Here is a 57,671-nt window from a genome sequence, read left to right as displayed (position 1 = left end):
AAAAGTTCCGTATTCAAGTACCAAAATCCTCTAAGAGTAGTGAACTATCTCTAAAAGTCGTTTCAAATCTAACAAATATTCATGCAGTTGTGTATAAAGGAACAAGTACGATTCAAGATGCAACTGTATTATTAGAGCGTAGTACAGAACAAGTAAGCACAGATTTACAAGTATTCTGGAAAGCAAATGGCGCCTTAAAAGTCATGAAAGTGGATGAAAACAAAAAGCCGCTACCAGGCGCAGTATTTGAAATCGCCAACAGCAATCAACAAGTTATGGGAACGATTACAGCTGACAAAAACGGTATCGCTGAAATGGGTAACTTAGAACTTGGCACATACACTGTAAAAGAAGTGAAAGCACCTGTTGGATATGTGTTAGATGCTACACCAAAGCCTTTTGAAGTAAAAACAGGTGAAGTTGCTGTTGTAGAAATGAAAAATGTACAAATCAAAGGCAATATTGAAATTAAAAAGGTAAGTGATACAGGCAAGATTCTCCCAGGCGTTGAATTTACAGTATTTACGCCAGAAGGAAAGCCAGTCACAAAAGTAACAACAGATCAAGAGGGGATTGCGAAAGTACATTCTCTTCCGTTTGGAAATTATTACTTCCAGGAAACGAAAGGATTAGAAGGTTACTTATTAAATCAAACAAAGTATCCATTTGAAGTAAAAGAGCATAATCAAACACTTACGTTTGAAGTGAAAAACGATCAAGTAAAAGGAAATGTACAGCTCTTAAAAGTAGATGAAGATGGAAAAACGAAATTAGAAGTTGCTGTTTTTATCTTAGCTGATGAAAAAGGTAAGAAAATCAGTGAGCATAAGACAGACAAAAACGGGTTAATCAAAATTGATAACATCCCATTCGGAAAGTACCAATTCATTGAAAAGACATCACCAGCGGGTTATGTGCTGGTAAAAGAGCCGATTCCGTTTAGCATCACTGAAAACGGGAAAACAATTGAGCTAGTTGCAAAGAATACGAAGATTAGAGGCTCAATTGAAATTACAAAAGTAGACGTAGCCGATGGAAATAACAAGTTACCAGGAGCAGAGTTTACGATTTATAACGAGCCAGGCCAGGAAGTCGTGAAAGGAAAAACAAACGAACAAGGCATTGCGAAGTTTGATAAACTCCCAGCAGGAAAGTACACATATAAAGAAACACTTGCACCACAAGGTTATGTGTCACATGAAGAAACATTCTCCTTTGAAATTAAAACGGATGGTGAAGTGATTAAACACATCGTAAAAAACAAAAAGATTGAGGGTAGCTTAGAAATTACAAAAGTAGATGTAGCCGATGGAAACAACAAGTTACCAGGAGCAGAGTTTACAATCTATAACGAGCAAGGCCAGGAAGTCGTGAAGGGAAAAACAAACGAAGAAGGCATTGCAAAGTTTGATAAACTTCCAGCAGGAAAGTACACATATAAAGAGACATTCGCACCAGAGGGATATTTAATCAATGAAGAAACATTTTCTTTTGAAATTAAAACAGATGGTGAGATTATCAAACATGTTGTAGCAGATCAGAAAAAAGAAGTTCCACCAACACCAGAAACGCCACAACCAGAGCAACTGGAACAACCACAGCCAGAACAACCAAAACCACAACCAGAGAAGCCACAAACACCACAGGTCATTGAAAAACCTGTACCAACACCAGAGAAACCACAACACATTGTAAAACAACCACAACCGATGAAAGAACAACCTAAGAAAGTAGAAAGTCATTTACCAACAACAGGCGGCAAAGCTGAAAATCCATATTGGAAATGGATTGGTGTTACATTTGTCGTTCTTGGTAGCATCCTAGCTGTTTACGCATTTAGAAAACGTAAGAATCAAGAAGTGTAAAAAACTCTCAACTGATAAGGGAGGGCGGGATCAAATGTGCATATTTGATGTACATTATCAAATCAATGATAGGAAATATACGAAATCATATTTACTTGCATTGGTGGAAGATGGGTTTCAGTTGCGAAAAAATATCCAACATGTTCTGTTCAAAGAGCACCAACAAGAAATTACGATCCTTTCTACAGATTTAGAAGAATTAGATTTAGTAGCTTCATAATGAATGAAACCTCTTAGATGTACAGGATATTTCTATTTAGCGATATAGAAAGATAAAACAATACAGGAGGATTTCTTATGAAACCAATTAAGCATATGCGAAGTAAACGCGGTTTTTATATCGGTCGAGTTCCTCATACAACACATACACCTTCAACAAATAAGCGTACAGAAGAATAGGCGGGAAGAATGGGGAAGAGCATGATTTTCTCTTCTCTCTTGGTCACGCTAGACCCTTACAAAAAAGCGCGCAAATCATAATATTCATGGGAGGACATTCTTTCACTGAATATCCTCCCCACTTAAAAGGAGGAAGCAAGTTGGGAAAACAAGCGTATCAAAATCGTCAAGAATGCTGGGAAACGTTCTGGAAAGAACAAGTAACGGTAAATGGTGAATTAGATATTGAACAAGTGAAGCAAGAACTCTTCAATTATAAAACACTCTTAGATCAAATTAATCAACCTCAAAACGGAATCATGCAACCTCAAATTCTAATTCAACTAGCCGCTGAAGAACGAACACAAAAGCATCGTGAAAAACTAGTAGCCCTTGCATAAGGTCATTTCAAGGATAGAAAGGAAGTGAAGAAGTGGCGCACAGCAAGCTCGACAAAGAAATTGAAAACTTCATAGAAAAGAACTGGAAAATGCTTTTAGGTATAGGAGCTGTCGCATTTGTCTGGTTTTCTAAAGAAAAAATCCTCACAGAATTGATGAAGCTGGTGCCAACTGTAGTCGGTGTGTTTCGTGGGATTGCCTTATTGATCCTGTTAGGAATTGTCATACGAATTGTCTTACATGGCATCTATTTATACCTAGAAAAGAAGCGGTATCGATATGTATTATTCATCCCTCACATTGATGATGAAGTTACACCAGATAAGCTAGGGCAAATGATTCGGCATGTACATGGTTCGGGTCGAAAGCCTTTAGAACGCCTGTTAAAAGGGCGCGATTGGTACCGCATGACTATGTATCGTCCAGAGGGAGAAAATGAGCGTGTCCGCTTTTATGTAGGTGGTCCAGAGGATAAGATCAAACAGGTTGTGCAAGCCATACAAAGCGCCTATACCCACAGTGAAATTTATACCGTCCCAAAGGAAGAAATGCCATTTCCAACAAGGAAAGCGGTAGGAGGACGGATGGTATTAAAGAGAAAGCGGCTAGATGCCACGTTATCACTAGCACGCTATACACGTGATGTATTACCGATGTTAGGAAGCGCAATGGAAGAAAAAACATGGATTGATATTGCTTTTACACCAGATAACGGATACCAGCTGACAAAAGGGATTCGAAAAGCAGAAAAGGCCATTCGAAAGAAGAAAAAGCATGGGCTAGATGCCTTTGAAAAAGAAGAGATTCGCGCATTAAATAAACGGTTTGCAAAAAATGAAGTGGCGTTTCAAGTATCTGTTTCATTTGCAAGTGACTATTATCCTGGTGTACCTGTTATCAAGAACTTAGGGCATATGGTCGCAAGTATTATGGCAGATGTGAATGAACTTAGATACAGGCGTTTTAGACGCAGTATGCCAGCTGTACCACATCCCGTATACGGAAAAATGATTTGGACGGGATCAGAGCTATTAAACTTGTTGCATCTTCCAAATGTAACGGGTGATAAAAACAGCAAGACAGAGCGCAACATTTTGTATCTAGATAAAGGGGAAAACATGATACCGAATGATTTATTAGCCGAAGGCATTTCAATTGGTCATGTGATGCATCCCTATATCAAGGATCGATTAGTGAAAATTCGAGAAGACTTTTTCAAGAATCATGGTTACATTACGGGAAAAGTTGGGTCTGGTAAAAGCACCATTGCTATGAGGTTGATGCAAAGTGTCATTGATAAATGGATAGAAAATCCGAATGAAGCGGGTGGATTGTCTCTATTTGATCCAACTGAAGATTTGGCATATGTAGCAATGAATCGACTATTGAAAGCGGAAAAGGATGGGAAAGAAGTGGATTGGAGTAAGGTTCACTTTATCCGTTTTCGAAACACAGATCATCCACCAGCTTTGAATTTGTTTCATCGTTTTCCAAATGAAGATATCCAAACAGTGGTTGAATCCATTATGGAAATGATTAAGTTAATGATTCAAGGGCAAGCACAACAAACCGAAAGATTACTAAGAGCGATTATTGGGACGTTACTTTGTGATAAGAGTCAAATTCATACCATTTTAAGTATCCCATTATTCATAAGTGATGAACTGTTTCGAGCAAACGTAATAGCCAATTTACAAGGGCCAGAACAAAAATATTACTCTCACTTTTGGAAATATGAAGTAGGAAGCGCATTAGAAGACAGCACACAGGCAATTTTAAACCGATTAGATATCTTCCGTAATACGTTGTATTTAAAGCGTATGTACGGGCAAACAGGCTTTTCCTTAGAAATTCGGAAGTGGATGGATGAAGGCCACCTTATCTTTTATGATTTAGCGGGCATGGGAAAAGAAGATACATTACTAACAGTCGGTTACATTTGTAATCAATATCACCGTATCGCCCAACAGCGGCCGCATGGTTCAAAACTACATTTAGGCGTAATAGATGAAGCCCATGACGTGCCAGTACCCGTTCTTCCTAAAATTATTGCGAAGGATCGGAAACATGGATTTGGATTATGGGTGATTACCCAGCAAGTTTCGGGACAGTTAGACAGAGAGCTAACAGACATGTTAACAGAGGCGGGCGGAAATTACTTTGTATGTAGGCAAGGTCATAATTCCGCGAAAACGTTAGAGGGCATTATGCAAAAGCAATTCCGTACAGAGTATTTGCAAAACCTTCCTAACTTAGTTGTAGCGATTCAAACGCAAGATTATATCAGAGGTGAAGCAAAAAATGTATGGTGTACCATACGTGTTCCACCATTAGACCGCTATCTACCAAATGGAAAAGCGGCCAATTACAAAAACGAAAAAGAAATTCATACATCAAATAAATGGACCAGAGCAAAGATTCATTCTTTAGAGCAACAAAACGGGAAAGCAGGATTAGAAATCGATAAGGAAATTGATGAGTTTCTATATGGAAAAGGCAAGTATCAACAAGCCGAAAAAGTCAATTTAACAAAAGAAGAACCTGTTGTGACATCGGGGCTAGATGAATTAGAAGAAAAAGCACCTTCCAATGAAGAAGTGAAAGAACCTGTTTCCGAAACAAAGCCAGTTGAACCCACACATCAAGCGCAAATTATCCCATTTCGAAAACAAGCTACCGAAGCGGTAAAGGTGAAAGAAGAAAAACAAGAAGTGAAACAGCCAGAAACACAAACAAAAGAATCAGAAATAGAACTTCCAGAAGAAACGCCAATCATCGAACCATCAAAGGGTGAGGATGAAATGGAGGCAGTTATGAAAGGAGAAAAAAGCATTTTCGATATGTGGGAAAAGGAGTAGAGACTATGTGCAGTATGTTGTTATTGGAAGAAGACCAAAGCTTACTTATGGATATACACAATCACATCTATGTTGATATGGAGTATATAACAGAAAAAGTATATCCAAACCATAAGAAAAAATCAGTATACTACCGTTTGAATCGTTTGGTACAAGAAAAATATTTAAAAAATGAATTACTTCCCATACCTGTTTCAAGAAACCAGGTTCGTAAATCTGGAAGACCGCAAAACGTATATACGCTTGCGGCAAAGGGAGTAGAAACAGTTTGTGGATTAAGAGGGAGTGTGCATTGGAAAAGTAGTTGGTCCCAACGTTCGGCATCCTTTGTATATCACAGTTTAATGTTAGCAAAAATTGAATGTGCCATGACATTAATATCGAAACGAGAAGAAAGATTGGAATTAAAAGAATGGATCAATGAACCGCGGGCCACATTCCAATATGCAAAAGGAAAAAATCGCGTCATACGCCCAGATGGGGTTGCGGTAATTGGATTAAAAGAAGCAATTGATAAAAACATTGGTGTATTCATGGAAATGGAACGTTCTTACGGATCAAAAGAAGTATTAGAAAAAAAGATCATCCGTTATAACGACTTCATGACGCAAGAAGGAAAAAAGGCAGACTATCGGACACATGCTGGTATGGGATATGAAATACCGATATGGCGCCTGGTATTTGTTGCAGGTAGTGAAAGTAGGGAAAAAGAATTGATTCGCTACTTAAAAGGGGTAAGCAGTCCAGAAATTCCAGTTTATATCACACTGTTTCAAGATATATTGCAAGACCCATTCGGGAATATTTATCGGAATATTCAAAATCCAAATGAGAAAGTGAGGTTCTAAGAATGTGTTTCGGTTTATTTTATCGATAAGCGCCAGTATTTTTCTATTAGTTGTCTTTTCAGATTGGTTATTTGAAAGAGTACCAGGATCACGAGAAGCCTGGGAAGCGATGAAAAGTAAAGTGGTGGAAATTTACTATACGCAAGGATGGGAAGGTGTCTTGCTTTTCTTCCTGGTGGTAGTGGGAATATGGAAGATGGCCGATAGTCGATCATAAGGGGGAGATAAACGATGTTTACACATAAAAACACTTATGAAAGAGGAAATGTGGGAGAAGTTGAAGCTCAATTTCTAGTGGAAATCTATGAGGGAATGGGTTGTGAGGAAGTACATGAGATTTGTTTGTCTCAAACAGATGTATATATGCAGAAGTTTTATCTGATGGAAAACGGAAAAATTATCGAAATAGAAATTGGATTAAATACAGATGAATTGGAATGGAAGTGTGATGGGGTAGAGCTTACAAAAGAAAAAGCCATGTTAGAAATCGAGCGTGAAATCAGCTGTTATGACATGTTCGAGCAAGCAAGGATAGACAAAGGATGGATGTTTAAAGAAAAGGCAAACAAGTTTCTTACAGTTTTAAGAGAAAAGGAGAGTGCATGATGGACGAATTGGAAGGTTTAGAGTTTGTAAGGGCGTTTCGGGCTACAGATGGAGCGTCCTTTGAAGTGGGGATGGATGAAGACAAACGGTATGTGGTTCATGCTCGATTTCCCTATATCACAGGCAGTCAAACGAAACCCAACAATTTTATCAATTATGCAAGAAATGAAATAAAAGATGAATCAACCGCGGTTGGTATGGCTTCATTCGCTTGTGATTGCTACGAACGATCTTTACGCCAGTACCGAAATTGAAGGGGGGATGAATATGTTTCAAAAGGTGAAACAGTGGTTTGCAAAAACATTTGAAAGTAAACAGGGGAAGGCAAGGAAAGCCACAAAGATTCCTTCCTATAAAGGCCGCTTAATTGGAAAATGGGCCTTTTGGCTCCTGTTTTGTTGGATGCTCATTGTATCCATCACAACCGTAATAAAAGGGAAGGGAGATATACAAGCAAAGGCCAGCACCACTCCAAAGGAAGTCACACAAAAACAAAACCTTGCCTCACGTCCAGAAGCGATTGAATTTGCTCGCGGGTTCGTAAAAGAATACTTTACGTGGCAAAGAGGGGATGAAGGCAAGAAGAAGCGTTCAGAGCGCTTACAGCTCTATGTACCGAAAACATTTGATCCACAAGTTGGTTTGGATTTTGCAAGTATACAATGGGATTCCCATTTTCTATACGCAACTGTATTAAAAGTAGATGAGGTCACAGATAAAAAAGCAAATGTAATTTTTAAAGTGAGATACAAATTAAGCCGCATGAAAGCAGATAATAGCGGGCCAGAGGATAAGGAGGTGATCCAGCAAGTGTCGGTTCCTGTTCAATCAGATGGAAAGGCTTTTGTAATTAGTGGATTCCCTCAAATCGTCAAGGTGAATGAAAAAGCAGAAGTACCAGAAGGGAAAGAAGAGAAAGAACGAGAGGAAATTCATGAAATGACTGTAAAAGAAGACATTCGAGAATTTTTGCCAACCTTTTTTAAATCCTATACGACCGCAACACAAAAAGAACTCGCGTATGTTTTAGCCAATACAGATATTAAAGGGTTAGAAGGAGCCATGAAATTTGAAAATGTACTTTCCTCTAAGATTTATCCAGGAAAAACAAAAGGCACATATGAGGTACAAACAGAGGTATCTATGATTGATCCACATTCTGAATCGAAAATGAAAACAGGTTATACGTTGTTTGTAAAACAAGATGGAAAGCAATGGATCGTAACAGACTTAAAAACAAAATAGGAGAGGGGCATGTATATGTTCAATATAAATCATTTTGTGTTAGGAATCGGGTTAGAAGGATTTTTCGAAATGATGAAGACACAAGGAACATACGCGTTATATTGTGCGTTTATCATTGTTATCTTGATCGTAGCGGCAAAGCGCGCATGGGGAAAAGCGATTACGTTAATTGTTGGTGGCGGAATTGTTGTATTCTTCATTAACAAACCAGATGCATTAAAAACAATCGGAACGTGGTTAGGCGGATTGTTTGGCGTCTAAGTAAGGGATGGAAAGGGAGAGGGCTACATGAAAGAAAAAGAATCAAAATCTATCATTGTCTATTGTTTCGGAAGCTATATGAACTATATGCGAAGACAGTACGAAATTATGGGGTATCGTCTTCCGCGTGCGGTTACATGGAGGGCACTTGGTTATTTTGCGGCGGTAGAAGCGGGGCTTGTAGCCTTCCGCTTCCTTCCTCCCTTTAAATGGATATTTGGAGATATGATCGATCAAGTTTGGCTCATGTATTATGGTGTGATTCCTCTTTTCCTCGTATGGGGCGCGGATAAATATAAAACAGATGGAAAATCACTTTTCTCTTTTGTTCGGTCCTGGGTTACATTTCGTTTACGTAAACATCAAAGTAGCCGATTAGTGACCTTGCCTAAACTAAAAAAACATGTGATTCGTGGTCATGTGTGTGTGCAATATGACGTTAAAGATATATCCATCGTACATTCATCTAGCGAAGAAGAAGAGAAAGACATACACGCTTATAACCTAACATTTTTACCCCAAAAGGAGGAAGTTGAATATGTTGAAAACGATGAACAGATCACCGTTAAAGCACGTTGAAAAGAATTTAGCGTTTAGTACAGACGGAAAAGTATCCGCAGTATATGAAGTAGACGGATTCGAATACGATCATCAAGACGAAAGCACGAAAAAAGTATATTATCGCAATCAACTCGCTCTTTTTACCCATCAAGAATATGATATCCACTTACTTGTGATTCCTCGTACAACAAATTCAGATGAAATTCTGGATGAACATATTTCCACTTTAAAAGGGCCAATGGCCCCAACAGGACGCTTTCTTTTTAAAAAGGTAAAAGAATACTTACGAAATGCGGCCATTGCGAAAGAGAACATGGAATATCGCTTTTTCGTTTTAGTACAACTGAATATGGAACAGAAAGAAAGACAAATTCGTAACCCTGTCGTAGAAACATGGAAGTTTATGAAGAAGGTTAGAGAAGGATTTGCAGAGACAGCCCAAAACATATCGGGTATGAATGTGACGGATATTTTAGAAGAGGAAATTGAAAATTATTTAGAAGTAGAAGACGTGTTATTTAGCCAGGTTAGAGGGGCCTTTCATAATACCAGACGTGCGAAACCGTCAACAACGCGCTTTTTATTCCATCATAATTTCAAACGTGGCATGAAAGAACTGAATCGGGATCAAAACTGGAAAGTAGGTTCTACAGTTACGTTGCAAAATGAAGAAGGAAAGGCGGTAAAAGTACGTCGGCCAGATTTACAAGAAATTGTGCACTTAACAGATACGGTGATTGATGAAAGCCCAGGGCGTTCTCTTATACTCGAAAGACAAAATGAAGAAGGGGAAATCGAAACCTCTCATGTTGCTTTTCTTGCGGTGAAAGATATGCCCGAAATATCGGCTTTTCCTGGTGGAGAGTGGATTTATCGCATTCAATCTCATTCATTAAAGTTTCCTGTTGAAATGAGTATTCGAGCGTATCATTTAGAAAACCAGATGGTTACACAAAAACTCTCGAACAGTGAACTGGAATTAAACGATCAACGCCAACAAGCAATGGTAGGCGGTCGCACAACAGATTTAACAATTGATCGTAAAGCAAGAGGTGTCAAAATTGTAAAAGATCGATTTGAAACAACGGGAGCACCTGGATATGAATTAAGTGTACTGTTTTGTGTATATGCAGAAGATGAGAAAACATTAAAATCACGCGTCAATACGCTGATTACAGAATATCGCAAAATGAAAATTGAATTGGTCAATCCATATGGAGAACAATTAGCATACTTTTACGAGTTCTTACCAGGCTCTAAACGTTATAATACGGATTTTACACTGTTTGTGGAACCAGGCGTACTTGCACAGGGCATGTTTGGTGCGACAACACAAATTGGTGACAATCAAGGGTTTTACATTGGAAAGACAAAGAAATTAAATCGTCCTGTTTTTGTTCGTCCAGACTTGGCGGCGAAAGCACTAGATAACATTGTGACAGCGTTTGAGAGTTTGTCGGTTATGTTTGCGGGGCAAACAGGGAAAGGAAAATCCTTCTTAATGAACTTACTCGCTTTCTGGATCGTGATGAGTGGCGGAAGGGCATTTATTATTGATCCTAAGGGCGGTGCGACACGTTCCTAAGTGAAAAGCTTAGGCATTGTCGAACTTACAGTTCAACAGTGAACTGTCATTCCAAGAAGTCAAATGATAGGGTAACGCCTTGAAGGGCTTCCTTTAATACTCCGACATGCAGTGAAGTTAGCAAGAACTGAACTGTATGAAGCTCGGTGAAGTCGGTTGAGAGTTACCGTAATCCTATAGGATACGAAAGTCACTCAGAGGTGGGTGGTGTAACCTATAAACCGGAAGTCTATAAATTACCTATGGTTAGTATGCACTATGAACCAATAGAGTATGGTATGTGCGGACGAATCTCTGATGGTACGGGTCTATATCGGAAGTAAGTCGAAAGGCTTACTGACACAATTAGTGTCGCTACTGTGGATGAGTAAAACTCGCCTTTATGAAAGTCCATATATTGTTACAGGCAATATCAAGGTAGCAGGCTCATAGGAGAAACCTAACGGTATATGCACAGATAGGAATGACGGAACGTGGTAAGCTGTCAACACTGAGGGCTTGCTTCCGATGAAGTGGTTCTAGGGAAAACAATTGTAAATTGTATAACCTAGGTTTATGACAGTGAAAGTGGTGGCACAGTACCTATGAAACGTGTAATGAACGTGGAGGGATAGCCACTAGTCGATTGAAAACTGACTGTTACTTATGGTTGACATGGTTTCGAGTAAGACTAAAGAGATGTAAACCTCCAGTAAATAAGGGGAGGTTACAGCCCATGTTAAAGAAAACTAAACTAAGGCACAGTGAATATTACGACATGCAAAGAAAGTATGATGAGTTATATTCTAATAGCCTTAATGGTAACAATTTCTATAAATTAATTGATATTATCGGTTCGGAAGAAAATATTAGATTAGCATACCGCAACATCAAAACTAATAAGGGGAGTAACACGGCTGGAGTTGACAATTTAACCATTAAAGATATTTGGCACCTAAACGATACAAAGATTATTCATGAAGTTAGAAAACGATTAAATAACTATCAACCACAAGCAGTTAAAAGAGTCCTTATCCCAAAAGAGGGCAGTGATAAGAAGCGACCCCTGGGGATTCCAACAATTTGGGACAGATTAGTACAACAATCTATCCTCCAAGTATTGGAACCTATTTGTGAAGCTAAGTTTCATAACCATAGTTATGGATTTAGACCGAACAGAAGTACACACCATGCACTAAGTAGAGTTGTAAGTCTTATTAACATAGGTCACCAAAACTACTGTGTTGATATTGACATTAAGGGGTTCTTTGATAATGTATGCCACAAAAAGCTATTAAGGCAAATGTGGACTCTGGGAATAAGAGACAAATCACTTCTATGTGTTATTTCAAAAATCCTTAAATCTGAGATAGAAGGAGAGGGTATTCCCAATAAGGGTACTCCGCAAGGAGGAATTATTTCTCCTTTACTTTCCAACATTGTTCTAAATGAACTTGATTGGTGGATAAGTAGCCAATGGGAAACCTACAAACCTCACAGAATCTCTACTCGGCATTTAGGGTTTCGACAATATGCTAGGAAGTACACGAATCTAAAATGTGGTTATGTAGTGAGATACGCGGATGACTTCAAAATAATGTGTCGGACTTATGATGAAGCACAACGCTTTTATCATGCGACAGTTGATTTTCTCAAATCCCGCTTGGGATTAGAAATTAACCCCAAAAAGTCCAAAGTGGTTAATCTCAAGAAAAACTCGTCAGTTTTCCTTGGATTCAAAATCAAAGTGGTTAAACAAGGTAAAGCTAAATTTGGATATATTGCAAAAACCAGTATGTCCGACAAAGCTATTACAAAAGCTAAAAGACAACTAAAAGAACGAATCAAAGGAATTCAAAAGGAGCCGACTTCAGAGAAAGTTACTCAATTTAATTCAACCCTTCTTGGTATACAAAATTACTTTAAATATGCGGTTACAATTTACATGGATTTAACGGAGGTAAATTACTCTCTGCGAAGAGTCATAAGAACCAGACTTAGAAACAATATGAAGCACATGAAGTTCTGTGAAACATCTGTGAATTTTAAAAGGAAGACCAAAGGAATACAACCCAACACTAAGATTTACGCTGTACAGAACACTCCACTCTTACCAGTTACAGGAATACATCATAAAAACCCGTGGAATTTTTCGCAGGTTATCTGTAACTATACGGAAACGGGGCGTAATAAAGTACATAGTAATCTTAAGGCAATACCTAAGGATGTTCTCAACCAAGTTATGAGGACTTATTCGAAGAATAAAAGTATTGAGTACAACGATAATAGGATATCAAAATACGTTGCTCAATATGGTAAGTGTTATGTAACTGGTGAGGAAATTGGTATTGAACGTGTTCATTGTCATCACATTGTTCCCATTAAACAAGGTGGGGATGACAAGTACAACAACTTGGTAATTGTAGATTGGTTTATACACAAACTGATTCACATGACGAATCTTAATAAGATTACACATTACCTTCGGTCTTTTAAACTTAACAAGAAACAAATGGATAAACTGAATGTGCTAAGAACTAAAGCTGGAAATGAACCGATAGTAACATAATTTGATTTTAAAGTCAGTTGGAAACGATGGAACGCCGTATGCTAGGAAACTAGCACGTACGGTGTGAGGTGGGGGAAAAGGTGGAGATTACATCAAAGCCTTACCTATCATCATATCGCACAAGGTGGCCCGAATTATTGCCAGGATTCAATGAGGAGACCTTGCAAGTATGGACACTTGGGAAGGATAAAAAGGATGCGGGCTGTTTAGACCCATTCCGAATAAGCGCAACAATAGAAGATGCGAAGAGTTTAGCACTTGAAATTTTGACGTTCCTATCCGATGTAGGTTTAGAGGATATCAGATATGACTATTTATATAAAGCTATTGAACGAGTGGCGGAAAAAGAAGATGCATGTTTAACTTTGGTTCGTAAAGAGTTAGTGGAAATGAAGAAAGAACCTAACTTATTGCCAACTGAATTAGAAAAGTTAAATGCTCTTACAAATCGTTTAGCAACTTTAGAAGGCATCCAGTTAGGAGATTTATTATTTGGTAAACAAGGGCAAGATTACCGCGTATTAAGTCTAGAACGTCCATTACAGGTATTACAAATTCAACATTTACGCATTCCGAAATCAGAGGAAAAGAATGAAAGTGTTACAGATAAATTATCTCGTAGTATCTTAATTGCATTAGCGGCATTTGGTAAATCCTTAATGCATTCCGATCGTAGTATTTTCAAAGTATACCTACAAGATGAGGCATCAAGTATTTTGAAAAATAAAGAGGGTGCGGCGTCTTCTGACAAAATCATTCGAGAAGGACGTTATCACAATATCGGCTTGTATTTAGGAACACAAAACGCATCCGATTATCAATCTGAAAATAAAGAGGTTGCAAATGTGGGGATGAAATTCTGTTTTGCATTGAAATACGATAAGGAAGCGGAAGAAATGTTGCGTTACTATAACTTACCAGTCACAGAAGAAAATATCTTAATGTTACGCCAGCTTAGACGCGGCGAAGCCTTATTCCAGGATATTTTTGGGCGAACCGCGGTTGTAGAAATTGATCCTGTTTTCCAAGAATTAAAGACTGCATTTGATTCCTCTACGAAAACAGACGAAGAACGCGCACAACAATTAGCGTAATTCGTATTACAATACAGATAAGAGTATTCTAAATTATCTGTATATGGAGGATGGAACAATGAAAAAATTACGTATGTTATCTGGATTATGTGTAGCAGGAATGTTAATGGTAACGGGGATTACAGGTTGTTCAAATGAAACGAAAAGTAATGCAAATCAACAAGAAAGTCAGAAAGAGCGCGATATGAAAGAAGCGGATAAGGCCGCGATGGAATATGTGAGAGCCTATATTGAAATGGATGCAAAAAAATTAAATGAATTCCAATACAAAAAATTTAATTTTGGTGATGATGAGGTAGTAAATCCAGGTTTTGGTGAAAAGTTGAAAGATAGATATGACTTAGATCGTTATGATTTAAAAGAAAAGGAAAACGAATATTACTATCATGTTAGATATTATCATCCAGTAGATGAGGCACAGCGTGGAATGGATTTGAGGATAGTAAAAGATGAGAAAGATAACAAGTGGAAAAATTATGAGTGGGCATGGGGTAATAGTAATAGTGTAAGTGCTATTGCAGGAAGTATAAAACCAACACGTGTCCATAATTGGGGGCAAAAAGAATGAAAAGATTTCTTTCTGTTTGTATGATTTTTGTACTTCTATTGATACCGCTAGGGTCACAAGTTGCCCTAGCGGAAGATCAAAAAAATGAGGAAAAGCAAGAACAAACGGGTCCGAGAATATCTGAAAATCTATTTCAAGGCCATACAGATGAAGTGTATAAGGGTAAATATTATGAAATTGATACACAACCCGTCAAAAAAGATGATAAAAACTTTTTTCAAAAAGGATGGGGGTATTTATTTGGTGATGATGATGTTGGGCAAGACATCCAAAGAATGATTTACAGTACATTTCAATGGTTAGTAAATCTAGCGTTTCAATTTAATACCCTTTTAGTTCAATTAACACTTTTTTTAGTAGATCAGTCACTTAGTTTGGATATTGTAGATGTTATTGCAGATAAACTAGGGGCGGCTATGCAAAATATTGCTGGTGTTGGTTCGAATGGTTTTTTCTCATCAGGTTTATTTCCAGCGATTATTGGAATTGTATGTGTGTTATCCGCTTGTTATGCAGGATATATCTTCTTTATTAAACGTCAGCCTTCAAAGGGTTTAAATGAGTTAGTAAAAACAGTATTGGTTATTGCTGGAATCATTGCTTTTATCGGCAATGCTAGTTCAGTATTAAAGACCGCAAATACTATTAGTTCAGAAATTAGTACCACAATTATGTCGAAGGCAACGGGAACTGTCGCAGGTGATCCAGGAAGATCAAAAGAAGCGGCTATCTCTTCTGTAAAAAAACAAATATGGACCTTACTAGCGGAACGACCATATTTATTCATGCAATATGGAGAGGATTCAAAAGAGAAAATAGGTTCTCAAAGAGTAGATGAACTATTATCAAAGCCTCCTGGTAAGGATCGTAATAGTATTGTAGAAAATGAAGTAAGCAAAAAAGGGAATCAAATGATGAAATTGGATTCAGTAGGAGAAAGACTTGTATTTACAGTGATTTATTACATTGTGAATACATTTACAGGGGTTCCAATTCTTATATTTTGTTTACTAATTATTGCTTTTCAATTATGGTTCCTTGTAATGAGCTTAATTGCACCGATTGTAATGGCAGTTGCGCTATTACCAGGACACCGTCGAGTAATAGAAAGTTGGGCCACACAATGGATTCGTCCGCTAGCATTAAAAGTATTAATGTCCATTATGCTAGTTATTATTTTTACGCTTTCTGAACTTCTGTATATAATGCCAGAAGCAAGTGTGGCAGGTTATATATCTACAATGGTATTTCAAATTATTGTATTCGTTTTATGTTACATCTTTAGAGAAAACATTGTTGCGGCCTTTAATCGAGCACGTGGCGTATATGAAACGGTCACAAATATATCTCTTATGACTGAAAACTTTGTGGATAAGGGGAAAGAGTACGCTGGAAATACAATGTCTTATATTGGAGACAAAATGGGAATGCATTTTAACAACGCGGCTGAATTGGCGGCGGCAGGCGGCCAGTTAGAAAATGCAGGGACAGACGACGAAAAGACAAAAGCCAACCCGTTAGTGCAAGCAAATATACCCAATGATTTACCAAATAATCAAACGGAACAAGAAAAAGAGGAAAATAAAAAGAAAGGAAAACTTATTTCCTTACAGGATTGTGATAAAGATGGGAATTTACCACAGCAGGGAGAGGAAGGGAAAGAACAAACGACACCAGGTGAAGAAGAGGCACCAATGCAACAAGACCTTATCAGCTTAGATAAAGAAGCATTAGAACAAGAAATGGAAGGACAACAAGAAGGAACAGAGGTAGAAGAATCAGAAATGGACGTTCAACCAGAACTTGTATCTTTAGAGGATGAGGAAATTCCAACAGGAGAAGAAATGCCAGCTGATATAGAGGGATATGAAGAAATTCAGCCAGAAGTACCAGAACAAGAGGTGCCATTAGAAGACATTCCGACTGATATAGAAGTATATGAAGAGGTACAGCCAAAAGTACCAGAGCAAGAGGTACCATTAGAAGACGTTTCAACTGATATGGAGGCATATGAAGAAATCCAAACAGAGGTACCAGAACAAGAAATACCACTAGAAGAAGTTTCAAGCGATATGGAGGCATATGAAGAGATTCAAACGGAAGTACCAACACAAGAACTTCCATTAGAGGAAGTGTCAACAGATTATGAAGCACATGAAGAAATCCCATCCGATATCCCACAACAAGACATTCCAACAGAAGAAATTCCGATGGATATTTCAAGAGAAGAAATACAGCCAGAACAGGAAAATTCAACACATATTCCACAACAAGAAATTTCAACTCCAATTGAAACAGAGTCAAATGAACCTTTAATACCAGATACAATTCGTGCTGATGTAAATGAAGAAGGTGTCATTGTACCTCATACATCAGAAACAACAAGTGCAGATATTCCAGACGCTATTCCTGCAAAAGTGAATGAAGCGGGGGAAATTGTTGTAAAAAATCTGATATAGATGTCGAGTCAACTACACGAGTGATGGATTCTTCTGACACATTTATCCCAACAGAATCCAGTTCCTCTGCTGATTTAACACGAGTAAATGAGAAAGAAGTAAGCAAAAATGAACCGATTCAAGGAGAAGCGGAAACAATCGATACACCAGATATACAATATGGAGCTGTAGCCGCTGGAAGTGAAAACTGGATACCTTCTACTGATCCGCAAAACTTAGATAACTTAGATGATTTGGAGCCACCCAAAAAAGATGAGTAGAGTCCTAGACCTTTAGGACTTTACTATTTTTTTACGAAAAAAGGAGTGATATAGCTATGAAACACTGGGGATTAATGTGTATGAAAATGGTGAGTATCGGTATTTTTCTTTGCATCGGGTGTTTAGGATGGATGAACATAATCATCCTTTTCATACAAAGAGAATGGCCGACAGATTTATTAGGATGGATTGGTTTAGGATTACTTATCTGGTATACGCTTATCCTTCTAACTCTTCAAATCATCCATAATGAGTTACGTTGTCGTATTGATGATAGGGCCAAACTAGCCTTTTTCATTTGGTTTGTAGGAATCGGTCATTTTGGATTACTACAATTTATACAAGACCAGCAATCTACTGTTTTAACGTTACTATTTCATGTTTTAGCGATTATTCCTATTCTTTTGGCCCTTACATATGGGCTGATTGTTCGAAAATATTCTAATCAATCTTGATACATGTTGTAAGGGGGGAGGGATGATATGAGACCAGAAATAAAAGAAGTTGTAGACAAAACGGTACAAGAAGAGATTACACAAGAACAAAAAAAGAAGAAGAAAAAAAAATCCTGGTTACTGAAATTTCTTTTTGGAAGTTCTACTTTTACGATAGGATTGTTCGTCTGTATTGGATTTCTTTTATTAATTGTTTTGGGGCAAGGCATTGGCAAAAAAGAAGAGGAAGCACCAGCAACCATCCCAAGTAATGGAATGACGGTTTGTCGGCCAGGTGGAAAAACAGTGGCACCAGAAGAATTACAGCCCCATTTAGGGGGTGTTTTTACAGGGAAAGCACAAGCCTTTTTAAATGCAGGAACACAAAACCAAATTGATCCTGTTTTACTAGCGGCCATTGCGAGATTGGAAACGGGTAACGGTACTTCTAACGCAGTAAAAAACTACAATAACCCTGGGGGGCTCATGGACCCTAGCAGTTCACAAATGAAAGGGTTTATGAAGTTTGCCACTTTGGATGAAGGAATCAACGCTATGGCGCGAAACTTATATAAAAACTATATCGGAATGGGAATTACAACAATAGAAGCAATTGGAGCGAAATACGCACCACCAGGCGCCGCAAATGATCCACATGGTACAAATGGTTTATGGCCTGTATTAGTAAAAAAATTTGTGGCGCAAATGGGCGGCCTTACTTTCAATTGCGAAGCGGGAAAACCAGGCGGCGTTGTAGATACTGGATCAGCAAGCTCACAAGGATTTATTCGTCCTATCGCTCAAACAACGATTACAAGTCCATTTGGACCACGCTGGGGCACAATTCATAAAGGTATTGATTATTCTTGCCAGGACGGTGTCACCGCAATTGCCGCGTCGAAAGGTGGCGTTGTAGAGTTGGCGGAATTTGGCGCAGGCGGAAGCGGCTTCGGCGGGTACGGAAACGTAGTTGTAATCAATCATGGAAATGGATATTGGAGTCTATACGGTCATATGTCATCCATTACCGTACAGAAAGGGCAAAACATTGGAGTCGGTCAACAGGTAGGCGTTTGCGGAAGAACAGGGCAAGTAACAGGGCCACATTTGCATTTTGAAATTAAAACAGCCTTTAAATTCGGGCAAGTCGACCCAGCACCATATTTGCCGAAATAAGCGGAAAGAAAGGGAGGATTAGGGATGAAACAGGGAATCGTTGGTTTAGTCATATTTGTACTGGTAGGTATCAGTGTATGGTTATGGAATCAAAATCGCACTTTACAGCATAAAGTTGAGCAAACGGAAAAGAAATGGACGGAACAAGTAAAAGAGCTAAAAACAGAGAATCGAGCATTGGAAAAGCGCGTGACAGTTTTAACAGAAAATACACAAGATAAGGGGCAAGAAGTGGCGAAACAGTTTGTAGAGCTGTTAATACAGAATGATAACAAGCAAAAAGAAAAGCCAGGATTTGAAAAGATCAAAGAAATAATAACAGGAGAAGCACGAAACAAATTATTAAATGCGCCAGAGGATGCACATAACCATATAGAAGATGATGGGTCTATGCACATTCAAACGAAAGCAAAGATAACGGATATGTATTACATTAAAACCGCTGATAATAAAGCCGATGTAACGGTTAAATATGATTATCTTGTAACGGTTGATGGAACAGAACAACAAGAAAAACACACCATGAAATTAAATTTACTATTAGAAGGTGAAAAATGGTTTGTAGAAAATTATGAGTTCCAAATCAATACAGGAATTGAAGGGCCATAGAGAAAGGAATGAGGGGAGTTGGTAAATAAAAATGTATTGCATCATATCGGGTATGAAATATTGCAAGAAACGTTTGTATTGATTCGAAATGTATTTTCCTATTCAAATCAAGATGAATACAGTGTGACATACGTGCGAGAAATTGTGGATGCCTTGCATAATATCCCGCATTCAATTCAGAAACAGCATGATAAATTCCTAGAATTTGAGTTCAAACTATTAGAAGAAACATTAATGAATATGGACTTTGGAAAGGTTGCCGCGCAAAAGATTCCCTATTTTAAAATGTATGCGGCACGTGTACAGCAATTGTTACAGAAGCGCTATAAAGAGGTGTAATCGAGTGGAAATGGGGCGATAAAAAATGATTGTATTGGGAATTGGGCTGTCAGTTTTGCTGATAGCCTTTTTATTTATCCAGGTATATCCGTTCCAGGAACAAAAGTTAGAACAGAGAAAATATGATGAATATGGAATCTGGATCATTATTTGTACAGGGGTATGTCTCTATGTTTCGCACCATTTTTTACAGGAAAACACATGGCAATGGGGTTTAAAAATCATAGGTGCAACTTTTTTTACAGGTTTTTCAATTGGATGTGTTGGAAAACAAAGTATACATGATTTTCAACACAAAAAGTTTCCATTCCAGAAAAAATGACGCCTCAAATTCGCTTGTAATTAATTTTAAAGGGATTGTTAATACATTTGGTATCGAATGAGTTTGTGTCCCTTATTCAGCCTTTTAAGTAGTTCAAATGAATTTTTAAAGAAAAAGAGGTGTGAAGATGATTCTTTTTAAGGTTATTGCATATATTTTGCTAAGTATAGGAGTTTGTACAGTTGTTTTAGCAGGAATAGCCGCGATTGTAAAGAAACAAATGATAATCGCAAATATGAATCTATTATTGGCCATGTATTATTTTTGTACGGGAAGTCTTCTGTATTTGTACACGTTATGGGAAACACAAGATATTTTCTTACAAGCCTTTTTGATTTTAATTGTGGGAATTGCAATAATCCGATTAAGAAAAAGCTGGTATGTACCGCAAATGCGTACCTATCTTCAAAAACTACAGGAGCAAGCGACAAATAAGAATGATCTGTGAGGAAATCTAGGAAAAGAGGAGTGGAGAAATCTTGATACATCAATATGAATTGAACTTTTCAGTGATGTATAGTGGCAAGGTAACAGGCTCACAATCTACAATTATTCCAGCAAGTTCTTTAGAGGAAGCAAATGAAAAATTACAATCGGAAGTAAAGCGGCGATTAGGAAAATGTAGTATAAAAGTTAATGCGTCTAGTTTATGTGTTTCAGAAGATAGTCGATATAAGATTAAATAAGATAATAAAAAAGTTCCCTAAAAAGGGAACTTTTTTCATAGTAACTCCGCATAATGCAGGCACATAATAATTGATCATTTTTAGTATAGAGTAAGAATGAAAGGAATGCATCTTTTAAATATGTAATGTTGATATTGATTTTGAAATTTGGAGCGGATCAGTACGTGTTTGGATAGAATTTTAAATGTATTGGACTATATTGCATCAATTTATGTATTGCATTTTTATTTGTATTTTGTATACTAAACGTGAGTTTTCCTTACTGTAGGCAATCTTTCAATTTCTATGAAAGCCAACTAATCTGTTAATTATGTATGGTAGCAAATAAGCTCTTATATCCGTGGATATAAGAGCTTATTTGCATATGGATCACTCTTTTATGTACAATGAAAGAAAAACATCATATGAGATGGGGAGAGGAAAACCCATGTCCAACCAACAATTAGTGAATTTACGCATTGATTTTGCTTTTAAACAATTATTTGGCACAAGTGGAAATGAAGATATTCTCATTGCTTTTTTAAATGCGATGTTACAAGATTCTTTAGAATCACCCATTGTTTCGTTACAACTAGAAGACCCACACTTGCACCGAGAGCATGAAGAGGATAAATTATCGATTTTAGATATTTCCGCTACATTAGATACAGGAACAAAGGTGAATGTAGAGATACAGTTGAATAACAATCATGACATGATTAAGAGAAGTTTATATTACTGGGGAAGACTATATACATCCCAACTACAAAAGGGGATGCCATATAGTTCTCTTCACAAAACAATTACAATTAATTTGTTAAATTTCGTTATGTTTCCTGAATACGAGGCATTCCACACAACAGGAATCCTATGGAATCAACAACAACAAAAGAAGTTAAGTGATGATATTGAAGTTCATATTGTGGAGATTCCAAAACTCATGCAACAGTGGCGGAATGAACAAGTAAATCCCTGGGAAGATTCATTTGTTCGCTGGTTATTACTACTTCCAGCGAATGAAGATGAACATTTAACCCAAACATTGGAGGATATTGCGATGAACCAAGACCCTATTTTACAAAAAGCCATGAATAAATGGGAACGTATGAGTCAAGATTCTTCTTTCCGACAAGCATATGAAGCAAGGGAGAAAGCTCTTATGGATGAGGCTGCAAAGTTTGCTTATGCAGAACAAAAAGGGATTGAAAAGGGCATTGAAAAAGGGAAAATACAGCTTATTCGTGGTATGCACAAAAACGGAATGCCAATAGAGGATATTGCAAAGTTTACCAATTTACGCATAGAAGAAATACGAAACATTTTAGAAGCCTAAATGATAAAAAATAACACCTACAATGTAGGTGTTATTTTTTATCGCAAATGTAATTACAAGAATAATTATTTTGAAAGCAGATTGATTGCTCTATGAGTTTCAAATATAATTATATTAATATATAAAGAAAGATAGGTGAAATAGATGACTGAAAATTTTAACAACTACCTTCAGTTAACAAATAATATTTTATGGTTATATATTCTTATTCCTATGTTAATTGGATTGGGCCTTTATTTTTCGTTTAAACTTAATTTTGTACAAATTAGCCACTTAAGGGACATGATACGTTTAATAAGCGGTGGATTCAACAAAAAAACAAAAAATAAAGATAGTATTTCTCCCTTTCAGGCATTTTGTTTAAGTGCAGCTGCTAGAATTGGAATCGGAAACTTAGCTGGTGTAGCATTAGCTATATCAATGGGAGGACCTGGTGCAGTATTTTGGATGTGGTTCATTGCTATTATTGGAGCTGCTACTAGTTTTGTAGAATGTACACTTGCACAAATTTTCAAAATAAAAGATGGGTCAGGTTTTCGAGGGGGACCTGCTTATTACATGGAAAAAGGCTTAAATAAACGTTGGATGGGTATTTGGTTTTCAATACTGATTACAATTAGTTATGGGTTAATTTTTAATTCGGTACAGGCGAATACAGTAACTTTAGCATTTGAAAATGCTTTTGGGTTGGAGCGTTATATTGTAGGAACTTTATTAGCCATGTTAGTTGCTATTATTATTTTTGGTGGGATTAAAAGTGTTGCACGTATATCAGAAATGGTTGTTCCCCCAATGGCCATTATTTACATTGGAGTAGCAATTTTTGTTGTTATAAAAAACTTCTATGCATTACCAGATATTTTTCTAGAGATATTTAAAGGAGCATTTGGTTTAGATCAAGTTATAGGTGGTGGTATAGCAGCAGCCATGAAGTATGGGATTCAACGAGGTCTATTTGCAACTGAAGCAGGTATGGGAAGCTCCCCCAACGCTGCCGCAACATCCAATGTAACACATCCTGTCAAACAAGGCCTTATTCAAGCATTAGGTGTCTTTATAGATACGTTTTTAATATGTACTTCAACAGCTTTAATTGTATTGTGTTCTGGAATGCATAAAATTAAGAATTTGGAAGGAATCGAATTAACACAAGCAGCTTTAAGTTCACAAATTGGATCATGGGCAAATATTTTTCTAGCAATTATTATTTTCCTATTTGCTTTTAGTTCATTATTAGGAAATTATTATTATGGTGAAACAAATATTAACTTTATGAAGATAAATAAAATGTGGATAATAATTTATCGTATTACAGTTATAGGTATGATATTATTTGGATCAGTTGTGGAACTTAAAACGGTTTGGAGTATTGCAGATTTCTTTATGGGCCTAATGGTTCTTACGAATCTAATATCCATTACACTTCTTGGTAAATATGTATATGCTTCATTAAAAGATTATAAAAAGCAGAGTATAGAAGGAAAGAATCCAACTTTTCATGCAAGTACTATACCTAACTTAAAAAATACAGAATGCTGGGAAAATGATGATTTAAAGAGAGAACAGCAAATTATATAATGAAATAAAAAGGGAAAAAGATGCCAATAGGCATCTTTTTTTGTCAGATAAACTATCTAAATAGTATCGTAAAACAAAAGTATTATTTTATTTCGAGATGAACACAAGCAGGACTCAAAAACTTCTATCCAATAATATTTTTTAGTCAGTGAGCTTAAGATCATGTGTTTAATGAAGAAAGTCAGTGAATTTGTGAAATCAGCATATAAAAATTCAATTTTTTATATTACTACATCAATTTTTAAATAATTAAGATATAAATCCTAACTTTTTAAGTATTAATCTCCAAATTTTTTCCTCTCCTGTTACTATGGACGCTTTATCAATCATTCCTACATGTAATTCTTTTGATTTTTTTGTATCAATACTGGCTTCTAATTCGTATACATAACTCTTAGAATCTTTATCAAAGGTAGGATGTGTAGATATATAAGTTAATGTACCTGTCTGTTTATCAGTATCCTTTAATTTAAAAGAATATTGTACTTTATCGCCTTTTTTAATATCTCTTATTTCATCAGCTGGTAACAAAATTTTCACTTTTTTTTCTTCTTCTTTTGGAATAATAAAGACTATTTCTTGACCAGGATCAATTAAATCCCCCTTTTGTATGATAGAGGGAAATTGTACAATTCCATCCTTTTGTGCCTTTATGGTTGTTGTTTGATTTTGCTGAAGTAATGATGTTACTTCCTGTTTTTTCATAAATATTTCTTGTTCTAAAGATTGAATTCGTTGATTAACTGAGATTACCGTATTTTCCCTATACTGATTTAAAGCATCTTTTTTTTCTTTTTGTTTACCAACTTTTGTGATATCAATTTTTTTTCTATCACTTTCTAAAATTTCTTTTCGTTGTTGAATTTGTTTTTCAACACTAATTTGTTGGAACTTTAAAGAATCTGCTTTATCATCTAGTAATTGTTGTTGTTCTTTTAGGGAATCTTCCCTTTTTCTTTGTTTTTTTATAGATTGTATGTCTCTTTCAATATTTTCTTTTTCTGCAATTAATCCTTGTAAAGTAGAATCATGTTCATCCGATATTTTACTATTTGATATTAATTCTATTTCATTTTCTTTTTCATTTTGCAAAGTTCGATAAGCTTGCTCATATGCCTTAAATTCCTCTTTAATTTTTGTATCTACTTCATTTGAAAAAGCAGGTTTATGGGATTGAACGCTTTGTTTTAATTGCTCTAACATTTCTTTTTGTTTTTCTAAATGTTGAACAATTTGATTTGCCTGATTCTCCTTATCTACTAGTTCTGAATTTTTTAATTGAATTAAGGTGTCACCTTTCTTCACTTCATCCCCAATTTTGACTGCAACATCCTCTACATTTCCTGTCATTTGAGCACGAGATACACTTATCGCGGATTTACCTTGTATTGTAGCAATTCCCTTACTCACGATATCTAATTTTCCAAAATAGGCCCAAATTATAAATCCGAATAAAGCTATAAGAAGAAATCCCAATAATCCAGCTATAAAGCGAGGTGGCTTTCTTTCTAATAATTCCACACTATCTGTTAATTGATCAAAAGAATAAATCTTACTCATGCTGCATACCTCGTGCTACCTGAGATTGTAATTCTATATGTTCTGCATGAACAGTTTGGTTTTTCCACAAAATATAATAATTATTTTTGTTTAATAACAGTTCCTCATGAGAACCTTGCTCTATAATATGCCCTTTTTCCATTACAAAAATTTGATGTGCATGTTGAATTGTACTTAATCTATGAGCAATCATAATAATAGTTACTCCTTCTGATTCTAATTGTTTTAACATATCGGTAATGTTTTTTTCAGTCGTAGAGTCCAAATTACTTGTAGCCTCATCTAGGATTATGATATCCGGTTTTTTCAATAAGGCTCGTGCAATTGCTAAACGTTGTCTTTGTCCGCCTGATAAATTAGAAGCATTTTCTTCTAACAAAGTATCATAACGTGACGGTAATTCACTAATAAAATCATGAGCAGATGCTTGTTTACATACTTTAATAACTTCTTCTAAACTAACTTTTCGTTCTAATCCAAAACATAAATTATCATAAATAGAAGCACTAAAGAAAAATGAATCTTGAGATACATATGCAATTCGATCTCGTAAAGCAGTTCGGTTTAGCTCTTTAATATGATAATCATCGTAATATATATCACCTTGATTTAGCTCATAGTAATTCATTAGTAATTTTGAAATTGTTGTTTTTCCAGAACCACTTTCTCCTACAAAGGCAACTTGACTACCTGGTTGAATAGTAAAACTTATATCATTTAAAACATTATTGCGTGTTCCATAACGAAATGTAGCATTCAAACATTGAATACTTCCAGATAATTTCTTAGGAGAAACCTTATTATGTTCTTTTTCATTTTTTTCAGCATCTAAATCAAATATTTCATTTAATCTTTCCCCTGCAACTAAAGCAGATTGCATAGTTGGTTGGATAGATATTAAATTCTCAATTGGATCTAAGAAATACGCTAAAAGGGCATTGTATGTAATCAATTCACCAATAGTCATATTTCCTTCTAACACTTGAATAGCGCCAACCCAAAGAATAATAACGCCACCAATTAGTTCAAGGCCCATTTTAATAGAACCTTGAATATTAGATAGCATTCCTAATTTAAATACACATTTCAATAAATTAACAAATTTACTTTCAGTTTGAAAAAATACTTCTTTCTCAGCATTATAAGATTTGACTGTTGCAATTCCGCTTAGAGATTCCACTAAATATGAAGTTAATTTTGCATTACTTTCCATTTCTTCTCTGTTCATATTTTGATATGGTTTATGAAATATGAGTATAATGCCTATATAAAAAGGTATGAGTAAAAGAGTTATCCCAAATAAAATTGGACTGTGTATAAATAATAAAATAGAGCCCAATATTACCATAAGAGTATCAATCATTAATGTAACCGTTATAGTTGATAATGCATCACGTATTTTACTCGCATCCATAAATCGGGAAATTATTTCTCCAACTTTTCTTGTTTCAAAAAAATTCATTGGTAATCCCACTACATGTTGATAATATCCAAGCATTAATTTTATATCAATTCTTCTGCTAAAATATAAAACTAAATACGAACGAAAATAAGAAAGAAGTACCTTAAAAATATATAAAATAATAATACCTATAGATACAATATGAAGTGTTTGTATCAAATCATTTACAAGAATATCATCGATTAAAAACTTAAAATAAAATGCTCCTCCAAAACCAAACAAGTTAAAGAAGATAGAAACCAAAAATAAAGGTACTAATAAATTAGATTGATTTTTTAATAAAGAAAAAAATCGGGTAAGTGTGCTTTGAGAAACGCCCCCCTTTTTAAATTTATGCCCTGGTTGTATCAATACAAGAATTCCTGTCCATATTTGACAAAATTCTTCAAAATTATAAGTAGTAAGTCCTTTACCTGGATCAGCAATATAAATTTTATCCTTTTTAATTTTATGAATTACCACATAATGATGTAATCCACCATCAACTATCACATGTGCTATAGCTGGTAAAGGTATTTCTTTTAAAGCCTCTGGTTCTGTTGCCTTTACACCTTTGGTGTCAAATCCCAATCTTTCCCCAGCTTCTATTAGCCCTTTAATATTGGTTCCTTGTAAATCAGTCCCTGCAATTTCTCGAATTTTTGAAATGGACATCGTAAATCCATAATGACGTGCAATCATGGATAGACAAGCTGGACCACAATCTTTTAAATCATGTTGCTTAATACATTTAAAATTTCTCTTCAAACCTTTTCCTACTTTCTAAAATAAAATAATTATCCGAAAAATCCTTTTTGTAAAAAAAGTTGGACATCAGACCACTTATCAGTATAATATAAGTATATCGTTTTTACAAAATATAAGGAGGTATAGATTTATGAATGCAACTAAAAATCTAAAGCAATTAAACGATCAAGAGCTATTAAAGGTTGAAGGCGGAGGCTGGAAAACAAAAGTGGTAACAAAATTTATTCCAGGTGTAGGTACTGCTATGACTGTTGTTTCAGGCGTAAATGCAGCATATCATGTTGGAAAAGGAATTAAAAAAGGCTGGAGCCAAAACTAAAATATTAGTTTTAGCTAAACTAATATTTTGTTAATCGTAATATATAAATAGATAAAATGGAGGATTTATAATGAAAACAATTAAAAAGTTAAATTCACTTACAGATCAAGAAATGTTAAACACTAACGGTGGCAGTGCAGATGACATTTATGAAGGTATTGGATATTGGATTGGGAAAGTTGGTAAACAGTATAAAAAAGCAACTGATAACTACAATAAAAATAGAAATAAATACTGTGGAAATTTATCTAGAAAAGATTGCTAGTAGTATAAAAATAAGTATTATCTAATTACAAATTAATCAAATACAGAATTATAATGTGTAATAAATTATAATTCTGTATTTTTTATTATAAAATAAGGGGAAATACTGATGAATAAATTAAAACTTACTTCACTAACTAAAAAAGAACTGTTCAATATAAATGGTGGAAATGTTAAATTTGTATCGACAAGCACAAACTTATCATATTATCCAACTAAATGGGGAAAAAATTTAGGGAAATGGATTTCATCCAAAGTTAAATAATTTATATAACCATGATTATCAAAGTTTATTAAAATATTAATATAAAGATTTTTAAATTATTAAATTCTCTCCTATTTATATTATATAATAAAAATAATCATTTAAAAATTGGAGTGAATATTATGCAGAGTTTAAAACTATTAAAATTCAACATGTGGATATTTGGAATACTATTTACAACTAATACGTTGGAATTTATTTCTTTACTGTATACAGATCATAAATTTGATTGGTTGAGAGTTATTTTATCAGTCGGATTTTTTGTAGCATTTATAGTAAATCTAGTAAACTTAAAAAATAAAAATTATAAAACTACCTAATAAAAAGAATTTTCAATAGTGGTGTAGTCTATAAAGTTAGATAGGTTATGCCATTAGGAATCCTTTTGGGTATATTTTTTAAGAAAAGAGAGATTTTTAGGAGAAAGACGGACTTTCGCTTGTGAATTTAAATAATTTTTAAACGCTAAGATTCTGAATATTGTTATATAATGGAATTGTTCTGTGATCAATGTGGTTTCCGCGTTATGAATAATGGGATAATTTATGTGTCCTGTGTATTCGCTTCAACCCCAAAAAGAACTTGTAGTGATTTCTACAAGTTCTTTTTTTATTGTATTAGAGTAGAAACCTTTAAAAAATAAGCAAAAAGGGAAGAACCACCAATATTCTTCCCCTTTTGCTTGTGATTATGGTTCCTATATTAAAGAATATAGAAGATTGTAAAATGTTAGATGCAATAGTTTACCCTTGAAATTATTGCAAGGGTAACAGGTATCTTTTTATTTAGGTTGTAATTTGTTGCCTTCATATTCTTTTAGTATCTTATAAAAAGTATTTTTCTTAAATTCTAGTAGTTCCATAAATTTAACACTCGTTATTTCTCTTTTTTTCCACTTTGGATAAGTTTCTTCTATTATAAATAGTTGCTTTTGACTTAATGTTGAAAGGTTAAATGGAGGACGTCCTAAATGCTTTCCTTGAGATCTAGCTACAGCAATCCCTTCGGCTTGTCGCTGACGAATCTTTTTCCGTTCTTGATCTGCAACATAGGAAAGCAAAGATAAAAATTGATCTTCCATTAAGCGTCCCATATCCCCCATATCGCGAAACTTACGACTATCAAACAGCGTTTCATTTTCTAAAACAACAATATCTGCTTGCAATTCTCTTGTTATGTACTTCCATTCCGAAATTACCTCATCATAATTTCGACCCATACGATCTAAAGCATCTATGTAAACAATATCACCTTTACTTAATATTTTTCGTAATAATTGATACTGAGGACGATCAAAATGTCTTCCACTTGCTTTATCGACAAAAATACGTCGAGCTTCCACCCCTCGTTCCATCATCTTATGTAATTGACGTTGTTCATTTTGCTCTTTTGTACTTACACGTATATATCCATAAATATTCGCCACGTTTGGTATTCTCCTTACATTTGTTACCACAATTATACCACTTTTGTTTATAAAGGTATTCATTTAAAATAAACGTTTATAAAATCACTTGCATCACCTTTATAAACTTGATATTTCAGTGTTTCGTAGATATAGGCCTACCGTTTATAAAGGTATACCTTTACAAACGACGAATTGCTTTTCCTATTAGTGAAAGTAATATTCTAGTTTCCATTTTGGAAAGTATTGACTTTCCGGTGCTAAATAATCCTTATTTAGCTGGATAATAGTCTTAGCGTACACAAACTACCTTTAATGTGTCCAAAGCGCGTCTAAATACATCATTTTCTTTTTTATATGGTGAGGCCATATCCATAAACTTAAGAATTTTATAACACTCCAAAAATAATAAAATTGTATATTTTCATCTGGAGATGCCAATTTTCTTATTTTGGGTCTTTATGTTCTGATGTGAATACATAAAAATCAGTAAAAGGAGTAGCAATACTGAAGAAATGTTTTAATTTGAAGGCAACTATCATGCCATGTGGAAAAAATGTTGTTTTCTAAAAGATTCTGTCTATTTTTGAAAAAAATGATTTGGAAGGGAACGAGTGAAAATAAAAAGAATACATCTACATAAATATTTTCAGAACATTGGGGGTGCTTTTATGAAGAAAAAGAAGTTGTTATCAATTACTGCATCAACTTTACTGCTTACATTTTGTATAGGTGGTTTTAATACTACCAAGGCAGCTGGAACTCCAAAGTTTCAAATGCCTTTTCCTTGTGGACAGAAGTGGGAAGGACAAACTCGTTCTAATCATAGCCCTGCAAATTCTGTTGATTTTAACCGAGCAAACGATGAAGGAGATACTGTTGTAGCATCTGCTTCTGGAACAGTATCAAGAGTAGAAAATGAGGGGAATAGAAGTTATGGAAAATGGATTGAAATCAATCATGGAGATGGTTGGACTACTCGCTATGCTCACTTAAGTACACAAAGCGTTAAAAAAGGACAAAAAGTTACGATAGGACAGAAAATGGGAACTGTGGGCAATACAGGAGGATCAACAGGTGCACACCTTCATTTTGAACAACGTTATCAGGGACAAGTCAAGAAAATTGCATTTAACGGTTCTCAAATTCATTATTGGGGTACAAAATCCTATACAAGTGAGAATAGTTGTAAAAAATAGTACGATAAAGTACCTATGAAAGTAGGTACTTTTTTCTTTGTTATATAGAAATTACACATTAATTCATATTTGAGCCATTTTAAAAAGAAAATGGTGACAGATCGATTATACTTATGATTAATAGTTACATATAACTATATGTATATTTCAAACATCTATATTATTTTTAAATTTAGATGTATATCTTTCTTTAAGAATGCATCATATTTACCCATGTTTATATTTTATATAATTTATTATGATATCAACATTGATTTAAAACGTTTTATATAAAATTAACAAATGAGATTTTTAAATGGAAGGCGGACTTTTCTTTTTTGAATTCACATAATTTTCAAATATTAAAATTCTAGATGTTAATATTTGTTATATAATGGAATCAAGCCGTAATCAATATGGTTTCCTCTTTACAACTAGCGAGATATTTTTTGTGTCCTGTGTATTCGCTGTAACCGCAAAAAGAACTTGTAGGAATCCTACAAGTTCTTTTTGCTATTCTAACCTAATGGAGAAATAAACCTCTAAATAATTATTGACCATAAAAAGTAGTTTTAAATATTTAGCAGCATATAAAATATCTATTCTACAAAGGGGCGTCCAAGTATCGAAATAAAAATAACGCTATAAAATATTATGTTGCTATATTAAATTTATTATCAAGTGGTCACTAATAATTTCTGCTTAATCTTCTCTTTTTCAACTTTTGTAATTATAGATGCTTTCTTTATCTGATTAATTTTTGGATTAGAAGAAGGATTTTTAGAGACTGTCAAATCTCCAATATAATTTTTAAATTTGGTTTCCTCATTAGTAGATATATCAAAACGATTATAATACTCAAGCACTTTAAAGAAAACCATGTCTTTTAAATAACTCATTTTATGCCTTGATAATAATTGGTCAATATAACTAAACTTGTTTTTCCCTTTTAAATCAGCATATAGGAATACATAGGTAAATTGTTCAAGTTCTGATTTATTATGAAATTGCTCATTTTCAATAATATTTTCTAGAGCGACAAGTAATTTTCCTGTTCCAATTGTTTGGGTTAATATTACCTGATGGATTAAGGGTAATAATTTATAAACAACAATATTTTGTTCATCTGCCATATACTGTTCTTTATTTTCGTTTCGTTGCTTAGTTAAAAACACCTTATATAAAGTTGCAAACAATGTCGCACAGAGAACAATATCATTTAAAGCATTAACTTTAAAATCTTTTTTTCTTATTTCTTCACTGTTTTTCAACATTTTTGCTGCTAAAACCCAGTTTCGTTCTAACTGTTGTACTGGATTTAATGAATCTGGTTTTACCTCAATATTCCTACTAGTGTGATTTTCTAGTTCTCGATCTTTTGTTTCATAATAGTCATCATTTTTCTTTAATTCTAGAGTTATACCTTCTACTTTTTCTGTTGTTAATTTACTCACTATTGTATGTTTAGTCTCAAAAAAAGTATCAATACCTAGATGTGTTACTTTCTTCTTTACATCTTTATAGTCTTCATTCATATTATTTACTATTTTTTCAACTAATTCTAATTGATTCATTTTTAAACCTGTATAATAATCTAATTCATCAATAAAGTTCAAATAGTTCCGATCAGTAAGAATATAATCTTTAAATTCTTGATTAGAGTCGATACTTTTCATTAAGTAAAATTGGAAAAAACAAGAGAATTTAAATCGTACATATTTTATTGATTCTTCCATTTCACATGTGAAAACACCTTTATTTAGGAAATGCGTTAAGATTATATCCGCATCAAAATCAAACATTTTCTCTTTCAAATTTTGTTCTATATAGTCTCTTAACTCTCCGTAACTTAACCTGTATCGAATTTTTTTATTGGAATACATTTCATAAGCTATATCAGTTAATAAAGACTCTTTATTTTTATAGGTAAAATCAGCTGAATAAACTTCATATGTATCTGATTTAGAAAACAATCTTTCTAAAAAATTTTCTAACATTTGTGCGTTATTTACTGGAGAATAATTTTCTTGTTTTTCAATAATCCATAAAAACATTGATACTGCTAAAGGGGTTCTAGGAATATTTAAGGCATTAAACGTACTAATTACTTTATCTAAGTGCTCCTTTTTAGAAGTAACCTCAGATCTATCAATAAACCATTTACTCATTAAAGTTTGAATATCTTTTGTATTAAATTGTTTTATATACGTAATACAAAAATGCTCAAGAATGGAATTTCCGATTGCTGATAAAGGAAGTTCTCCTTCTCCATTTGACGTACAGGTTGTTATTATCCTTACATTTGAATTATTTAAAATAAAACGTGTTAGCTTATTTAAAGAAGAAGAATGTTTATTTTCAAATTGAATATTATCAATCAGCAAAACGATATCATTAATATTAAAAGTCTCATCCCTTATTTCACGAATAGAAGTAGTAGTAAATCTAGCAATTAGAGTGTCTATGCTACTGCCATTAATTTCTTCAAAGTCTAAATAGACCGGGATTTTTTCGTGAAAACTAAAATTATTTAAATATTCTATCATAATTTTATCTAATAAAATTGTTTTACCAGCTTCTTTGACGCCAACAAGCATTATATTTTCTTTGCTCTTACAAATATCTTGCATTGAAAAATTCTTATCAGAGACCCTTGACACATCTTCTTCTACAAAGTCTTCATTTTTCTGTACAATTTTTGGCATTACAAATAAATCATTTAATTTTTTAGGTGCAATTGTGTCAGTATTATATGTTAGTAAATGTTCATTTACTGTTTCAGTGTACACTGCATCAAGTCGTTGAATAATTTTTTCTTTTTTTTAAAACTTTCTAATGCAGTCTTATTGGGGCAAGAAAAAAAACTCTTCCCTTCCTCCATGCCTAGCTGAGTATTCGTAATAAAAGCATTCTTTATATTAGAATAACAACGATATGTGAATGTACAGCAATTAGCATATTCGTAATCTATTAAGACATATCCATTTAGATATTCATAGTCTGTATTGTACCGATTTTCTGTCCATGCGGAAGGGGAAACTGAGTTTATCGAAGTTCCTGTCATATCCGAAAACTGATAAGTATCAGTATTATGTACATGTCCAAATAAGAGAAGATCGAAACTAGAATTCAACCGAGATTTAATAAGTTTTTGTTCAACTGTGGAAAGATCTTTAATTGGATGATGAATAAGAGCTACTTTCACATCACAATCTTCTATCATACCTACTGAATCCATAATTTGCTTCTCACTAATTAATAAATTCCCACTATCTTCATTATCATAACAACGCCAGGAAGAATTTAAAGATGTTATTCCAATTTTACATCCTCCTATAGTATATTTATGAACTGTTTCGAAATAATTAATATTTGTGTTTAATGAATTTTTATATAATTCCTCTTCAAATTTATTATACGCATGAATTCTTTTGGTAGAATTGCTGTACTGCTCTTTATTTTTCATAAAATCATTAATAGCATTTAAGTCTTTAAAATATGATTTTAGACCCAATTCTTGAATTGAATCATCAGCTGTTCTTAAAATATCATGATTACCTGGATTAATAATGAACCTTTCTTTGGGTATACCAAGTTCACTTGTGATATAATCTATGACTTCTACTTCAAAAGCTTTAAATGCCTCTGCAATTGATTCAAAACTAGCTCCGCCTTTATCAATTAAATCTCCTGTAAAAAATATAAAATCGATTTCTTTTTGACTATGTAAATCTTTTAAGTCGTTTATTAAAGGATTAAGTATGTAGTTTTTCAATTCAGATAAATTTTCTTTTGATATATGAAAATCAGATAAATGAATGGCTCTCATTTCATCACTCCTAAATAATATAGCATTGTATAAATTTGAAAGCTTATCTTTTAAATTTATACAATTCCAGATTAATGTATAAAACTAAAATGTTACCTAAATTATATAATATTCCCTCTTCATTTGCACAAATAATACAACTTAACTGTAAAATATAAAACTAAAATGGCTATTTAAAAAATATACACTTGTAAATATTTTTTACTTTCATATCAAAAAAATAAAACCTGTACATCAAAAGGTACACCTTATGGAACATATTTAAAGATTAAAAAGAAAAAATGAGTTTTATAAAACATACAAAATGTTAAACTCATAAGAACTAGCGATATCATGCGATTTTCTATGGTATTACTGTTTTTTTTTTCGCTATAAAATAAAAAGAAAAAGATTATCAGTTTAACAAAATATAGTTATTGTTAAAGTAAGTTTTACATATTGTAGCTTACAACAGAGTTTTAGGAGGTCAAGTTTTATGACGAAAGGGGGACGAAAACCTGGGGCAAATGAGCTAATTCGTTCAATAGAAAAAATTGAAGAAATGAAAGATTGGCTGTTGCAAAATTCCTCATATCGAAATTACTTTTTATTTTGGAATTAACACAGGTTTACGCATTAGTGACATTTTACGGTTGTGTGTAAAAGATGTTCGTGGAAAAGATGGCATGAAAATTAAAATGGAAAAAACAGATACAACGGTAGAAGTGTATTTCAATTCAGTCTTACAACAAGAAATTGCGAAATACACAAGCAATCGTGCTGATTCTGATTGGATTTTTCCAAGTCGTCAAGGGGATAAACCCATTACAAGACAAATGGTACATAATTTCTTGTATAAGGCGACCGAGGCTTGCGGTATTGATTCAGAACAATGGGGAACACATAGTATGCGAAAAACGTTTGGATATCACTATTATCAGAGAAAGAAAGATGTGTACTATTTGATGAAACTATTTGGCCATGCGACGCAAGGTCAAACTTTACAATACATTGGTGTCGAAGCTGATGAAATTCGTAAAACAATGGAGGATTTCACTTTATAAGAATCCAAAGGGGGAAACCAGAGTATGAAAGAGGGAAGATTAGAACAGGAAAGTAAATCCCGAAAGTACGAACGTATTTTTATCATCTCATTTCTTACCACGATAGTTCTTATTATTGGAAGTATAGTTGTTGTAGGGCATACAGGTTTTAAATACATAAAGTACTTGGCGGTAGCAATTATAGTCAGTATAAGTATTACTAATGATATACAAAAAAGATATAAGAAATATTCTAATTTAAGCAATAAAGAATAGGGGGGTATAGATGGAATGTGTAGAGTTTGAAATTCTAAAAAGTTATGAATCACCAACAGTTTATTTTTGCGAACATGAGATGAAAAATAGTTGTTTGATTGCAATTCCATCCTGGAATTGGAGTTTCTTAATAGATTACACGATTAATTTTATAGATGAAAAGCCTAGGTTAATGAAAGCATTGGAGAAGTATGTTTCTTATCATCTTGTGGAGAATGTTGCAGATGCATTTTATGACTACGCGTTTAGCCAATTCGATTAAGATTTTCATAAGGGGGAGCATAATGAATTTTAAAGGGGCGGTAAGTAGTATTTTAGTAATGGGATTACTATTTTCGGGATGTTCAGCAATTCAAAATTCAAATCCTGCAAAACAAACAAGTGGAACACAAGATATTGCACAAGTTATAGAGTTTCCATCAAATAAGTATCCGGAAACCGCGGCGCATATTAAAGATGCGATTGCAAGTGGCAAAACAGATATTTGTACAATTGATCGGGGTGGAGCCGCAGAAAGAAGAAAACAATCATTAGCAAATGTTCCAACGAAAAAAGGATATGATCGGGATGAATATCCTATGGACCTTTGTCGTGAAGGCGGAAAAGGTGCTGATATTAGGCATATAAAACCAGCTGATAATCGTGGCGCAGGCTCATATATAGGTAATAAAGTGGAGAAATTACCAGACGGGGCGCAGGTGAAAATTGTTGTAAAGTAAATTAGGAAATTGATTGCAATGGATATAATATTAAAGATCCCTAGTTACGGAATTAATTGTAACTAGGGATCTTTAATAAAAGTTTCGATCAACTTAATACATATGGATTTGTTTTTGACGGTTTAACTTTCCTTGCAAATTTAAATATTGAGGTTTTTCTTGTTTCTTCTCATCTATTACTATTTTTGAAACTTTATAATTTATATCGGAAAAAATAGCTATATGTTTGATCCCTTCTTCAAACTTTTGCATAACTTCCTCAACAAGTGATTTATTATAAATCGTAATAGAAACGGAAGGAATTCGCTTTATATTATCTTTATCTGCTTTTTCAACCCAAGGAGAATAAAGTGAAATGCTATGGTATGGGAATGTTTCAGTTGGTTTGTTTATTGATTTAATTCGACCATGAAGGCAAATGGGATGATCTGGAGATGTAGAAAGGTAGTCGAAAGCCTCCCTAAAATTCTCGGTATCATAAAAAAATTTATTCCAATCAATCTTTTTGTTATGAAATTTTAATACTACAAGATTACGTAATTCTCTGTCTTGATCTTCAAGTTGAGTACGTAACTGCATAATTTTTTTCATAGATGCAAGGTAAGAAGAAAGCTTCCCTTTATTTTCATAAACTTTTTGAGGATTCTTTTGTTTGGCACCTGTTGGTACTAAAACATCACTAGCTACAGCGCTGTTTTTCTTTTTGTGTAAAGCGTTTTTAATAACATGTAGTCTAAATTCATACTTTCCATTTTCTAAGCTAGTCATTAAGTCTTCTGCACTTCTTGCAATTACTTTAACTTGATCAGCAGTGTTGAATTGGCAAGTTTCAATATGTTTTTCTTTACCAGCTAAGCGAAGAAATGCTCTTACTTTTATTGTTTTGTCATTATATTTACGTTCGAACTCATCCACAAAACTAAGTTGTTTACGACAATTTTCATCAGTACAGTATAAATCAGTTTGTAAGGCTTCATTTTCTTGAATCTCATCAATCCCGACAATTCTATTTAAAAAGGGATGATAAGCACTAGACATTTTAATTCCCATTTTACACCCTCCTATATAAATTGAATGTTCTTTATTTTATAGTATCAAATATTTCAAGGAAGATAATGGGTTATTTTTAAAAACAGTTATTTTAGGGGTACGGAAACGATTCTGGGTATGAGGGGCCACTCTGGGGTTTAATTACAAATTAAAGAAAGAACTTTATTCAAGTTCTTTTAATCTACGATACAGAGCGGCCTGACTCACACCTGTAATCTGGCAGATTTCCTTAACAGTTTTATTGGTATGCTTCCTTAATTCAATCGCATGATTCATACCTGGGTGCTTGTCTGTATATTTCTTCAATCTTCCTCTATACACTCCTTTTTGTTTCGCTAACTTTATTCCCGCACGTTGTTTCTCCTTAATCATTTCTCGATCTAGTTCACTAAAGGCGGCCATGACGGTTAAAAAGAATTTTCCTGTTGGCGTTCTCGTATCTATTCCTAAATCTTATTGTTGAGATAAGAGAATTCTTTCCTTTATTTTTAAAATGATTTCATCAGGATTAATTTTTTTTGCTGATGGAACTCCTAAGATAAGAGAAGCACCCTCACTTGCATATACTTCTTCTCCATTTTCGTGAGAAACAACAAATAATCCTTGTCCTTCAAATTCAATATATATAATTTCTTTGATTTTTTTTACATTTGTTTGTATAGACCTATAGATTTTATATAAATCTTTACTACGGTTTTCTCCCCCCATACGTATAGGCTCTTGTTCGTTTGTAAAAATTAATCCCTCTGGGTTGTTTCTATTTAAAATAAACCATAATTTTTCATCTGTAGGCAATAAATATTCAGATAGATTTTTGGAGTCATTATTTATAATGTTTTGTTGTTGTATTTCATAAACATGGAAAAAAAATGTGGATATTTCTAAAGTTGAATTAGACGTAAAATTATGATTTTGATGAAGTTGCTTGCCATCTTTTAATAGAGTGCCTTTACTATTTTGATAATCTTTTAGTGCTATCTTTTCAGGTGATTCTTTAGAGTTATCAGTTGCTTGAGCAATTTTATTCATACTTATTAATGCAATACTAAAAAATACAACTAAAATTATAGTTCTCGTTATTTTTTTCATAAACTTATTTCCCTTCTTATTTTCATTTAATATTCTCTACTAATATCTTGAACTGTTTCATTCCACCAAAATCTATCGTTATTTTTAAATGATTCAAAGTTATGTTGATAATGATCTCCATACCAAGGATCCATATAAGTAATATAGTTCATATTATTTATACCTTTAAAATAACCATCTAACACAAGAAAATGACCAATATTCCCTCCATTTTTCCAGTTAATAAGTGTAATCATTGGCTTATTGCTATTAATTTGGCTTCTAAACCCATCATAAGAAAGAGTTCCCCTATTAATTGTTGAAGTTAAACCAAAATAATTAAGACCATTTTGTATTTCTCTAGAAGTAGCTGGATAATTGTATAAGCCACCTTTTACATATCCTACAAATTGCTGTTGTGTAGTTGGTTGCCCCAAATAGTTTAAAACAGATACTGAAGTACCTGCCCAACACCAATTAGACTGCTGTTGTTTAATATTAGGAACATTTAATTTAACAGTTGTTGTAGAATTAGGTGGATTTCCATTTATAAATGCCGAAGCAACATATGCTTTTTTACCGTTTTTAAAAAAATAAAACCAACGATTATCTATACTTCCAGTCCAATAATCCTTTAATCCCTCTCCATATTCCCAACCATTGAAGTAAACGGTTTGATTTCCTTGAAGAACATCTATTATATTTCCAGTTAAATTTTTATTATCGCGCACATTTACTCCGATGGGAGCAGTTACACCTGAAAATTCAACTTCCTCGGCAAACACATCATTGACATTAGAAAAATTCCACAGAGATAAAATAAATGCAACTATAATTAAAATTCTTTGTGCAAGCTTCATCTTCTCACATCCTCATATGGTATGTTTAAAACACTATTAAAACGAAAAATTAAGTTGTTTAACTTTTTAAAATTTCAAGTACACACTACTTTTTTATAACTCATGATGTAATACTCCTTTCATTTTATTTCTATACTATTTTAATTTATTCGAATATCCTTATAATACCTCTTGGAATTCTAATATGCAATAAATATGACACAATTAAAATCTAGTTTTGGAATGCTCTCTAGCTAATAAATAGGATCATAAAATGTGAGAAAGATAGTTAAACATGGCTGTTATAAGAAAATAGTAGATAGAAAAGGAATCAATCAATAATAAATCATAAAAATACCCCTAGAGAAATTTGCAGGCATTTTTTATAGATGAAGTATTCAAAATCATCCCTTCAACTCATTTTTTAGAAACATCCTTACGCCCTTTAATTTTAATATTCTGAATTCATTTTGGAAATAGACAATACTTTATAGATATGAATATGTAATTATTCATATCTATATAAATACTTTGAAAGTAATTGTATAATTAATTTTGTAATTATATTTTTTATTTTACTTATATTGAAGGGGGAAAATGTATGAAAAAAACTGTTATTACATTGCTTGCTGCAGGAACAATGTTAGGTGCGCCTTTTTCAACTGCATTTGCAGAAGAACAAGCATCCCAAAAAGAAGTAATGGATAAAATGGAAGTGCAACAAAAGAATTGGAATGAGGAACAAGGAAGTCCATCATTTCTTTCAGGTGAATTATCTGATAAAAAGGTAGAAACTCAAAAAGCAGTGAAAGAGTTTCTTGAAGAAAATAAAGAACTATTTAAGGTAAATCCACAAACGGATCTGACACTGAAAGAAGTGAAATCGGATGATTTAGGTATGAAACATTATGTTTATACAAGGTCTGTAAATAAGGTGCCTGTTGATGGTGCACAATTCATTGTTCATACAGATAAAGAGGGCAAGGTAAAAACAGTAAATGGAGATGTTCATCCGGCTGCTGCAGAAAGTTTAAAAGGTGATACAGAAGCAAAGATTACAAAAGAAACAGCGCTTTCAAATGCTTGGAAACATATTAAACTTACAAAAAATGATACATTAGTAAAAGTAGATGGAAACACATTAGACCAGGTAAAAGAAAACTTAGATTCTACAAATGAAAAAGCGGACTTAGTTGTATATGAAAAAGACGGAAAGTATTATCTAACGTTTAAAGTGCAACTGCAATTTATTAAACCTTATGGAGCTAACTGGCAAATTTATGTGAATGCAGAAGATGGATCAATCATAGATTCATATAATGCAGTTACAGACGCAGATAGCGCTCAAAAAGGATATGGATATGGAGTATTAGGGGATCGAAAAGAACTGAATACAACATTTGATAGTGTACAGAAAAAATACTATTTAAAAGACACAACAAAGCCTATGAATGGAGGCTATATTGAAACATTTACGGTAAATCATAGTGATGCAGATTATCCAGTTAACTATCGTCTACTGGATAATGATAATGCTTGGATAAATAAAGATCAAGGACCTGCGGTCGATGCTCATTATAATGCTGGAAAAGTCTATGACTACTATAAAAATATTCACAATCGTAACAGTTTTGATGGAAAAGGAAAAACAATTCGCTCTGGTGTAAATTATGGAGTAAATGTAAATAATGCATTTTGGAATGGGCAGCAAATGGTTTATGGAGATGGTGATGGGCGCATATTCTCTCCACTTTCAGGTTCCCTTGATGTTGTTGCGCATGAATTAACTCACGCTGTGACACAGTATTCAGCTGATCTTCGTTATGTAAATCAATCAGGTGCATTAAATGAATCTTTCTCTGATGTATTTGGATATTTTGTTGATCCAACAAATTGGGATTTAGGAGAAGCTGTATATACGCCTGGTATTTCTGGAGATGCACTTCGCAGTTTATCAAATCCTGAAAAATATGGCCAACCTTCTCATATGAGGGATTATCAATACCTTCCTGCAACTGAAGAAGGCGATAACGGTGGGGTACATATTAATAGTGGTATTCCGAATAAGGCTGCATATCTGACAATCAATGCTATTGGTAAAGAGAAAGCAGAAAAGATCTATTATCGCGCGTTAACAACATATTTAACACCAACAAGTGATTTTAAACAAGCTCGTACAGCTTTATTACAATCCGCAGCTGATTATGATGGCTATGGTAGTGCAACCTATAAAGCAGTAGAAAATGCTTGGAATCAAGTGGGCGTAAAGTAAATTAAAATTCGTTTATAATATTTTTATGTTTTTAACATTTAAATCATAAAAGGACCTATGTCTTGTTAATACAAGTAGGTCCTTTTATTGTATTAATTATATTTATTAAATGTTATAATATGTGTAAACGATAAATGGAGGTTATTATGAATCTTTCATCAAGTGTAAGCAATCAGGTACTAGATCAAACAATGATTTTGGTTGGACTGGAATCCAATTTAGCAATGATAGAATTTAACTTAGATACAGAGGTAATTTGGGTAAATGATCATTTTGCACAAGCTTTAGGTTATACAATCAGTGAAATGAAGAACATGGTACATAAACAATTTTGTCCCCATAGTTTTATAAATAGTAGAGAATATAATCAGTTATGGGAGAATTTAAAAAAGGGAATTAAGTTTCAAAAGAAAATTCAAAGAGTTGGTAAAAAAGGCGATTTAACTTGGTTTGAGGCTACCTATATTCCAATTAAAAATGAACAAGGGGTAGTAGATGCTGTACTAAAAATTGCAACGGATATTACAAATCGTGAAAATCAAACAAGAGAAGTTGTTTCACATTTAAAGAATTTATCTATAGATTTAGGAAGTAAAGTCGACATTAATTCTAAGGAAAATATGAAAGCGCTACAATCTTTAAAAGAACAGATTAACTTAGTAAGTGAAATTGCTCAAATGATTAAGGAAATTTCTTCCCAAACTAATATTTTATCTTTAAATGCAGCAATTGAAGCGGCAAGAGTAGGAGAACATGGACGTGGATTTGCAGTAGTAGCAGAAGAGGTAAGAAGATTGGCAAGTAATGTTGATGGTGCAATAAAAAAAATAAATTTAAATGTAGAGAGTATCACAAATGGTGTAACCATTGTTAGGAATGTGACTGAAAAATTACAAAGAGAAGTGATTAATAATCAAATTGAAATTAGTAATACTATGGAAAAGTTCGAAAATATTGTGGGGTGAATATAAGCATAAAGAACTATCTTTTGAAGTTAAGCTATAAATTATACATAAAAAAGAAAGGCATGTCTTACATGCCTTTCAAGTGATTACTATTTTCTAAAGTTTTAATAATTATGTTTAATAGTAAACTCGCTCTAATCGGATACGTAAATATTAAAATAGTAGGGATACCGCCCTAAATCCATTAACACTATTTTATGGTTTTCGTTTCTATTCACTTATAGTTTGGCTGTTACTGAATCCTACCTGATTAGAATTTTGCTTATATCCAAGGTTGCCTCGTGTGAAAATAAGGATAAGCAAAGCAATAAAGCCCAACCCTATCACTACAAATAAATCTGTATTCTTTAAAACAGGGTTGATGGAATGAGTTTGAGCCAGGCTAAACGTATTTACACTCGCATGAATCAACATAACAATAAATAAGTTACCGCGATGGCAGTTATAGGCCCAAGTAAGAATGATTGCGATTGGCAAGCACAGCAAAATAAAAATTGGTAAATGAATATATAGAATAGAAAGATCAGAACCCGGTCCTCCCCTTTGTGCAGCCGTTAAGAAATGTGGAAGGTGCCAAAAAGCCCACAAAACACTAAGGAGTAATGTAGCTTTTAACGGTCCAAACTTCGATTGTAATCGAGGCAAGGCAAAACCGCGCCATCCGATTTCCTCAGGAAAAGGTCCACCGAGAAAGAAAATAGCTATAAAAGAGAAGAAATAAGTTATAAAAAATTCAGAATTAATGCCACGGAAAGCAGGTATACCTCCAGTTAATATCACCATGCCTAGAAACATTACAGCAGGGATAACGATGAGAGTAAATAAGTACCACTTCCAACCGATTTTAGTAGATATGATGCTTTTTCTGATCTTTTTCCACGAATCTTTACCTTCAAGAGTTCGAAACATGATATACGCTGCTAACATAGGGCCTGCAAATGCATTGGCAAAAAAGAAAATATCAAACGTTTTTATTTTAGGTAAAATACCCCATTGAGATAGGATAAATGGAATTAATACAATCCAGGAGAATAAATATGCCATTACAAAAAATGAAGTTAATGGATAGGATTCTAAATACCCTCTCAGACCTGTTAATGAGTTTTTTAATTTTGTTAAATATTTCAGCATAATCACCTCTTCAATTATAAAATACTGCGATATGTGCTAATTCTACATGTTTTTATACAGAACCTTTTTTCTATAGTAAAGTTAAGTTTTTAAGAAAGGAGCTATACTTTACTATAGAAAAATAGAAATTTTTATAATAATTTCATTCATTTCTTTATCTACCTTGAACACTTTCAGAACGTATGTAATTTGTTTGCTTTTTAACTCTTTGTAAAATGAAATCCTAAGATAATCAGATATATAAGTGGCAAGTTTTTACCTTGTAAAAATCTATTGATTTTATATGAAATTTTTATATACTAAAAGTGAGTTTCTAACTGTAATTAGGCAACATAGTAATCTATTATATGTATGGAAAAAGAGATCGGAATATCCGATCTCTTTTTCGTATAAGGGTTAAGATTAGTTGCTACTCCAACTCATATTTATTTTATGTCTAAGAATAAGAAAATTCAATCTCATCACTTATTTCTCAATATATTTCGGTAGTTTCCATATTAAAAAATTCCTACCATTAAAGTAGGAATTTTTAGAAAATGAATGAAATTTACACAAAAATCGAGTCTCGCCCACTCAACCTTTTTATGTTATAAGAAACGTCATTATTTGTCAAAAAGCATTTGCTATAGAATAACAAATGCTTTTTGTTGAACTTGAATTGAACACTTTCAGAAAGTATTTATATTGTTTGCCTTTTTCTCTTGAAAAAATGTACCCTCAATCACTAATTTTATCATAAGATATAGAAAATGTAGCGTTTTAATATCAAAAAACGCATTGGTTTTATATGGATTCTTTCTTTATAATAATGAAAGGTAGCTCCCGAATGCAGATAGGCTCTCATGCAAGAAAAGCAAGAGAGCCTATCTACATAAAAAAGGACAATTTATTTGGTGTAAGGGGTTTAATGACAGCTTGTTACTACAACCCGTTTTTATTTTAAAACAATTAATCAGAAAATTCAATCTAAATTCTTCTCAATATGGCTTTTCATATTTTTGAATTATAATATAATTAATTCTTTTTATTTCTATATCTGTCTCTTATCTTTCTGTTATGAATCCTTATTGAATTAAGGATTCTTTTTTTACTATCATTTTTTGATCTAATCGATATTTTCCCATTGCTTCATAAATTAAAAGGTCTAATTTTTGACTAAAATCAATTACTTTTTGATGGCTAAATCCATATTTTTTACAAGATAGCTCAATTCTTTTTTTTGATCTTCAATCATGTCATGTAGCGTTCTAATATCCACTTTCCCCGTTAAACTCCTTTATGTAGAATCTTGATAAAAAATGTACCCCAAAAATTGCAAACAAAAAACAAGGCTGAAACCAACCTTGCCCTAAAGGAAAAAAACTTAACTTTTATATATAGAGTACATTATGTATGTAAATTTTTGAAGTGGGATATATTCAAAAAGGATAAAAGCGCTATAATTGTAAAGTTTTTTGTATTGTTTTTGTTTTATAAAGAAACAGTCGAAATCGCTTGTTTATAAAGGAACTGTTGCTTTCCATTGCTGAAAACTAATACCGAAAATTTATCAACAGCGATAATTTTTCCAGGTACTCTGACACCGTTTATTAGAAAAATCGTCACATCTTTCTTTTCTTCTATTAACGTTTCATAAAACTTCTCTTGTGTATACATCATTTTAATGGTTGCAACTCCTCTCCTTTTTGGGAACTGTTCATAGCTTCTAAGAATACATATTCTTTTACGGTTAGCTCAACCGTTGGGCAATATTCAACCTTCGATAATTCGTGAAATAGAGAAAGGTTTTTGTGTAGTTTTTGAATCATTTCATCTAGAGTGATGTCTCCTACACCATACTCGATTACTGGATTAAAAAATACGTCTATATCTATTAAACTTGGTTCAATTTGGGAAACAATTTCTTGTACTTTTGGCAAAATAATTGTTTCATAACGTTGTTTGAATAGTTCTAAGTCTTCTGGTGCGGGTTCATTTTCACATAGCTTTTTGAAAGATAGTACACGAATATCATTTTGTAATGAATCAATACGCTCATCATAAAAAGCCTTGTCGAACCCTTCTTTGTCAGCAACATCATAATGAAGTTCTGTTTGTGATCTACGCTTTTTCTTATAAGAATCCATGAGGATTTTCTCTTTTGCATTAAACATCATGATAAAAACAGTACGTTCTAAATTCATGATTTGGTTTGCTACGCTTAATGTTTCATCTAACACTTTTGCGCGTTCTTCTTCATTTAACTTTTTTATAGAGGATGGAACAAGGTTTTTGACATTCTCAAATGACTCTGAATTTATAATGTGTTGAAGAGAAAATTGAGCGACCTCTGGTAAACAAGGATCAGTTGTTTTGTCTAAGAGTAACAAATCTTTAATCGTTCGCACTGTATTTTTGATCTCTTTTTGAGCTTGGCGAACTTTTTCTATGCTTCTTTCCATGTATTCTGGTTGTTTAAGACGATTGAAAATGTATTCTCTTCTTTCTTCAAAATGTTGCTGTAAAAGTGACATAGTTGTTTCCTCCTCTATTTTCTGAATTAATTTAAAATTCCTCTTATATTGTATCATTAAAGTTTATGAATTGGGGACGATAGCAAGGTTTATTTGCAAAGACAAGGTTTGAAATTGCATATCAGACAATCAACGATACATATTCTTTACCAAAGCAATTACCAAAGTGGATATCAACCTTATAACCAAAGAATCTATCATGATAGCACTATCAAAAGAAATCTCTGATTATCACATGTTTTTAGGGCATTTTGAGTTTTGTTTATAGTAGGAGAAATGGAATGAGAAAAAGGAGGGAGAACAATGAACAATTCTTATGAGATTATTGGCAATCAAATTAAATACTATTTGAGGGATGATCCAACGAGAGGATGGAACAACATACCTAGTCCGCAATTTCGAAATATGAAAGAAATTACAGAATGGTGCGGAAGTTCAACAAACGAAATTATGTGTGGGTGGGATGCACTTAATCAAAATGCAATGAGTACAACGGATACAACAGATTTCCTATATAGGTGGATTAGTTAGTATGTGACAGAACCATTAGACAGTACAGCACAAGAAATACGAAAGTTACCAGATGAACTTGCAAGTTTCATAACAAATGTACCTGTTGATACATTTGAACTCATTAAGAATACCTCTCATATGGTGTTAGATTGTATATACTTTGTATTAAACTGGATACCCAATTTGTTAACGATATTCTTTTTTTAGGAGGGAAAACATGCTGAATCGAAAAGAAATTATTTCTTTTCAAGCCTTTATGGACCAATCGTATAAGAAGAAAAAGAAAACAAAAATATATAGTATTGGCCCTATTAGTCCGTTCACATTTTTTCATATGTCATCACCGCTCGTTCATACGTATGTAGCCCTGGGAATAGTTGGCAGCCTTACAATTGGAGCTGTTTTATTAGAGAAATACTTAGTACGAAATGATTATGTTTTTGCATCCAATCTCCTTTCTAATAGCCTATATTATGGTGTAAGAATTGGAGGCATTGGGTTAATTGGGTATGTATTTATTCGCATTTTACTTATGTTGTAAGGAGGGTGAACAATGAAAAGGTGGTTAAAGAAGAAAAAATATAAATATCAGTTAGAAGAAGTATTTAAGAAAGCAAGGCTATACGATGAACATATTACACGAGGTGGAAAGGTCCCCATTTATCCTACGATTCATGATGTTTACGAAGGGAGAGAAAGTGTACGGTACACTTTTACATTGCCAAATGGCGTTGATCCAGCCCAAATTCATAAGAAATGGTTTTGTTTTCAACAAATACTAGGCGAAAATCTTATGATGGAAGGCGATATTAAAAAGTTCGTACTCCATGTATTTCATTCTAATGCGAGCTTACAGCCTTACGATTACAGTTATAAACAATGGCAACCATTATTGAAACAATATCGTCTTCCTGTGGTAGTAGGGCGGGATCAATTCGGAAATGCGATTGTGTATGATATGGTTGATTCAAATACACCTCATTTACTCATTGCGGGAGAAACAGGAAGTGGAAAAAGTAGTATGGTGCGTGTAATTTTAGCGACATTAATCCAACATATGTCACCAAATCATTTACATTTATACCTGGGAGACTTAAAAAATTCAGAGTTTCATTTTTTAAGAAGAGTGAAGCACGTGAAGTATGTTTGCATGGAAGAACATGAAATGACAACTATGTTATCAAAATTATGGAAAGAGGTATTGCATAGAAGAAAGCTAATGGAGGAATATGAGCTGGGTCATATTGATGAATTCAATCAAATAACAAAAGATAAACCTTTACCCTATATTTTTATTGCTATTGATGAAGTAGCGATGCTACAGGACGAAAAGGAATGTATCACCATAATAGAAAAAATATCAGCTGTCGGCAGATCGCTTGGTATCTTTCTTATGCTCAGTATGCAACGTCCAGATGCAAAAATACTTGATGGTAAGTTAAAGCTCAATTTGACGGTAAGAATGGGCTTTAAATGTGCGGATTTAATTAATAGTAACATTGTGGGGACGCCTGGATCAGAAAATTTAAGTCAATCGGGCCAAATGGTTTTAAAATTAGATGGTTTAAAAAAGGTGCAAGCGCCTTTTTTGGCATTGGACCAGGCAAAAGAAATCATAGAACCGTATCGTTTATCTAAAGAACAAAGTGTAAAGAAGGAAGAACAAGAGCATCAAGAAGATAAAGTCTTTGGGGTGTTAGATGATGTTAACGAATAGAGATAAACAAATTATAGGCCATTTACAGCAATTTAGATGTATGTCGCGTGATGATATTATTGACCTTCATTTTAGAAACGTGAAAAATGCAGTAACATGCTGTAATACTGTTACAAAGCGGTTAAGCCGCGAAGGATATATTGATGTAGATACATCACAACGTCCATACGTGTATTTCTCCTATCCAAATACCATTCGTAAAGGAAGCCAAAAGATATGTCACTTTTTAGCGATTGTGGATGTATATAAGCAGTTATTACGAACCGAAAGACCGAAAATTTTTCAAGTAGAACCTAAATACAAAAAAGGTTATATGGAACCCGATATATTTACCATTTGGCGTAAAAGCCCATTTTTTATAGAAGTCCAAAACTCCATTTATAATAAGGCTACGATCCAAACGAAAATAAAACGTTACGAATCGTATTATCGTAGCATGGAATGGAAAAAAGAATCCTGGCAACCGAAACATAATATGGTATTTCCCTCACTTTTAATCCTTACTGACCTCAAATATCCAATCTCTAGTTCTAATTTCCGTATTTTTCAAGCGCCCTCTATTCAACATTTTCTTGCACAAGTACAGCAACCTAAAGACATTTCGGTTCAAGTAGGTTCAGTCAAAGTAAAATTATGAAAGCACAAGATACTGTTTCTTGTGCTTTTTACATATCCCAAAAGTCATTGATTTTGGCGTAAGGATCAATTTTTCTAATAGCATTTAATAGTTTTTTCATGATTTCAGGTTTTGGGATATAATTTGTATCTCTACATGCTTTACTGATGGTTTGAACAGAAACCTTTGACTTTTTGGCTAGTTCCTGTTGTTCGATTCCTTGCCGATCTAACCATTTTTTTAATTTAGTTCTATTTTTGCGGAAAAACATTTATTTCACTCTCCTGTCCTTATTTTTTTATTTACAATTATGGACAGGAAGTTAAATTCATATACAATTCAATTCAACTTAAATTTAAGTAAAATACAAGAGAACGAGATTCATAAAGTATTTACACGAACGATTTATTGATAATTTCACTTGGAATGAGGTATACATACAATGCAAAGATTTGACTTACGCATCATACAACAAATCTTTGCAAAGCACTTTCCAAAGAAATTTAACTTAATCTGTATCTAGAGAACATGCAAAAGGACTATTTTGTTTTACTCGCATAAGATAAATAATTGAAAAATGGATAAATTGAAAAGCTGTGGGGCATATTACGTTTTGAACATTAACTCAAAATTGTTATTGGAGTGGAAAAAATGACAGGTTTATTGGTTGTATTGGCTTGTACAATGATATTTTATCTTTTAACACAAATTCTTACTCCATCATCTACTTATAATCCCAATAATGATTCACAACGGGCAAAATGCTCTAACAAATTAGAAAAGCGAGTATATGATGCATTGCGCTTTAAAGGTTATTATCCAACTGTACAATATAAAGTACCTAATAAACGTTTTAAGTTAGATTTTGCGTTTTTTTCTCCGAATGGTTTAAAAATAGATGTAGAAATTGATGGGCCTTTTCATCGGACACCAGAAGGAATCAAACGAGACAGTAGACGGGATAAATACATGAAAACAAACGGATGGAAGGTAATTCGTATTACTGACATTGCATTAAATAATGGGTTTGAAAAACAAATACTTTTGTTGGTGGCAAAATTAAATGAATTAGGAATAGAACCTTCTACAAAATCAGAGCTTGTTTTGTTAGAAGAAAAATAAAGACGTATGATGAAATTATCATACGTCTTTATTTTTTGAAAAGAGCCTAGACCAGAATCCTTGCTTTTGCTCGTGGGTGGCGTCTATAAGTTTTTGTGATTCTAGCATTTTATCAAAATTTTATTTAAGAGTATATCAATGCTATAGCACAAGGTGAATGCGTGGTTATTAGAGAATAAACTAAAGTAATGGGAAGACAGAAAAAAGATACTCTAAGAATTAACAGAGTAATTAAATGGAATTAGGGATCCCTATAACAAAGATCAAAATTAACGGGTGCTATAGTATTGATACAGGTATGCTGAGTAGCTAAAGCGAAGACTAATAGAAAATAATACGGAGCGCCATGGGATTCCCTTGCGAGTATTAAGCAGGAATTGAGAGATAAAAAAACTTACTTGCAAGTGGGATTAAAAGTGTACAATGAGTATTAAGGATTAGTAAAATGATACTGTGGTAAGAGTGTAGCGATACTATAATGGAGGTGGTTGAATGGAGAACAGAGATGATGTTGTAAGTGAAGTATATTTAAAAACAATAGATGTCTCCCGTATCACCAATCTAGCAGAAAGTACAATCAGAAAATATAGCTTAGAACTCGAAAAACAAGGCTATGAGTTTAATAAAGATGGGGATACAAGGCTGTATCATGCTGATGATGTAACAGTTTTTAATACTTTGAAAGAGATTAGAGAAAAAACTAAGGTTTCATTGAATCACGCTGTTAGCGTGTTGATGACGCAGCACTCCCGTGCGACACAGGGTGTAGCGCGTTCGGAGGTTGCTGTGACAAGGGTTCAAAGTGAAGAGGAGCGATACGCGCTACAATCCATATCAAGCGAAATCAGGAACTTCCTAGAAGATATCAAGACTGAATTTATAGGTTTTCGAAAAGAACTTGAAATTGAACGTCAAAGCAATGATTTATTTAAACAAGAGCTTGAAGCGGAGCGTGAAAAAAATCAGGAATTAGAAAAGAAACTTGATCTTATTATGACGGAATTAGAAAAACTCAATGCCAAAGCTGATATTTCTAACCAAGAACCCAAAAGGAAGAAGCTATTTGGGATATTTTAAGTTTATACAAAACAAAAAGAGTTGCTCTCATACAGGCAACTCTTTTTGTTTTAGAAATCAGGATCTTCTAAATCGTCTTCATCTAATGAACCTGTAATGTTGGTATTAGTGATTAATTGTCCCATTTGGCCTACATCTTTTAATAAATCGCCTGCCAGAGAATTATGGGTATTTTCATCGCTTTGCATAAGAACAGCAGATACAGGAGCCACCTGGAGATCTGAAATGGTTTGTGTAATATATTTTATAGCGTTCATCATTTGTTCTTGGTTTTTTGAGACTTTTAGAAGTTCTTTTTTTGCATCAAAGGGCTCTTTTTGTGTTAAGTCTTGTTCAACTAATTGAATAATATAAGTTGCAAGCTTTTTTGAGCGGGCTTTTTGCTCAAGGTGATTATAAACTTCTTCGCTCATGTGATCTGTTCGAAGCCCAAACACTGTTTGTTTCTCGGTCTTTTTAGTACGTCCCATAATGCGGCTCCTCCTTTCTGACTATACTTATTTCTCTGTTTTTTGCAGCATTTCACCGCGACTTTTTACTTCAAGACCATATAAATTTAATTTACGTGAATCTGGTAAGAAAATATGATTTGCTTGAGCGATTTCAGCTCCATACATTTCTTCAATGACTTCATGAATGCTAGTTTCTAGTATTGGGGCAACACCACCGAAATAAACATATTTATAAACTTTATCAGCTGGTGCAGGCATTACATCTTGGATTTTTAAAATTAGAAACTTAGCAAACTCTTTTAAGGAAGAGCGAATTTTTTCCGTTAAATCTACGCGCTGACCAGTGTTTCCGTCAACTAATTCCATTTTGGGTTTTTGGAAATTGTTCACTATAAATGTTTCAAATGAACGTAAATCAGAGAATTTTTCTAAGAACTTTTCTTTTCTTAATTTTTCAATATGAGATAGATAAGATAATTTGTCTATCGGTTGCATTGAATCACGGTTCTTAGGTGATTTTAAACCGGCTGGTGATAATACTAGATCAATCGTTCCGCCACCAATATCAACAAGTACTGTATCGTTGTTATCGAATTGTCTTGCTTCTTCACGATCTTCTAATTCGAAATTCTTTTTAATTGCTAAACGTGCAATTTCTCCTTCGATACGACAAGTTGCCTTTTCTACAGTTATTTTTAATGTTTTTTCCATTCCTGGTGTATGTATTGTAACTTCATGCTCTCCAGCAAATCGTTCCGCCATTGCATTTTGCGCTTCACTAAATTTAGCTGTTCGTTTTAGTAACCATATAGGTAACATTGTTTGGAAATATTCAATTTCAACTGTGTTGTCATCTGATTCACGAGTTTCATTAATAGCATGATAGAAAGAAACAGCTGATAAGAACATTACGTAAGGGATAGGACTTGTAATTTTATCATGGAGTTTATTGACATGATTGTTAGCTAATGCATGTTTTCCAGCTTCGTCGCCAACTAAGAAGAATCGTTCAGTGTCTTCTCCTGGGATTGTTGTTGAAATAAGTAGGCGAGATAATAATTCTTTAGGATTAGTAATGGTTGCTACAAAATGTGAATCAGCTTCGTCTTTACTGATTTCTACAACGTTTGTAGGAGTTTCGATATAGAAACCATCAATTAAGTTCATATCAAGTGAGTTACCAGAATCCTTATTCATCATAGTAATTTTCATTAACTATTCACTCCTTTAGTTATCTTGTTAACAAGATAACATTTTTTTAGCATTATTGGAAGTGTATTTTTGAAATAAGTTAACAAATAAAAATAATAATAAATACCGTAAATATGAGGTTTTATTATTATTTTTATTTTTAAATATCAATTAAAGTTAACAATAAATTTATTGTTAACTTTAATTGATATTTATGAGTTTTTTACAATGTATTTGTATCTTTTCTTTTTTTCGGTAGAAAATTTCCCTTATACAATGAGGTGATAAGGCTTCTAACCACAAAAACTACGGAGATAGTCAATAAATTAGAGTTTGATAGAACTCTTTACTTAGGAATCCCTCGTTCTAAACGAAGTTAAAGTTAAGGTAGTTCAATTTATCATTAATTTAATAGGATTTGTATGTGGTTTTACACGCTTTTTGACAACCCTCTATTTTCTAATTGATAAAATAGAATCCAAATATTACTAAAATTTAAATAAATATTTATAAAAATTCAAAATATTAACAAATCTTACAAAAGTGATATATTTAATGTGTAACTTATAAAGTACTTAAGGGGGATTAATTATGTTTAAGAAAGTGATAGTAAGTACCTTAGCAACAGGTTTATTATTCTCGGTTAGTGGAAATGCATTTGCTGAATCGCTAGATTATGATTCAGTGAAGTATGAAATCAACGCTGCAGTTAAGGCATCGGAATTTAAAGATATAGCAAAGATGCCTATAGATATGAAAAAGGTAACTTCCACCGATCCCTATAATTTAGATAAAAAGAAGGGTAGAGTACATAAAGGCTTTGATTTTGCAGCACCACAAGGAACAAGAATAGATGCAATTCAATCTGGTAAAGTAGTTTTTGCTGATTTTGGAAGCAAAAATAATGGGTTTACTGATTATGGTAATGTAGTAGTTATTGAACATACCCATAATAAAAAGAAACTTTATACCTTATATGCCCATATGAGTAAGATATCAGTGAAAAAAGGTGACACAGTAGAAGCAAGTCAAAAGATAGGGGAAGTTGGTAAAACGGGAGAAGCGACAGGGAATCACCTTCATTTGGAGGTAAGGACAGATACACTTCATGGTGAACGTGTAGATCCAACTAAATATTTACCATCATTTAAAAAATAATAATATGTAAAACTTTTAGGCTAGTAGTCCTTGTATGGAATAGCTTAAAAAAGCCCTGTTTTTGCTTGCAACAGGGCTTTTTTATTTACATAATTCTCGTTCTCGGAAGTTCTTTTTTTATATTATCAAATTTAACCAGTTCCTAGAGTCGATCTCCATGAAATTTTGATTGAATATAGTACATTTCTCCATATTCAGAACTTAAAAAACCAACATTTTGCTTATCTAAGTTTACAATGTCCTTGAACATATTAGGGACAGCGCAATCCCAATTTATTTCGCAATTTTTGTAAGGATAATTGTTGCTATTAGGATTTGATGTGTGAATATACACTGCATCTTGTCCAGCATCGTGTACCTGGATACATATCCAAGATTGATATGGCTTATCTAATGTTTCGAGTTCTGTTAATAAGTTGTTATAAAGAGTTATATGTGCTTTTATATGTTCTCTTCTAAATTTTAGACGATTATTACCAAATCCCCAAAAATCAAGATGAGTAGGCCAAAAATCGAACCAGGCCTTATTATCAAGTAAAATATTACAAGTATGTACGTTTGTTTTTTTCCATAATTGACGAAAATAGCGTTTCTTTCCTCGAAATTTCTTCAAAGTTTTTCTCCTAAATTCTAAATTTTTTTAATTATATCATTTAGAAGAAGCCGTATGTTGGGTTTTTTTATCTGTATATAGTATTCATGTAAGGTTAACATAACGCATCATTATCGGTAGCAATAGTAAAGAAAGAACCCTTATTTTTATGGGGTTCTTTTTTCTTTTCTAGCAAAATGGATATGCATGATTTTATACATGGTTGATATACCGGTGATTTTAGGGATCCTTGCTATTCTTTTTTTGCATAAAATCTTGTATAAATAAAAAAGTTTTTCATGTTAGTATCGAGAAGTAATACATATCGGTGGTAAAATCGGAATGTATTTCGAAATTAAATCGTTTTTAAAATCGGTTTTTATATCGGTTGCAAGTGTATTCCGATTTTGATTGAAATATTGATTTAATCGTGTTTTATGAGTAAAAAAACGTATTCCGCTTTTGGGGGAGGAATGAAAATTGGAACTAAAATCGGAAATGCATACACCGAAAATTATTGCGGATCTTTTAGGGGTCACAACCGATTTGTTAAAAGTATGGTCGAACGAATTTAATATACAAACGGAGCGAAGCCAGGGAGGGCATCGCAGATACTCAAAGGAAAATATAGAAGAATTAAAAGCAATAAAAGGGGTCCCGTCAGGAAAATGCGGATTTACAACGCTAAGCCTATTTTCCTGACGATTCCCCCATTTTTACAACGTTAAGAAAGTTTTAATGGTCTTAAAGAATCTAACGAGACCACTTTCTCCGAATTAAAATGATATTCTCTTAGTAGATTAATATGTTCCCAACCTAGAGGCGACATATGGTGTAATAATTTTTCATTAAAACTACCAGACTGTTTTTGATATTCAACTGCTTTAGTTAGATGTAAGGTATTCCAAATACTAATAGCATTGATGATTATGTTTAAAGCACTGGCTCTTTGCAATTGATGTTGTATAGTCCGTTCCCTAAGCTCACCTTGTTTTCCGAAGAAAATAGCTCTTGCTAATCCGTTCATGGCTTCTCCTTTATTTAATCCCCTTTGTATTTTTCTTCTTAATGATTCATCCGATATATAATTCAAAATAAAAATTGTTTTTTCTATTCGACCCATCTCACGTAAGGCTATAGCCAAGCTGTTTTGTCTTGAATAAGATCCTAGTTTCCCCATAATAAGGGATGCTGAAACTGTTCCTTCTCTTATTGAGTGAGCTAATCGCAAAACATCCTCATAATTTTCTTTAATGACCTTTGTATTTATTTGTCCACGTAAAATGGCTTCTAATTTTGGATACTCACTTGCTTTATCTATTGTAAATAATTTTGAGTCTGCTAAATCTCTTATTGTCACTTTTGGAGTTATTTTGCGCTTGTTTTAAGTAATATTTTGCATTATAAGTAAATATAAAAACGCTATCATCATATAAAACGATAGCGTTTTTATTTACTTGATTCCGATTACTAAACTATCTCGTGCGGCTTCAACAACTTCTGTTGTTATTGTTTCAAGCTTATTAATTTCGAGTATTCTTTCAATTTGAGTGAACAGTCTCTGTATGAGCCTAAAGTTCCCTCCAGTAATCTTTATTATACTAGTTATTGCCTCATAATCGGAAAAGTCCTCAAGCTTTATAGAAAGTCCTAACTCTCTCCATTTATATTCCAAAATATGATGGGTTTCATCTTTACTAAGTTTATCAAATTCATGGGCAAATCCAATTCTAGAGTAGAGTTGAGGGTATCGAGCTAATCGCTTTTCAATGCCAGGCATTCCAATTAATATCATCGCTACGTTGTTTTGATCATAAATATCCCTAAGTTGTTCTAAACTTTGCAGTTTTAATCGGTCAATTTCATCGACAATGATTAAATCTATATCTTTATAGGAATCTGAATAATATTCTTCTTCGCCCGTAGTATGTAGTTTATACATCGCCTTTGACATATTTATTCTAAATCCTAAAGTATTGATATTGTCAGTCATTTTAGTAGCTCGTACTGCTGGAGCTGTATAAAAAATTGTGTTTGCCTCAAGAATTGCTCCATCCGTTTTTAAAGGAATTTCATCTGCTTTTTTATAAGCTATTTGTTTTTCAATGGAATCCCAATTTGCATAATACCTTGAGGACAATGTTTTTCCTACACCCGGTAATCCATAACAAATGCCTATATATTTATATTTGATACATGCATCACAAAACTCGACAAATCGCTTATATTCTTTTGTTTCAATAAATTTTTGACCTTTATTCATTGAAATACCTCTTTAACTTTGACTTTGACTTTTTGGTAGGTTCATTTATTTTGTTCTCTAGATCCTTTTTCTTTGACAAGGCAATTTCTTCTA

55 protein-coding genes and 10 pseudogenes (1 of these 65 running past the window's edge) are annotated in these 57,671 nt (G+C 33.5%); 46 read left to right on the top strand and 19 right to left on the bottom strand.

Features of this window, described 5'->3' with window-relative positions; translation table 11 throughout:
* The 26 genes and pseudogenes from NZ044_RS30695 to NZ044_RS30570 form a co-directional block, all read left to right on the top strand.
* Positions 1-1,865, top strand: partial view of a SpaA isopeptide-forming pilin-related protein gene (locus tag NZ044_RS30695; RefSeq protein ID WP_000243362.1) — the 3' portion only. Its footprint begins 676 nt before the window's first position; 1,865 of the gene's 2,541 nt are visible here — the last part of the coding sequence; its start codon lies beyond the left edge, outside the window; the stop codon is at positions 1,863-1,865.
* A 34-nt stretch (positions 1,866-1,899) separates the two neighbouring features.
* Positions 1,900-2,085 carry a hypothetical protein gene (locus NZ044_RS30690; RefSeq protein WP_000334852.1) on the top strand — a complete coding sequence of 62 codons (186 nt, stop codon included), beginning with the start codon at positions 1,900-1,902 and terminating at the stop codon, positions 2,083-2,085.
* Positions 2,086-2,162: 77 nt separating this feature from the next.
* Positions 2,163-2,345: pseudogene (locus NZ044_RS30685) on the top strand (hypothetical protein).
* A gap of 59 nt (positions 2,346-2,404) precedes the next feature.
* The gene (locus NZ044_RS30680; protein ID WP_000517906.1) at positions 2,405-2,644 is read left to right on the top strand and encodes a hypothetical protein; all 240 of its coding nucleotides are present in this window, start codon (positions 2,405-2,407) and stop codon (positions 2,642-2,644) included.
* A 32-nt stretch (positions 2,645-2,676) separates the two neighbouring features.
* The gene (locus tag NZ044_RS30675) at positions 2,677-5,502 is read left to right on the top strand and encodes an ATP-binding protein (protein ID WP_340950356.1); all 2,826 of its coding nucleotides are present in this window, start codon (positions 2,677-2,679) and stop codon (positions 5,500-5,502) included.
* A gap of 5 nt (positions 5,503-5,507) precedes the next feature.
* Complete coding sequence (locus NZ044_RS30670) at positions 5,508-6,350, top strand: replication-relaxation family protein (RefSeq protein ID WP_000337182.1); 843 nt, start codon at positions 5,508-5,510, stop codon at positions 6,348-6,350.
* Positions 6,351-6,354: 4 nt separating this feature from the next.
* Positions 6,355-6,567 carry a hypothetical protein gene (locus NZ044_RS30665; protein WP_000488219.1) on the top strand — a complete coding sequence of 71 codons (213 nt, stop codon included), beginning with the start codon at positions 6,355-6,357 and terminating at the stop codon, positions 6,565-6,567.
* Positions 6,568-6,581: 14 nt separating this feature from the next.
* Positions 6,582-6,956: a hypothetical protein gene (locus NZ044_RS30660; RefSeq protein ID WP_000494041.1), complete on the top strand. Its 375-nt coding sequence runs from the start codon at positions 6,582-6,584 to the stop codon at positions 6,954-6,956.
* On the top strand, positions 6,953-7,210 hold the full coding sequence (locus tag NZ044_RS30655; RefSeq protein ID WP_002081749.1) for a hypothetical protein: 258 nt from the start codon (positions 6,953-6,955) through the stop codon (positions 7,208-7,210). Before NZ044_RS30660 ends, NZ044_RS30655 begins: the two co-directional genes overlap by 4 nt.
* Positions 7,211-7,223: 13 nt before the next feature.
* Positions 7,224-8,201 carry a conjugal transfer protein gene (locus tag NZ044_RS30650; RefSeq protein ID WP_000487017.1) on the top strand — a complete coding sequence of 326 codons (978 nt, stop codon included), beginning with the start codon at positions 7,224-7,226 and terminating at the stop codon, positions 8,199-8,201.
* A gap of 9 nt (positions 8,202-8,210) precedes the next feature.
* Positions 8,211-8,462, top strand: coding sequence for a TcpD family membrane protein (locus NZ044_RS30645; RefSeq protein ID WP_000281809.1), 252 nt, complete (start codon positions 8,211-8,213; stop codon positions 8,460-8,462).
* A gap of 27 nt (positions 8,463-8,489) precedes the next feature.
* Positions 8,490-9,041, top strand: a complete 552-nt coding sequence (locus NZ044_RS30640; protein ID WP_000659663.1) for a TcpE family conjugal transfer membrane protein — start codon at positions 8,490-8,492, stop codon at positions 9,039-9,041.
* Positions 9,001-10,602, top strand: a pseudogene (locus NZ044_RS30635) (ATP-binding protein); the annotation flags it as partial. The gene NZ044_RS30640 and the pseudogene NZ044_RS30635, both read left to right, overlap by 41 nt.
* Positions 10,603-11,323: 721 nt before the next feature.
* Positions 11,324-13,156: a group II intron reverse transcriptase/maturase gene (gene ltrA, locus NZ044_RS30630; protein WP_252598036.1), complete on the top strand. Its 1,833-nt coding sequence runs from the start codon at positions 11,324-11,326 to the stop codon at positions 13,154-13,156.
* A 116-nt stretch (positions 13,157-13,272) separates the two neighbouring features.
* Positions 13,273-14,250 (top strand): annotated as a pseudogene (locus tag NZ044_RS30625) (ATP-binding protein); the annotation flags it as partial.
* 58 nt (positions 14,251-14,308) lie between these two features.
* Positions 14,309-14,818 carry a hypothetical protein gene (locus NZ044_RS30620; RefSeq protein ID WP_000736221.1) on the top strand — a complete coding sequence of 170 codons (510 nt, stop codon included), beginning with the start codon at positions 14,309-14,311 and terminating at the stop codon, positions 14,816-14,818.
* Positions 14,815-17,537: pseudogene (locus NZ044_RS30615) on the top strand (CD3337/EF1877 family mobilome membrane protein). Before NZ044_RS30620 ends, NZ044_RS30615 begins: the two are co-directional and overlap by 4 nt.
* A 56-nt stretch (positions 17,538-17,593) precedes the next feature.
* On the top strand, positions 17,594-17,992 hold the full coding sequence (locus tag NZ044_RS30610) for a hypothetical protein (RefSeq protein WP_340950351.1): 399 nt from the start codon (positions 17,594-17,596) through the stop codon (positions 17,990-17,992).
* A gap of 27 nt (positions 17,993-18,019) precedes the next feature.
* On the top strand, positions 18,020-19,147 hold the full coding sequence (locus NZ044_RS30605) for a peptidoglycan DD-metalloendopeptidase family protein (protein ID WP_270757017.1): 1,128 nt from the start codon (positions 18,020-18,022) through the stop codon (positions 19,145-19,147).
* Positions 19,148-19,171: 24 nt separating this feature from the next.
* Complete coding sequence (locus tag NZ044_RS30600; RefSeq protein WP_270757015.1) at positions 19,172-19,756, top strand: hypothetical protein; 585 nt, start codon at positions 19,172-19,174, stop codon at positions 19,754-19,756.
* Between the two features lie 18 nt (positions 19,757-19,774).
* Positions 19,775-20,095: a hypothetical protein gene (locus NZ044_RS30595; protein WP_000247578.1), complete on the top strand. Its 321-nt coding sequence runs from the start codon at positions 19,775-19,777 to the stop codon at positions 20,093-20,095.
* Positions 20,096-20,120: 25 nt separating this feature from the next.
* Positions 20,121-20,417, top strand: a complete 297-nt coding sequence (locus NZ044_RS30590) for a hypothetical protein (RefSeq protein ID WP_000636252.1) — start codon at positions 20,121-20,123, stop codon at positions 20,415-20,417.
* A gap of 127 nt (positions 20,418-20,544) precedes the next feature.
* Positions 20,545-20,865 carry a hypothetical protein gene (locus NZ044_RS30585; protein WP_000600087.1) on the top strand — a complete coding sequence of 107 codons (321 nt, stop codon included), beginning with the start codon at positions 20,545-20,547 and terminating at the stop codon, positions 20,863-20,865.
* 31 nt (positions 20,866-20,896) lie between these two features.
* On the top strand, positions 20,897-21,103 hold the full coding sequence (locus NZ044_RS30580; protein WP_000581819.1) for a hypothetical protein: 207 nt from the start codon (positions 20,897-20,899) through the stop codon (positions 21,101-21,103).
* Positions 21,104-21,530: 427 nt separating this feature from the next.
* Positions 21,531-22,415, top strand: coding sequence for an Rpn family recombination-promoting nuclease/putative transposase (locus NZ044_RS30575; protein WP_000070878.1), 885 nt, complete (start codon positions 21,531-21,533; stop codon positions 22,413-22,415).
* A gap of 144 nt (positions 22,416-22,559) precedes the next feature.
* The gene (locus NZ044_RS30570; protein WP_270721647.1) at positions 22,560-23,993 is read left to right on the top strand and encodes an alanine/glycine:cation symporter family protein; all 1,434 of its coding nucleotides are present in this window, start codon (positions 22,560-22,562) and stop codon (positions 23,991-23,993) included.
* A gap of 249 nt (positions 23,994-24,242) precedes the next feature.
* Here the strand turns inward: NZ044_RS30570 and NZ044_RS30565 are convergent, their stop codons facing one another.
* A complete protein-coding gene (locus tag NZ044_RS30565; protein ID WP_000036966.1) occupies positions 24,243-25,553 on the bottom strand; it encodes an HlyD family efflux transporter periplasmic adaptor subunit in 1,311 nt (436 codons plus the stop codon).
* Entirely contained in the window at positions 25,546-27,762 is a 2,217-nt protein-coding gene (locus NZ044_RS30560) for a peptidase domain-containing ABC transporter (protein WP_340950346.1), read from the bottom strand. The genes NZ044_RS30565 and NZ044_RS30560 overlap by 8 nt, the downstream gene beginning before the upstream one ends.
* Positions 27,763-27,892: 130 nt before the next feature.
* On the opposite strand from NZ044_RS30560, the gene NZ044_RS30555 reads away from it, so the two are divergent.
* The 3 genes from NZ044_RS30555 to NZ044_RS30545 all read left to right on the top strand — a co-directional run bounded on the left by NZ044_RS30555 (position 27,893) and on the right by NZ044_RS30545 (position 28,610).
* Entirely contained in the window at positions 27,893-28,081 is a 189-nt protein-coding gene (locus NZ044_RS30555; protein WP_270721645.1) for a hypothetical protein, read from the top strand.
* A gap of 70 nt (positions 28,082-28,151) precedes the next feature.
* Positions 28,152-28,346, top strand: a complete 195-nt coding sequence (locus tag NZ044_RS30550) for a hypothetical protein (protein WP_000848948.1) — start codon at positions 28,152-28,154, stop codon at positions 28,344-28,346.
* Between the two features lie 108 nt (positions 28,347-28,454).
* Entirely contained in the window at positions 28,455-28,610 is a 156-nt protein-coding gene (locus NZ044_RS30545) for a bacteriocin (RefSeq protein ID WP_001037559.1), read from the top strand.
* 781 nt (positions 28,611-29,391) lie between these two features.
* On the opposite strand, the gene NZ044_RS30540 is transcribed toward NZ044_RS30545, so the two are convergent.
* Positions 29,392-30,066 carry a recombinase family protein gene (locus NZ044_RS30540; RefSeq protein ID WP_002028794.1) on the bottom strand — a complete coding sequence of 225 codons (675 nt, stop codon included), beginning with the start codon at positions 30,064-30,066 and terminating at the stop codon, positions 29,392-29,394.
* A 620-nt stretch (positions 30,067-30,686) separates the two neighbouring features.
* On the opposite strand from NZ044_RS30540, the gene NZ044_RS30535 reads away from it, so the two are divergent.
* A complete protein-coding gene (locus tag NZ044_RS30535) occupies positions 30,687-31,214 on the top strand; it encodes a M23 family metallopeptidase (RefSeq protein WP_088015416.1) in 528 nt (175 codons plus the stop codon).
* 656 nt (positions 31,215-31,870) lie between these two features.
* Here the strand turns inward: NZ044_RS30535 and NZ044_RS30530 are convergent.
* Positions 31,871-33,982 (bottom strand): NACHT domain-containing protein, encoded by a 2,112-nt coding sequence (locus NZ044_RS30530; protein WP_340950340.1) that lies wholly within the window; start codon positions 33,980-33,982, stop codon positions 31,871-31,873.
* Positions 33,964-35,022 (bottom strand): metallophosphoesterase family protein, encoded by a 1,059-nt coding sequence (locus NZ044_RS30525; RefSeq protein ID WP_340950339.1) that lies wholly within the window; start codon positions 35,020-35,022, stop codon positions 33,964-33,966. Before NZ044_RS30525 ends, NZ044_RS30530 begins: the two co-directional genes overlap by 19 nt.
* 475 nt (positions 35,023-35,497) lie before the next feature.
* Here NZ044_RS30525 and NZ044_RS30520 point away from each other — a divergent pair, with 475 nt between their 5' ends.
* Genes NZ044_RS30520 through NZ044_RS30500 form a run of 5 tightly spaced genes read left to right on the top strand, consistent with a single transcriptional unit; the run spans position 35,498 to position 37,039 of the window.
* Entirely contained in the window at positions 35,498-35,623 is a 126-nt protein-coding gene (locus tag NZ044_RS30520; RefSeq protein WP_000160190.1) for a hypothetical protein, read from the top strand.
* Between the two features lie 31 nt (positions 35,624-35,654).
* Positions 35,655-36,065: a tyrosine-type recombinase/integrase gene (locus tag NZ044_RS30515; RefSeq protein WP_002028802.1), complete on the top strand. Its 411-nt coding sequence runs from the start codon at positions 35,655-35,657 to the stop codon at positions 36,063-36,065.
* Between the two features lie 24 nt (positions 36,066-36,089).
* Complete coding sequence (locus NZ044_RS30510) at positions 36,090-36,320, top strand: hypothetical protein (protein ID WP_000658017.1); 231 nt, start codon at positions 36,090-36,092, stop codon at positions 36,318-36,320.
* Positions 36,321-36,330: 10 nt separating this feature from the next.
* The gene (locus NZ044_RS30505) at positions 36,331-36,582 is read left to right on the top strand and encodes a YueH family protein (protein WP_000389052.1); all 252 of its coding nucleotides are present in this window, start codon (positions 36,331-36,333) and stop codon (positions 36,580-36,582) included.
* Between the two features lie 22 nt (positions 36,583-36,604).
* Positions 36,605-37,039 (top strand): NucA/NucB deoxyribonuclease domain-containing protein, encoded by a 435-nt coding sequence (locus NZ044_RS30500; RefSeq protein WP_001009563.1) that lies wholly within the window; start codon positions 36,605-36,607, stop codon positions 37,037-37,039.
* A gap of 93 nt (positions 37,040-37,132) precedes the next feature.
* Here NZ044_RS30500 and NZ044_RS30495 read toward each other — a convergent pair whose 3' ends face one another.
* The 4 genes and pseudogenes from NZ044_RS30495 to NZ044_RS30480 form a co-directional block, all read right to left on the bottom strand.
* Complete coding sequence (locus tag NZ044_RS30495) at positions 37,133-38,089, bottom strand: hypothetical protein (RefSeq protein WP_000511678.1); 957 nt, start codon at positions 38,087-38,089, stop codon at positions 37,133-37,135.
* Positions 38,090-38,251: 162 nt separating this feature from the next.
* Positions 38,252-38,542, bottom strand: a pseudogene (locus NZ044_RS30490) (recombinase family protein); the annotation flags it as partial.
* Positions 38,543-39,178, bottom strand: coding sequence for a hypothetical protein (locus NZ044_RS30485; RefSeq protein WP_340950335.1), 636 nt, complete (start codon positions 39,176-39,178; stop codon positions 38,543-38,545). It lies immediately after the preceding pseudogene.
* A 26-nt stretch (positions 39,179-39,204) separates the two neighbouring features.
* On the bottom strand, positions 39,205-40,017 hold the full coding sequence (locus NZ044_RS30480; protein WP_000761920.1) for a papain-like cysteine protease family protein: 813 nt from the start codon (positions 40,015-40,017) through the stop codon (positions 39,205-39,207).
* A gap of 580 nt (positions 40,018-40,597) precedes the next feature.
* On the opposite strand from NZ044_RS30480, the gene NZ044_RS30475 reads away from it, so the two are divergent.
* From NZ044_RS30475 to NZ044_RS30965, 3 genes and pseudogenes are all read left to right on the top strand, one after another.
* On the top strand, positions 40,598-42,268 hold the full coding sequence (locus NZ044_RS30475) for a M4 family metallopeptidase (RefSeq protein ID WP_000754399.1): 1,671 nt from the start codon (positions 40,598-40,600) through the stop codon (positions 42,266-42,268).
* Positions 42,269-42,402: 134 nt separating this feature from the next.
* Positions 42,403-42,807: pseudogene (locus NZ044_RS30970) on the top strand (PAS domain-containing protein); the annotation flags it as partial.
* Positions 42,790-43,233, top strand: a complete 444-nt coding sequence (locus NZ044_RS30965) for a methyl-accepting chemotaxis protein (RefSeq protein ID WP_372586867.1) — start codon at positions 42,790-42,792, stop codon at positions 43,231-43,233. The pseudogene NZ044_RS30970 and the gene NZ044_RS30965, both read left to right, overlap by 18 nt.
* A gap of 210 nt (positions 43,234-43,443) precedes the next feature.
* On the opposite strand, the gene NZ044_RS30465 is transcribed toward NZ044_RS30965, so the two are convergent.
* The 4 genes and pseudogenes from NZ044_RS30465 to NZ044_RS30450 all read right to left on the bottom strand — a co-directional run bounded on the left by NZ044_RS30465 (position 43,444) and on the right by NZ044_RS30450 (position 46,877).
* A complete protein-coding gene (locus NZ044_RS30465) occupies positions 43,444-44,364 on the bottom strand; it encodes a CPBP family intramembrane glutamic endopeptidase (RefSeq protein ID WP_000922411.1) in 921 nt (306 codons plus the stop codon).
* Positions 44,365-45,428: 1,064 nt separating this feature from the next.
* Positions 45,429-45,598 (bottom strand): annotated as a pseudogene (locus NZ044_RS30460) (aspartyl-phosphate phosphatase Spo0E family protein).
* Positions 45,599-45,834: 236 nt separating this feature from the next.
* On the bottom strand, positions 45,835-46,023 hold the full coding sequence (gene hfq / locus NZ044_RS30455) for an RNA chaperone Hfq (RefSeq protein WP_000990400.1): 189 nt from the start codon (positions 46,021-46,023) through the stop codon (positions 45,835-45,837).
* On the bottom strand, positions 46,020-46,877 hold the full coding sequence (locus tag NZ044_RS30450; RefSeq protein ID WP_000055177.1) for a hypothetical protein: 858 nt from the start codon (positions 46,875-46,877) through the stop codon (positions 46,020-46,022). The genes hfq and NZ044_RS30450 overlap by 4 nt, the downstream gene beginning before the upstream one ends.
* A gap of 303 nt (positions 46,878-47,180) precedes the next feature.
* Between NZ044_RS30450 and NZ044_RS30445 the strand changes: the two are divergent.
* The 4 genes and pseudogenes from NZ044_RS30445 to NZ044_RS30430 all read left to right on the top strand — a co-directional run bounded on the left by NZ044_RS30445 (position 47,181) and on the right by NZ044_RS30430 (position 49,744).
* Positions 47,181-47,597, top strand: a pseudogene (locus NZ044_RS30445) (hypothetical protein).
* A gap of 10 nt (positions 47,598-47,607) precedes the next feature.
* On the top strand, positions 47,608-47,931 hold the full coding sequence (locus NZ044_RS30440; RefSeq protein WP_000934651.1) for a hypothetical protein: 324 nt from the start codon (positions 47,608-47,610) through the stop codon (positions 47,929-47,931).
* A gap of 12 nt (positions 47,932-47,943) precedes the next feature.
* Positions 47,944-49,107, top strand: a complete 1,164-nt coding sequence (locus NZ044_RS30435) for an FtsK/SpoIIIE domain-containing protein (RefSeq protein ID WP_000832924.1) — start codon at positions 47,944-47,946, stop codon at positions 49,105-49,107.
* Positions 49,091-49,744, top strand: coding sequence for a replication-relaxation family protein (locus tag NZ044_RS30430; protein WP_002081758.1), 654 nt, complete (start codon positions 49,091-49,093; stop codon positions 49,742-49,744). Before NZ044_RS30435 ends, NZ044_RS30430 begins: the two co-directional genes overlap by 17 nt.
* Before the next feature lie 28 nt (positions 49,745-49,772).
* Here NZ044_RS30430 and NZ044_RS30425 read toward each other — a convergent pair whose 3' ends face one another.
* The gene (locus NZ044_RS30425; RefSeq protein WP_000466110.1) at positions 49,773-49,994 is read right to left on the bottom strand and encodes a helix-turn-helix domain-containing protein; all 222 of its coding nucleotides are present in this window, start codon (positions 49,992-49,994) and stop codon (positions 49,773-49,775) included.
* Between the two features lie 380 nt (positions 49,995-50,374).
* Here NZ044_RS30425 and NZ044_RS30420 point away from each other — a divergent pair, with 380 nt between their 5' ends.
* Positions 50,375-50,845: an endonuclease domain-containing protein gene (locus tag NZ044_RS30420; protein WP_340950332.1), complete on the top strand. Its 471-nt coding sequence runs from the start codon at positions 50,375-50,377 to the stop codon at positions 50,843-50,845.
* Positions 50,846-51,337: 492 nt separating this feature from the next.
* Complete coding sequence (locus tag NZ044_RS30415) at positions 51,338-51,922, top strand: hypothetical protein (protein ID WP_050224827.1); 585 nt, start codon at positions 51,338-51,340, stop codon at positions 51,920-51,922.
* Between the two features lie 50 nt (positions 51,923-51,972).
* Here NZ044_RS30415 and NZ044_RS30410 read toward each other — a convergent pair whose 3' ends face one another.
* A complete protein-coding gene (locus NZ044_RS30410; protein ID WP_340950331.1) occupies positions 51,973-52,392 on the bottom strand; it encodes a hypothetical protein in 420 nt (139 codons plus the stop codon).
* A 27-nt stretch (positions 52,393-52,419) separates the two neighbouring features.
* On the bottom strand, positions 52,420-53,586 hold the full coding sequence (locus tag NZ044_RS30405) for a ParM/StbA family protein (protein WP_000705234.1): 1,167 nt from the start codon (positions 53,584-53,586) through the stop codon (positions 52,420-52,422).
* A gap of 570 nt (positions 53,587-54,156) precedes the next feature.
* Between NZ044_RS30405 and NZ044_RS30400 the strand changes: the two genes are divergently transcribed.
* Positions 54,157-54,723, top strand: a complete 567-nt coding sequence (locus NZ044_RS30400; RefSeq protein ID WP_340950330.1) for a M23 family metallopeptidase — start codon at positions 54,157-54,159, stop codon at positions 54,721-54,723.
* A 142-nt stretch (positions 54,724-54,865) separates the two neighbouring features.
* On the opposite strand, the gene NZ044_RS30395 is transcribed toward NZ044_RS30400, so the two are convergent.
* Positions 54,866-55,336 (bottom strand): hypothetical protein, encoded by a 471-nt coding sequence (locus NZ044_RS30395; RefSeq protein ID WP_340950329.1) that lies wholly within the window; start codon positions 55,334-55,336, stop codon positions 54,866-54,868.
* 459 nt (positions 55,337-55,795) lie between these two features.
* On the opposite strand from NZ044_RS30395, the pseudogene NZ044_RS30390 reads away from it, so the two are divergent.
* Positions 55,796-55,966 (top strand): annotated as a pseudogene (locus NZ044_RS30390) (MerR family transcriptional regulator); the annotation flags it as partial.
* 73 nt (positions 55,967-56,039) lie between these two features.
* Here NZ044_RS30390 and NZ044_RS30385 read toward each other — a convergent pair.
* Together NZ044_RS30385 and NZ044_RS30380 are read right to left on the bottom strand one after the other, a co-directional pair.
* Positions 56,040-56,669: pseudogene (locus NZ044_RS30385) on the bottom strand (Tn3 family transposase); the annotation flags it as partial.
* 99 nt (positions 56,670-56,768) lie between these two features.
* Complete coding sequence (locus NZ044_RS30380; protein WP_340950327.1) at positions 56,769-57,578, bottom strand: AAA family ATPase; 810 nt, start codon at positions 57,576-57,578, stop codon at positions 56,769-56,771.
* Between the last annotated feature and the right edge of the window lie 93 nt (positions 57,579-57,671).

Source organism: Bacillus sp. FSL K6-1338, from assembly GCF_038006965.1.
GTDB classification, from domain to species: Bacteria; Bacillota; Bacilli; order Bacillales; family Bacillaceae_G; genus Bacillus_A; species Bacillus_A thuringiensis_S.
Note: the sequence above shows the minus strand (reverse complement) of the source record. Positions and strands in the feature narration are given on the sequence as shown.

What these genes read in the sequence shown, in the direction of transcription:
- NZ044_RS30415 (WP_050224827.1), top strand. Translation starts at nt 51,338, where the DNA reads ATGGAGAACAGAGATGATGTTGTAAGTGAAGTATATTTAAAAACAATA.
- NZ044_RS30610 (WP_340950351.1), top strand. Translation starts at nt 17,594, where the DNA reads ATGAAACACTGGGGATTAATGTGTATGAAAATGGTGAGTATCGGTATT.
- NZ044_RS30670 (WP_000337182.1), top strand. Translation starts at nt 5,508, where the DNA reads ATGTGCAGTATGTTGTTATTGGAAGAAGACCAAAGCTTACTTATGGAT.
- NZ044_RS30430 (WP_002081758.1), top strand. Translation starts at nt 49,091, where the DNA reads ATGATGTTAACGAATAGAGATAAACAAATTATAGGCCATTTACAGCAA.
- NZ044_RS30465 (WP_000922411.1), bottom strand. Translation starts at nt 44,364, where the DNA reads ATGCTGAAATATTTAACAAAATTAAAAAACTCATTAACAGGTCTGAGA.
- hfq (WP_000990400.1), bottom strand. Translation starts at nt 46,023, where the DNA reads ATGATGTATACACAAGAGAAGTTTTATGAAACGTTAATAGAAGAAAAG.
- NZ044_RS30480 (WP_000761920.1), bottom strand. Translation starts at nt 40,017, where the DNA reads ATGAAGCTTGCACAAAGAATTTTAATTATAGTTGCATTTATTTTATCT.
- NZ044_RS30440 (WP_000934651.1), top strand. Translation starts at nt 47,608, where the DNA reads ATGCTGAATCGAAAAGAAATTATTTCTTTTCAAGCCTTTATGGACCAA.
- NZ044_RS30435 (WP_000832924.1), top strand. Translation starts at nt 47,944, where the DNA reads ATGAAAAGGTGGTTAAAGAAGAAAAAATATAAATATCAGTTAGAAGAA.
- NZ044_RS30450 (WP_000055177.1), bottom strand. Translation starts at nt 46,877, where the DNA reads ATGTCACTTTTACAGCAACATTTTGAAGAAAGAAGAGAATACATTTTC.
- NZ044_RS30400 (WP_340950330.1), top strand. Translation starts at nt 54,157, where the DNA reads ATGTTTAAGAAAGTGATAGTAAGTACCTTAGCAACAGGTTTATTATTC.
- NZ044_RS30600 (WP_270757015.1), top strand. Translation starts at nt 19,172, where the DNA reads ATGAAACAGGGAATCGTTGGTTTAGTCATATTTGTACTGGTAGGTATC.
- NZ044_RS30500 (WP_001009563.1), top strand. Translation starts at nt 36,605, where the DNA reads ATGAATTTTAAAGGGGCGGTAAGTAGTATTTTAGTAATGGGATTACTA.
- NZ044_RS30525 (WP_340950339.1), bottom strand. Translation starts at nt 35,022, where the DNA reads ATGAGAGCCATTCATTTATCTGATTTTCATATATCAAAAGAAAATTTA.
- NZ044_RS30575 (WP_000070878.1), top strand. Translation starts at nt 21,531, where the DNA reads ATGTCCAACCAACAATTAGTGAATTTACGCATTGATTTTGCTTTTAAA.
- NZ044_RS30690 (WP_000334852.1), top strand. Translation starts at nt 1,900, where the DNA reads ATGTGCATATTTGATGTACATTATCAAATCAATGATAGGAAATATACG.
- NZ044_RS30555 (WP_270721645.1), top strand. Translation starts at nt 27,893, where the DNA reads ATGAATGCAACTAAAAATCTAAAGCAATTAAACGATCAAGAGCTATTA.
- NZ044_RS30645 (WP_000281809.1), top strand. Translation starts at nt 8,211, where the DNA reads ATGTATATGTTCAATATAAATCATTTTGTGTTAGGAATCGGGTTAGAA.
- NZ044_RS30535 (WP_088015416.1), top strand. Translation starts at nt 30,687, where the DNA reads ATGAAGAAAAAGAAGTTGTTATCAATTACTGCATCAACTTTACTGCTT.
- NZ044_RS30605 (WP_270757017.1), top strand. Translation starts at nt 18,020, where the DNA reads ATGAGACCAGAAATAAAAGAAGTTGTAGACAAAACGGTACAAGAAGAG.
- NZ044_RS30405 (WP_000705234.1), bottom strand. Translation starts at nt 53,586, where the DNA reads ATGAAAATTACTATGATGAATAAGGATTCTGGTAACTCACTTGATATG.
- NZ044_RS30510 (WP_000658017.1), top strand. Translation starts at nt 36,090, where the DNA reads ATGAAAGAGGGAAGATTAGAACAGGAAAGTAAATCCCGAAAGTACGAA.
- NZ044_RS30570 (WP_270721647.1), top strand. Translation starts at nt 22,560, where the DNA reads ATGACTGAAAATTTTAACAACTACCTTCAGTTAACAAATAATATTTTA.
- NZ044_RS30650 (WP_000487017.1), top strand. Translation starts at nt 7,224, where the DNA reads ATGTTTCAAAAGGTGAAACAGTGGTTTGCAAAAACATTTGAAAGTAAA.
- NZ044_RS30475 (WP_000754399.1), top strand. Translation starts at nt 40,598, where the DNA reads ATGAAAAAAACTGTTATTACATTGCTTGCTGCAGGAACAATGTTAGGT.
- NZ044_RS30655 (WP_002081749.1), top strand. Translation starts at nt 6,953, where the DNA reads ATGATGGACGAATTGGAAGGTTTAGAGTTTGTAAGGGCGTTTCGGGCT.
- NZ044_RS30410 (WP_340950331.1), bottom strand. Translation starts at nt 52,392, where the DNA reads ATGGGACGTACTAAAAAGACCGAGAAACAAACAGTGTTTGGGCTTCGA.
- NZ044_RS30585 (WP_000600087.1), top strand. Translation starts at nt 20,545, where the DNA reads ATGATTCTTTTTAAGGTTATTGCATATATTTTGCTAAGTATAGGAGTT.
- ltrA (WP_252598036.1), top strand. Translation starts at nt 11,324, where the DNA reads ATGTTAAAGAAAACTAAACTAAGGCACAGTGAATATTACGACATGCAA.
- NZ044_RS30420 (WP_340950332.1), top strand. Translation starts at nt 50,375, where the DNA reads ATGACAGGTTTATTGGTTGTATTGGCTTGTACAATGATATTTTATCTT.
- NZ044_RS30380 (WP_340950327.1), bottom strand. Translation starts at nt 57,578, where the DNA reads ATGAATAAAGGTCAAAAATTTATTGAAACAAAAGAATATAAGCGATTT.
- NZ044_RS30550 (WP_000848948.1), top strand. Translation starts at nt 28,152, where the DNA reads ATGAAAACAATTAAAAAGTTAAATTCACTTACAGATCAAGAAATGTTA.
- NZ044_RS30620 (WP_000736221.1), top strand. Translation starts at nt 14,309, where the DNA reads ATGAAAAAATTACGTATGTTATCTGGATTATGTGTAGCAGGAATGTTA.
- NZ044_RS30545 (WP_001037559.1), top strand. Translation starts at nt 28,455, where the DNA reads ATGAATAAATTAAAACTTACTTCACTAACTAAAAAAGAACTGTTCAAT.
- NZ044_RS30495 (WP_000511678.1), bottom strand. Translation starts at nt 38,089, where the DNA reads ATGGGAATTAAAATGTCTAGTGCTTATCATCCCTTTTTAAATAGAATT.
- NZ044_RS30505 (WP_000389052.1), top strand. Translation starts at nt 36,331, where the DNA reads ATGGAATGTGTAGAGTTTGAAATTCTAAAAAGTTATGAATCACCAACA.
- NZ044_RS30590 (WP_000636252.1), top strand. Translation starts at nt 20,121, where the DNA reads ATGATTGTATTGGGAATTGGGCTGTCAGTTTTGCTGATAGCCTTTTTA.
- NZ044_RS30425 (WP_000466110.1), bottom strand. Translation starts at nt 49,994, where the DNA reads ATGTTTTTCCGCAAAAATAGAACTAAATTAAAAAAATGGTTAGATCGG.
- NZ044_RS30660 (WP_000494041.1), top strand. Translation starts at nt 6,582, where the DNA reads ATGTTTACACATAAAAACACTTATGAAAGAGGAAATGTGGGAGAAGTT.
- NZ044_RS30520 (WP_000160190.1), top strand. Translation starts at nt 35,498, where the DNA reads ATGACGAAAGGGGGACGAAAACCTGGGGCAAATGAGCTAATTCGTTCA.
- NZ044_RS30565 (WP_000036966.1), bottom strand. Translation starts at nt 25,553, where the DNA reads ATGAGTAAGATTTATTCTTTTGATCAATTAACAGATAGTGTGGAATTA.
- NZ044_RS30485 (WP_340950335.1), bottom strand. Translation starts at nt 39,178, where the DNA reads ATGAAAAAAATAACGAGAACTATAATTTTAGTTGTATTTTTTAGTATT.
- NZ044_RS30640 (WP_000659663.1), top strand. Translation starts at nt 8,490, where the DNA reads ATGAAAGAAAAAGAATCAAAATCTATCATTGTCTATTGTTTCGGAAGC.